The sequence below is a fragment of the Pseudomonas sp. LJDD11 genome (assembly GCF_024584215.1).
Taxonomy (GTDB): Bacteria; Pseudomonadota; Gammaproteobacteria; order Pseudomonadales; family Pseudomonadaceae; genus Aquipseudomonas.
Genome location: NZ_JANJFL010000038.1, coordinates 1 through 44,554 on the forward strand (window position 1 = coordinate 1; position 44,554 = coordinate 44,554).

General features: G+C 62.7%; 37 protein-coding genes and 1 pseudogene. 28 read left to right on the plus strand and 10 right to left on the minus strand.

Features of this window, described 5'->3' with window-relative positions; genetic code table 11:
- Positions 1-142 precede the first annotated feature (142 nt).
- The 24 genes from NRB16_RS27125 to NRB16_RS27240 all read left to right on the plus strand — a co-directional run bounded on the left by NRB16_RS27125 (position 143) and on the right by NRB16_RS27240 (position 32,379).
- Positions 143-1,159 (plus strand): LacI family DNA-binding transcriptional regulator, encoded by a 1,017-nt coding sequence (locus NRB16_RS27125; protein WP_257107373.1) that lies wholly within the window; start codon positions 143-145, stop codon positions 1,157-1,159.
- Between the two features lie 192 nt (positions 1,160-1,351).
- The gene (locus NRB16_RS27130; protein WP_257107374.1) at positions 1,352-2,512 is read left to right on the plus strand and encodes a mandelate racemase/muconate lactonizing enzyme family protein; all 1,161 of its coding nucleotides are present in this window, start codon (positions 1,352-1,354) and stop codon (positions 2,510-2,512) included.
- Between the two features lie 513 nt (positions 2,513-3,025).
- Positions 3,026-3,691, plus strand: a complete 666-nt coding sequence (locus NRB16_RS27135; RefSeq protein WP_257107375.1) for a response regulator transcription factor — start codon at positions 3,026-3,028, stop codon at positions 3,689-3,691.
- A complete protein-coding gene (locus NRB16_RS27140; RefSeq protein ID WP_257107376.1) occupies positions 3,678-5,075 on the plus strand; it encodes a HAMP domain-containing sensor histidine kinase in 1,398 nt (465 codons plus the stop codon). Before NRB16_RS27135 ends, NRB16_RS27140 begins: the two co-directional genes overlap by 14 nt.
- A gap of 114 nt (positions 5,076-5,189) precedes the next feature.
- Positions 5,190-5,384, plus strand: a complete 195-nt coding sequence (locus tag NRB16_RS27145; protein WP_257107377.1) for a Flp family type IVb pilin — start codon at positions 5,190-5,192, stop codon at positions 5,382-5,384.
- A complete protein-coding gene (locus tag NRB16_RS27150) occupies positions 5,381-5,932 on the plus strand; it encodes a prepilin peptidase (protein WP_257107378.1) in 552 nt (183 codons plus the stop codon). Before NRB16_RS27145 ends, NRB16_RS27150 begins: the two co-directional genes overlap by 4 nt.
- Before the next feature lie 14 nt (positions 5,933-5,946).
- A complete protein-coding gene (cpaB, locus tag NRB16_RS27155) occupies positions 5,947-6,876 on the plus strand; it encodes a Flp pilus assembly protein CpaB (RefSeq protein WP_257107379.1) in 930 nt (309 codons plus the stop codon).
- 108 nt (positions 6,877-6,984) lie between these two features.
- A complete protein-coding gene (locus NRB16_RS27160; RefSeq protein ID WP_257107380.1) occupies positions 6,985-8,295 on the plus strand; it encodes a type II and III secretion system protein family protein in 1,311 nt (436 codons plus the stop codon).
- Between the two features lie 16 nt (positions 8,296-8,311).
- Complete coding sequence (locus NRB16_RS27165; RefSeq protein ID WP_257107381.1) at positions 8,312-8,968, plus strand: CpaD family pilus assembly lipoprotein; 657 nt, start codon at positions 8,312-8,314, stop codon at positions 8,966-8,968.
- 10 nt (positions 8,969-8,978) lie between these two features.
- Positions 8,979-10,193 carry a CpaE family protein gene (locus NRB16_RS27170; RefSeq protein WP_257107382.1) on the plus strand — a complete coding sequence of 405 codons (1,215 nt, stop codon included), beginning with the start codon at positions 8,979-8,981 and terminating at the stop codon, positions 10,191-10,193.
- Positions 10,194-10,203: 10 nt separating this feature from the next.
- Complete coding sequence (locus NRB16_RS27175) at positions 10,204-11,553, plus strand: CpaF family protein (RefSeq protein WP_257107383.1); 1,350 nt, start codon at positions 10,204-10,206, stop codon at positions 11,551-11,553.
- 1 nt (position 11,554) lies between these two features.
- Positions 11,555-12,535 (plus strand): type II secretion system F family protein, encoded by a 981-nt coding sequence (locus NRB16_RS27180; protein WP_257107384.1) that lies wholly within the window; start codon positions 11,555-11,557, stop codon positions 12,533-12,535.
- Between the two features lie 27 nt (positions 12,536-12,562).
- Positions 12,563-13,510: a type II secretion system F family protein gene (locus tag NRB16_RS27185; RefSeq protein ID WP_257107385.1), complete on the plus strand. Its 948-nt coding sequence runs from the start codon at positions 12,563-12,565 to the stop codon at positions 13,508-13,510.
- 18 nt (positions 13,511-13,528) lie between these two features.
- The gene (locus NRB16_RS27190) at positions 13,529-14,377 is read left to right on the plus strand and encodes a tetratricopeptide repeat protein (protein ID WP_257107386.1); all 849 of its coding nucleotides are present in this window, start codon (positions 13,529-13,531) and stop codon (positions 14,375-14,377) included.
- Complete coding sequence (locus NRB16_RS27195) at positions 14,374-14,868, plus strand: hypothetical protein (RefSeq protein WP_257107387.1); 495 nt, start codon at positions 14,374-14,376, stop codon at positions 14,866-14,868. Before NRB16_RS27190 ends, NRB16_RS27195 begins: the two co-directional genes overlap by 4 nt.
- Positions 14,865-15,416 (plus strand): hypothetical protein, encoded by a 552-nt coding sequence (locus NRB16_RS27200; RefSeq protein WP_257107388.1) that lies wholly within the window; start codon positions 14,865-14,867, stop codon positions 15,414-15,416. The genes NRB16_RS27195 and NRB16_RS27200 overlap by 4 nt, the downstream gene beginning before the upstream one ends.
- A 121-nt stretch (positions 15,417-15,537) precedes the next feature.
- Positions 15,538-17,097 (plus strand): hypothetical protein, encoded by a 1,560-nt coding sequence (locus NRB16_RS27205; RefSeq protein WP_257107389.1) that lies wholly within the window; start codon positions 15,538-15,540, stop codon positions 17,095-17,097.
- Between the two features lie 44 nt (positions 17,098-17,141).
- Positions 17,142-25,205 (plus strand): beta-propeller fold lactonase family protein, encoded by an 8,064-nt coding sequence (locus tag NRB16_RS27210; RefSeq protein ID WP_257107390.1) that lies wholly within the window; start codon positions 17,142-17,144, stop codon positions 25,203-25,205.
- Positions 25,206-25,228: 23 nt separating this feature from the next.
- A complete protein-coding gene (locus NRB16_RS27215) occupies positions 25,229-26,914 on the plus strand; it encodes a TolC family protein (protein ID WP_257107391.1) in 1,686 nt (561 codons plus the stop codon).
- Positions 26,904-27,662 carry an efflux RND transporter periplasmic adaptor subunit gene (locus NRB16_RS27220; RefSeq protein WP_257107392.1) on the plus strand — a complete coding sequence of 253 codons (759 nt, stop codon included), beginning with the start codon at positions 26,904-26,906 and terminating at the stop codon, positions 27,660-27,662. The genes NRB16_RS27215 and NRB16_RS27220 overlap by 11 nt, the downstream gene beginning before the upstream one ends.
- Positions 27,659-29,011, plus strand: coding sequence for an efflux RND transporter periplasmic adaptor subunit (locus tag NRB16_RS27225; RefSeq protein ID WP_257107393.1), 1,353 nt, complete (start codon positions 27,659-27,661; stop codon positions 29,009-29,011). Before NRB16_RS27220 ends, NRB16_RS27225 begins: the two co-directional genes overlap by 4 nt.
- A gap of 3 nt (positions 29,012-29,014) precedes the next feature.
- A complete protein-coding gene (locus NRB16_RS27230) occupies positions 29,015-31,177 on the plus strand; it encodes an HlyD family efflux transporter periplasmic adaptor subunit (protein WP_257107394.1) in 2,163 nt (720 codons plus the stop codon).
- Between the two features lie 85 nt (positions 31,178-31,262).
- Entirely contained in the window at positions 31,263-31,871 is a 609-nt protein-coding gene (locus tag NRB16_RS27235) for a biliverdin-producing heme oxygenase (protein ID WP_257107395.1), read from the plus strand.
- A gap of 76 nt (positions 31,872-31,947) precedes the next feature.
- Positions 31,948-32,379 (plus strand): YbaN family protein, encoded by a 432-nt coding sequence (locus NRB16_RS27240; protein WP_257107396.1) that lies wholly within the window; start codon positions 31,948-31,950, stop codon positions 32,377-32,379.
- On the opposite strand, the gene NRB16_RS27245 is transcribed toward NRB16_RS27240, so the two are convergent.
- Genes NRB16_RS27245 through NRB16_RS27255 form a run of 3 tightly spaced genes read right to left on the minus strand, consistent with a single transcriptional unit; the run spans position 32,348 to position 33,859 of the window.
- The gene (locus NRB16_RS27245) at positions 32,348-32,779 is read right to left on the minus strand and encodes a carboxymuconolactone decarboxylase family protein (RefSeq protein ID WP_045485871.1); all 432 of its coding nucleotides are present in this window, start codon (positions 32,777-32,779) and stop codon (positions 32,348-32,350) included. The two genes, NRB16_RS27240 and NRB16_RS27245, sit on opposite strands and share 32 nt — an antisense overlap.
- A 25-nt stretch (positions 32,780-32,804) precedes the next feature.
- The gene (locus tag NRB16_RS27250) at positions 32,805-33,416 is read right to left on the minus strand and encodes an FMN-dependent NADH-azoreductase (protein ID WP_257107397.1); all 612 of its coding nucleotides are present in this window, start codon (positions 33,414-33,416) and stop codon (positions 32,805-32,807) included.
- Entirely contained in the window at positions 33,413-33,859 is a 447-nt protein-coding gene (locus tag NRB16_RS27255) for a GNAT family N-acetyltransferase (protein ID WP_257107398.1), read from the minus strand. Before NRB16_RS27255 ends, NRB16_RS27250 begins: the two co-directional genes overlap by 4 nt.
- A gap of 90 nt (positions 33,860-33,949) precedes the next feature.
- Here NRB16_RS27255 and NRB16_RS27260 point away from each other — a divergent pair, with 90 nt between their 5' ends.
- A complete protein-coding gene (locus NRB16_RS27260) occupies positions 33,950-35,350 on the plus strand; it encodes a PLP-dependent aminotransferase family protein (RefSeq protein WP_257107399.1) in 1,401 nt (466 codons plus the stop codon).
- Between the two features lie 332 nt (positions 35,351-35,682).
- Complete coding sequence (locus NRB16_RS27265) at positions 35,683-35,808, plus strand: hypothetical protein (RefSeq protein ID WP_257107400.1); 126 nt, start codon at positions 35,683-35,685, stop codon at positions 35,806-35,808.
- 22 nt (positions 35,809-35,830) lie between these two features.
- On the opposite strand, the gene NRB16_RS27270 is transcribed toward NRB16_RS27265, so the two are convergent.
- Entirely contained in the window at positions 35,831-37,054 is a 1,224-nt protein-coding gene (locus tag NRB16_RS27270) for a transposase (protein ID WP_257107401.1), read from the minus strand.
- Positions 37,055-37,290: 236 nt separating this feature from the next.
- Here NRB16_RS27270 and NRB16_RS27275 point away from each other — a divergent pair, with 236 nt between their 5' ends.
- Positions 37,291-37,716 (plus strand): hypothetical protein, encoded by a 426-nt coding sequence (locus NRB16_RS27275; protein WP_257107402.1) that lies wholly within the window; start codon positions 37,291-37,293, stop codon positions 37,714-37,716.
- Positions 37,717-38,185: 469 nt separating this feature from the next.
- Here NRB16_RS27275 and NRB16_RS27280 read toward each other — a convergent pair whose 3' ends face one another.
- Both NRB16_RS27280 and lgt read right to left on the minus strand, forming a co-directional pair.
- On the minus strand, positions 38,186-39,157 hold the full coding sequence (locus tag NRB16_RS27280; RefSeq protein WP_045485859.1) for a thymidylate synthase: 972 nt from the start codon (positions 39,155-39,157) through the stop codon (positions 38,186-38,188).
- A gap of 52 nt (positions 39,158-39,209) precedes the next feature.
- Positions 39,210-40,022: a prolipoprotein diacylglyceryl transferase gene (gene lgt / locus NRB16_RS27285; RefSeq protein WP_045485856.1), complete on the minus strand. Its 813-nt coding sequence runs from the start codon at positions 40,020-40,022 to the stop codon at positions 39,210-39,212.
- A gap of 127 nt (positions 40,023-40,149) precedes the next feature.
- On the opposite strand from lgt, the gene NRB16_RS27290 reads away from it, so the two are divergent.
- Positions 40,150-40,896 (plus strand): NRDE family protein, encoded by a 747-nt coding sequence (locus NRB16_RS27290; protein ID WP_257107403.1) that lies wholly within the window; start codon positions 40,150-40,152, stop codon positions 40,894-40,896.
- A gap of 13 nt (positions 40,897-40,909) precedes the next feature.
- On the opposite strand, the gene ptsP is transcribed toward NRB16_RS27290, so the two are convergent.
- The 4 genes and pseudogenes from ptsP to NRB16_RS27310 form a co-directional block, all read right to left on the minus strand.
- On the minus strand, positions 40,910-43,189 hold the full coding sequence (ptsP, locus tag NRB16_RS27295; RefSeq protein WP_045485850.1) for a phosphoenolpyruvate--protein phosphotransferase: 2,280 nt from the start codon (positions 43,187-43,189) through the stop codon (positions 40,910-40,912).
- Between the two features lie 21 nt (positions 43,190-43,210).
- A complete protein-coding gene (locus tag NRB16_RS27300; RefSeq protein WP_045485847.1) occupies positions 43,211-43,690 on the minus strand; it encodes an RNA pyrophosphohydrolase in 480 nt (159 codons plus the stop codon).
- Positions 43,691-43,860: 170 nt separating this feature from the next.
- On the minus strand, positions 43,861-44,274 hold the full coding sequence (locus tag NRB16_RS27305) for a DUF2269 family protein (protein WP_045485844.1): 414 nt from the start codon (positions 44,272-44,274) through the stop codon (positions 43,861-43,863).
- 109 nt (positions 44,275-44,383) lie between these two features.
- Positions 44,384-44,554: pseudogene (locus tag NRB16_RS27310) on the minus strand (hypothetical protein); the annotation flags it as partial.

Here is a 44,554-nt window from a genome sequence, read left to right on the forward strand (position 1 = left end):
ATCCTGCGCCAATACATCGAAGAACAGCAGACTCCCAACCAGGACGCCTGCGGCGTCCGCGCTCTCGACCTGGGGCTAAACCCCGAGGCTTCTCGCGCATAGGGTGATACATTAGCGCCCCGCGACACAGCCAGGACCGTCCATGCCGAAGAACGCTGCCCCCTCCACCAACCTGACCCTGATCGACGTCGCCAAGGTGGCCGGCGTATCGCCGATCACCGTGTCGCGGGCCTTGAGCCGTCCGGAGGTGGTCAGCGAGCAGACCCGGCAGAAGGTCATGGCAGCGGTGCGCCAGACCGGCTACGTACCGAACATGCTGGCCGGCAGCCTGGCCAGCAACAAAAGCCGCTTGGTCGCCATCTTTCTGCCGACCATGGCCAACTCGATCTTTGCCGACACCGTGCAGGCCCTGATGGACCGGCTGACCCAGGCGGGTTATCAGACGTTGCTGGGGTTGACCGGCTACAGCGCCGAACAGGAAGAGAAACTGCTCGAAGCGATCCTCGGCCGACGACCTGACGGCATCGTCCTGACCGGCACTTTGCACACCGAGGCCAGCCGCCTGCGCCTGGCTCAGTCGGGCATCCCGGTGGTGGAAGCCTGGGACCTGGCCGACGATCCGCTGGACATGCTGGTGGGGTTCTCCCACGAACAGGTTGGCCAGGCAATTGCCCGCCATCTGCTGGACAAAGGCTACCAGCGCTTTTCGATCCTCAGCCTCGGCGACCCACGCGGTTTGCGACGTAGCCACAGTGTGATGGACGAACTGGCCCGGCATGGCATCAGTGACGTCCCGCTGCAAGTCATGACCCCGCCGGCGACCCTGAAAACCGGTCGTGACGGGCTGCAACAGTTGCTGGATCAGGCGCCGCTGCCGCAAATCATCGTCTGCAGCTCCGACACCATCGCCCAGGGCGTGCTGGCCGAAGCCGCCAGCCGTGGCCTGCGGGTGCCGGAGGATCTGGCAGTGATGGGGTTTGGTGACCTGAGCAGTGCCGCACAGGTGCACCCGGCACTGTCCACGGTGAGCGTGGACGGTCATCTGATCGGCCAAAAAGTTGCCCAGGCTTTGCTGGACCGTTTCAATTGTGCTGACAACATCGGCGAACCGGTGCGTATTGATACTGGTTTCAGCTTGATCGATCGTCAAACAACTTAAGTCCCCGAAGCAATCAAGCGACCAATCAGCACTTGAATGATTGCGCAATCATCGTATGATCCGATTATTCAGGTACTGGCAAAACCGCAAGCCTGTTTTTTTGAAGTAAAGATGATTGCGCAATCATGAGTCCCGAGAAAGCTCCACCCTTGCGCGCAGATCATGAAAGTCTACACCCTCAAGGAGAGCGACATGACCGTACAACAACCAGACCGCCCATCCGCCGACCACGACCAGATTGCCTGGATCAAGGTGTCGTCGGTCTTCCTGCCGCTGGCCAACCCGATCAGCGATGCCAAGGTACTCACCGGTCGGCAGAAGCCGATGACTGAAATCGCCATGCTGTTTGTCGAGATCCAGACCAAAGATGGCCACAGCGGCCTGGGGTTCAGCTATTCCAAGCGTGCCGGCGGCCCAGGCCAGTTTGCCCACGCCCAGGAAATCGCCCCGGCGCTGATCGGCGAGAACCCCAGCGATATCGCCAAGTTGTGGACAAAACTCTGCTGGGCCGGTGCTTCGGTAGGCCGCAGCGGCCTGTCGACCCAAGCCATCGGCGCCTTCGATGTCGCGTTGTGGGACCTCAAAGCCAAGCGCGCCAACCTGTCGCTGGCCCGCTTGCTCGGCGCCCAGCGTGACTCGGTGCGCTGCTACAACACCTCAGGCGGCTTTTTGCACACGCCGCTGGAGCAACTGCTGAAAAACACTGAGTTGTCGCGGGAAAAGGGCATCGGCGGCATCAAGCTCAAGGTCGGCCAGCCTGATTGCGCGGTGGATATCCAGCGGGTCAGCACAGTGCGCAAACACCTTGGGGATAACTTCCCGTTGATGGTCGACGCCAACCAGCAGTGGGACCGCCCGACCGCCCAGCGTATGTGCAGGCAGTTCGAGGCCTACAACCTGGTGTGGATCGAGGAGCCGCTCGATTGCTACGACGCCGAAGGCCACGCCGCCCTTGCCCAGCAGTTCGATACGCCGATCGCGACCGGTGAAATGCTCACCAGCGTGGCCGAGCACGCCGAATTCATCAAACTGCGCGGCGCTGACTATCTGATGCCTGACGCGCCGCGGGTCGGCGGTATCACACCGTTCCTCAAGGTCGCGGCCATGGCCGAACAGGCCGGGGTGATGCTGGCCCCGCACTTTGCCATGGAGCTGCATGTGCACCTGGCAGCCACTTACCCGACCGAACCGTGGGTCGAGCACTTCGAATGGCTTGAACCGCTGTTCAACGAACGTCTGGAAACCCGCGACGGACGCATGCTGGTGCCCACCCGCCCCGGCCTGGGCCTGTCGTTGAGTGAACGAGTTGCCGGCTGGACGGCGCAAAGCGTGGAAATCGGCCAACGGCCGTAATGCTTGCAGAAGCAAAGGGGCTGGCACACTCGCAGCATCGATTGCGAATGTGCCGCTGTCTTTGCTGGCAACCGGAGCGCCGCCCGGCCGCGCCTGCGAATTAACCACGACCAATCACAGTGCGGTAGGAAAAAAACGGTCATCGGGCGCGCAACACTAAGCGCAACTAACAGGCGCAGAGCGAAACGGTTAAACGCAATCTCTTAATGAAACTTAATGAATAAGCCGCTGCGCGGCTCGCTATAGTCAGCCCCACAAGCGCCGCGCTTAGAACGCTGCGTCGTTTAACCAACCAAGTAACCTCCCCGCTCAGCCTTCTTTATGGCTTTCCCGGTTCAACCGGCATCCCCCGGCCACCCGGGGGTCAGGACTGTTTGTAACGGTTTTGATTCAATTCAGTAAAAAAGTGTTAGACGCCAGTCTATCGGCTAATGCACAATGCCGAAAATTGAGAACGCTTATCATTCGCTTAAGCTTGAACAAGTCACGCTGCGCGAATAAGGGGAAGTCGCCATGCGTATTCTGGTAGTCGAAGACGATGCTTCAGTCAGCCACTGGTTGAGCAGCAAACTGCATGCATGCGGGCATAACTGCCGCCTGGTGGACGATGGTGAAGATGCTTTGCAGATGATCAGGCAAGAAGCATTCGATGTGGTCGTGCTCGACCGGATTCTGCCGCGCATGGACGGCATCGAAGTGCTCAATCGCCTACAAGGCTCGCCTCGCCCGCCGGTCCTGATTCTGTCGGCCAACGACCAGACCAGTGACCGGGTCGATGGCCTGCGGGCCGGTGCCGAAGACTATCTGGGCAAGCCTTTCGACTTCACCGAACTGCTGCTGCGCCTGGAGATCCTCGCCCGGCGCCGTGCCCAGACGGCCGGCAACGAAAGTATCACCATCCAGGATCTGCATATCGATATCACCCTGCGCAAAGCCCAGCGGGCCGGGCAGGCCATCGAGTTGACCGACAAAGAGTTCCGACTGCTGCATCTGCTGGCCGAACACACCGGGCAGACCGTCACTCGCAGTATGGTGCTGGAGCGGGTCTGGGGCTATCACTTCGATCCGCAGACCAACCTGATCGATGTGCATATGTCCAAGCTGCGCACCAAGATCGACAAGGGTTACTCCCACAGCCTGTTACGAACGATACGGAGCAGCGGTTATGTCCTGGGCTAACGCTCGGGCCACTCTCGAATCCAGTAATCTGCAACAAGCGGCAACCAGCGCATTCATCTGCCTGCTCATCTCCCTCTTGTCAGTATTCGGTAGCGTTTGCCTGCTCGATAACGTGATGCACAGCCATGTCAGTGACATGCTGCTCAACGAAGCGCGCTCGCTCAAGGCGCGTAGCCAGGGGGACGCCGCCTTCATCGTGCAGACCCTGCGTGCTCAGGATACCTACGAGAGACGCCCGGAATACCATTCGGTGGTGGTCGATGCCGCCGGCAAGGCACTGTATGGCGCCAGCCACCTGATTGCGTTGCTCGATTGCCCGCCGCCGCAGACCTGCAAAGGCCAATGGCGACGCCTGACGGTCAACCGCGGCGACGGACGCCCGCAGGAACTGCTCGGCCTGCTGACCCATCTCAATGACGGCTCGAAGTTCTTTGCCGCCTATGACCTGCGGCCGATGCTTGAACGCACCCAGATCATTCCGTTGCTCGGCGGCGCCGCGCTGTTCACCATCCTGCTCGGCAGTCTGGCGGTCAGCCTGCGTTACAGCCTGCACAGTCTGGCGCGGATCGACATGATCCGCGATGCCTTGCAGCGCTTTGCCTCCGGCGACCACCGTGCGGCACCGCCCCAGGACCCTTACGGTGACGAAATCGACCGCCTGGGCGTGGAGATCAACTCCAGCCTGACGCGCATCAACAACCTGATGACTGAAGTGCGCAACGTCACCAGCCATATCGCTCATGAACTGCGCACACCCCTGACCCGCCTGCAAAATCGTCTGGTCAGCGCCGCAGAAAAAACTGAAGGCGAGATTCACGACGAACTGCTCGGCGCCGTGGCCGAGAGCGAACGGTTGCACAGCCTGTTCCGCGCTGTAATGCGCATTGGCGAAGTGGAAAGCGGACGTTGCGCGCACACCTTCGGGCAATTCGCGGCCCGTGAGCTGCTCGAAGACCTGCACGAGTATTACCTGCCGCTGGCCGAACAGCGCGGCTCACCACTGTTGGTCCAGGTCGAAGGCAACTGCCTGGTCAAGGGTGACCGCGACCTTCTGTTCCAGGCCCTGGCCAACATGACTGACAACGCCCTGAAGTACTCGCCGCCTGGCGCCACCGTGCAGTTGTATGCACGTCGCTACCGGCAGCGGGTCGAGATCGGCGTGGCCGACCATGGTCCGGGGATCGCAGCAGAGAAACGCAGCCAGGCCACTGACCGCTTCCAGCGTCTGGACACCGCCAACATGATCGAAGGCCACGGGCTGGGCCTGACCCTGGTCAAGGCGATTGCCGAGTTGCACAGCGCCGATCTGAGCCTGCAGGACAACGATCCGGGCCTGCGCATTGCGCTACTGATCGAGCGCGGCCAGCGCGACACGCTTCCTTAAGCACTCTTAATGATCGCAGCGTTGCCACTAAACGAGAACAAATCTTATTCTCCGCCGCATCCAACCCTGCCCCTCTCCCGCGGTCTGTGGCCGCTATTGCAAAGGATTATTTCGATGCGTGAATCCATCAAGGCGTTTCTCAAAGACGAAAGCGGCGTAACGGCGATCGAGTACGGCATCCTCGCCGCCTCCATGGCGGCCGCCATTGGCTTGATCTTCGGCAGCGACGGCGAGTTCATTACTGCCCTGCGCGAGCGCTTCACCGCCATCGCCGACCAGATCAGCACCACCAACAACAACAGCAAATGATCAACTCACTACCGGCACTGGCCTGCCTGGTGCTGCCACCGGCCCTGATCTGGGCCAGCCTGACCGACCTTTTGTACCGGCGCATTCAAAACCGCGTGGTACTGGGTTTGCTGGCGCTGTGGCCGGGAGCGGTGATCGGCGCTGCGCTGGCTGCCGAGCAGCCGACACAGATGCTGATCGGTGCGCTGTGGGCGATGCCCGGTGCCGTGGCCGTGCTGGTAGTGGGATTTGCGCTGTTTCGCCTCGGCCGGGTCGGCGCAGGCGATGTGAAGTTGATGGCCGTGATGTGCCTGTGGATGAGCGCCGTCGATCAACTGGCCTTCATCATCGTCACCTCGCTGGCCGGTGGTCTGCTGGCTTTGCTGCTGCCCTTTATCGGGCTGTTTGAACGGATGCTGGCCCTGGCCTGGTGGCGTGTCTCACGTGCCCTGCCAGGCCAGCATGAGATGCCGCAGTGTCTGGGCGATGCGCCCGTGCCGGGTATTCCTTATGCGCCTGCAATTGCCATAGGTGCCTTGTTCACGCTGTTCATTCCTATCTACTCCTAAGTCATGAACCTTCGATGAAAAAGAACTCCCTGCTCCTGCTGGTCACTGCTGTGTTCCTGGCCACTGGCGTGGCCCTGCTCGCGCGCAGCCTGCTGGCCCCGCCCAAGGCGCCACCACCGCCGCCTGCGGCCGTCGTCGAACAACCTCTGGAAGAGGTGCTGGTGGCCTCGCATGACATCGAGCCGGGAGACTTCATCGACAGCTCGCATCTGGTCTGGAAACCGGCCAAGGACAAGCCCAGCCGCTCGCTGTACTACATCCGCAACCGGGACACGATGGACACGCTCTACGGCGCCACCGTGCGCGAATCGATCAAGGCCGGCGAAGCCATTCGTACCCACCGGATCATCCGTCGCGGCGAGCCAGGCTTTTTGGCCGCTGTATTGGCCGCGGACATGCGCGCGGTTTCGATTCCGACCAGCCGGGTAGAAAGCAACTATGGCCTGGTGTCACCAGGCGACCGTGTCGATGTGATTCTCGGCCTGGAGCGCACCGAGCAGGCTTCGGTCAGCGCCGAGGTGACCCCGCCGTTCCTCGCGGCGCAAACCATTCTGCACGACGTCAGGGTCCTGGCCCTGAACAACGTGACCGGCAGCGACCCGCAGATTCGTGACGCTGAAGCCAAGGCCGAGCCCGGCAAAAGCACCCCGCCAGCCAAAGCCAATACCTCTTTCGAAACCGTGACGCTTGAGGTCGACTCGCGGCAGGCCGAGAAACTCGCCGTGGCCAAGGAAATCGGCACGCTGCAGCTGGCCTTGCGCCCATTGCGCGCCTCAACGCAGAGCGAACCTGAGCCGATACACGCATCGAGCGTCACCACGCTGCGCGGCACCACTGACGTGTATGCCAACACCACGCCCCCAGCCTCTGCGCCCCAGGAAACGCCAAAGGTGTTGGCGTTCCGGGGTAACGCCAAGGAAGTCATTGGCGGCCCGGCCCAATAACCGAACAACGCACCGGTGCCACAGGCACCGGGCAGCACAGCCTCTAACGGAATCACCCCAATGACGCTCATCGTTACTCGCTCCGCGGCGCGGCGGCCCCGTTGCCTCTTGACTGCCGCCTTCGCCCTGCTGGCCGGCCTGCCTTGTGTTGCCCTGGCCCAGCCGCCGGCATCGGCAGTGCCGTTCAATGAAGTGGCCACGACCCAGGAAGTCAGCCTGTTCGTCAAACAGGGCCGGTTGCTCAAACTGCCGGCTGCCGCCGCCAAGATCATGGTGGCCGACCCGAAAGTCGCCAGCTTCCAGGTGCCGTCACCCGATAGCGTGTTCGTATTTGCCGAAGCGGCTGGCTCCACCAGCCTGTATGCAATGGATGGCAACGACAGGATCATCGCGGCGATTCGTCTGAACACCGGTTATGACCTGGAGAAGCTGCGCCGCCAGCTCAATGACGAGATTCCCGGTGCCAATATCGAGTTCGCCAGCGCTGCCGGCAATGGTCTGATCGTGCGTGGCAAGGTACGTACGCCGATTGAAGCGCGTCAGGTCATGGCCAGCGTCAACGCGGCCCTCGGCGCCGCTGACAACTCCGTGACATCGCAAGGCTCGCCGCCCACGCCGGGAGTGCCGCGCATCATCAACCAGTTGCAGGTCGAACTGTCGGCGCAGGTCAATATCCGCGTGCGGGTGGTCGAAGTGTCGCGCAGCCTCAACCATCAACTGGGCCTGAACTGGGATGCGGTGATCAACAGCGGCAAGTTCACTCTGGACCTCGGTGCTGCCGCAGCCGCCAGCAATAGCGTGCGCTTCACGGACGGCAACCTGACCGGCGTGCTCAATGCCATGAGCGAGGAAGGCATGGCGACCCTGCTGGCCGAGCCCAACCTGACCGCCATGTCCGGCGAGACCGCAGGCTTTGCCGCCGGCGGCGAAGTACCGGTGGTGATCATTACCAACAACAGCGTAAACATCGACTACAAAGCCTACGGCGTCATCCTGCGCATGACCCCGACCCTGCTGTCGCCCAACCGCATCAGCCTGCGGATCGCCCCGGAAGTCAGCGACCTGGCCGACGAAGGTTCAGTGACCCTGGAAGGCGGCTCGCTGATCCCGGCGCTGAAAGTCCGCCGCGCCGAGACCACCGTCGAACTGGCCAGCGGCCAGAGCTTCGCCCTGGCCGGCATGCTGCGCAGCAACGCCAGCCAGCAGTCCGATGGCATTCCGGGAATCCGCAAGATTCCGGGGGTGGGCCGCCTGTTCGAGTCCGAAACCAGCAGCCAGGAAGACACCGAGCTGGTGATTCTGGCCACCGCCTATGTGGTCGACCCGGTCAATGAAAGCCAATTGCAGGTGCCCGGACGCGGCCTGCCGATGATCGATGCGCAGATGCCGGCCCGTGCCAGCGCCGGCTACCTCTACTGAGCCAGGAGAACCTTTCATGCCTCTACGTCTTTCCACGATGCTGCTGGTGATCGGCCTGCCATTGGTGCTTGTTGGCTGTAACCATCAGGTCAACAATATCCGCGCCAAGCGCTTCGCCAACCCGCCCTTGCAGGCCATCGAAGTCCAGCCTTCGGCACTCAGCCTGGAACTGCAGACCACCGCCAACGGCCAGAGCTTTACCCCGGCGTCGATCGACAGCCTCAACCAGTTGCTGATGAGCCAGGGCCGGCTGAACAATCAGACCCTGACGTTGATTCCGCAAAGCCCGGCCGGTGAGCGGATCGCCGCACGCCTGGGTCAGGCCCTGCGTGCCCGCGGCCTGCCCGCTGAACAACTGCGCCTTGAAGCGCTGCGCCTGCAAACCAATGGCAACACCGACCTGACCGTGGTTTCCGAAGCGCTGGTGGTTCAGGTGCCCAAATGCGGCATTTCCCAGCCACAGGTCTGGAGTGTCCAGCCGTACGCCGCGCTGGGCGGCCTGGGCTGCGCCAACCAGGCCAACATCGCCGCGATGGTCTCCAACCCTCGCGACCTGATTTCCCCGCAAGCACTGGCCGCCGCCGACGGCACCCACGCCAGCAACGCGGTACAGCGCTACCACGAAAACGACCTGCCAGAACTCATCGATATCAACTTCGACAACGACGACTAAGGAGTCCCGCATGAGCAGCCCTCAGCCAAAACTTGTTGCGCAACCCTCTGTCTCGAACGTCGGTATTGCCGTGTTTGCAGGCTCCCCGGCCCAGGCCAGCGAACTGGGCACGTTGCTTGAGCGTCTGGGCGAACGCAGCGTCCACGTCCAGGCCGGTGGTTGCCAGGCGGCAATCAACTGGTGCGCCGCGCAGAACGCACCGGTGCTGCTGGTCGACCTGGAGGGTGAAAAAGCGCCACTGCAAACACTCGCTGAGTTGGCCGCGCAGTGCGAGCCGGGCTGCAACATCGTTGCCATGGGCAGCGACTCGGATGTCGACCTGTACCGCGCGCTGCTGCACAGCGGCGTGCTCGACTACCTGCTCAAGCCAGTACGCCTGGATCTGCTGGCCAGCACCCTGGAACGCAGCCGCAGCGAACACAAAGACAGCTTTGCCCGCACCGGCCGGACCATCGCCGTGACCGGCTGCGCCGGTGGCCTGGGCGCCAGCAGTGTGGTGGCCGGCATCGCCCAGTTGCTGTCCAACGTGCGCCACATGCCGGTCGCGGTGGTCGATTACGACCGCCATAAAAGCGACCAGAGCCTGCTGCTCGGTGCCCAAGGCAGTGCCGGACTCGACAGCGTACTCGACAGCCCGAGCATTGATACCCGCTTGTTGCAACGCGCCTTACTCAGCGTCAATTCGCGCCTGCACCTGATGGGTCAGTCCAGTACCGCCGCCGTCAAGCCGGTCGACACCCACCATCTGCTGAGCCTGGGTGCCAATCTGTGCCAGATGTTCAACCAGGTGATCTGGGACCTGCCGGCCACCCATTGCCCCGAGGCCATGGAAATTCTGCGCCACAGCGAGACCCGTATCGTGCTTACCGACCTCAGCGTTCAGGGTGCACGTAACACCCAGCGCCTGCTCGGTCTGATCGGCGATGAAAGCGACGGCCAGCAATTGTTGCTGGTGGCAAACCCGGTGCACGGCACGCAGACCAGCATCAGCGGCGCGCAGTTCGAAGACTTCATCGGCCGCCGTCTGGACCTGCACCTGCCACACGCCGGCAACGCCCTGAGTGAAAGCCTGCTGACCGGCCCGTTGTCGCTGGAGCGCCTGCCGGCCTTGCGCCAGACACTGCTCAACCTCGCTGACCTGGCCTGCGGCCGTCACCCTGAAAGCGTCCAGCCCACCGGCCTGCTCGACCGCCTGAAACTGGCGATCGGCCGCCGCGCCGCCTGAGGATCTCACCATGCTGATCAGAAAAGCCGCAGCGGCGCAGGTCATCCGCCAGGAACAACCAGCGCAGAACGACGAGATCCAGAAAACCGCTGGCACCCGCGCCCAACAGGCCATCAAGGGCGACACGCCGAGCATGGCCAACCGCCGCCTGTTGCGCACCTTTTTGTATGACCAGATCGACCCGCTCAAAGCCGCAGCGATGAGCCGTGACAAGCTGCTGGCGCAGATCGAGACCCAGGTGCGGCGCATCTGCGACGAGAAACGCCTGCAACTGTCGCGCAGCGAAGAAGAGCAGACCGCCACCGAAGTGCTCGACGAGATGCTCGGCATCGGCCCGATCCAGCCGCTGCTCAGCGATGACAGCGTCAACGATATTCTGGTCAACGGTGCCGGCCAGGTGTTTGTCGAACGCTTCGGCAAACTGGAACTGACACCGATCACCTTCCTCGATGAAGAACACGTGTTCAACACCGCCCAGCGTATCGCTGCCGGTGTGGGCCGACGCATCGACGAAGCGCACCCGATGGTCGATGCACGCCTGGCGGACGGCAGCCGGGTGAACATCATCACCTACCCGCTGGCACTCGATGGCACGACCATCTCGATTCGTAAGTTCATGCGCCGCAACATGCCCCTCGAAGCCCTGGCCACCCGCCAGGCGATGTCGATGGACATGGTTCAGGTGCTGGAGCGGGCGATGATCGCGCGGCTGAATATCATCGTTTCCGGCGGTACCGGTGCGGGCAAGACCACCTTGCTCAATGCCTTGTCGCAAAAGATCGACAACGCTGACCGGGTGGTAACCATTGAAGACGCCGCCGAACTGCAATTGCAGCAAACCCACGTGGTGCGTCTGGAAACCCGCCCGGTGAGCGCCGAAGGCAGCGGCAAGGTCGACCAGCGCGACCTGGTGCGTAACGCCCTGCGGATGCGCCCGGACCGTATCATCCTCGGTGAGGTGCGTGGCGGTGAGTGTTTCGACATGCTCCAGGCCATGAACACCGGCCATGACGGCTCACTCAGTACGGTGCACGCCAACACCCCGCGTGACGCCATCATGCGTCTGGAAAACATGGTGATGATGGCCGGCATGCAACTGCCGCTGGAAGCCATCCGCCGTCAGATCGCCAGTGCGGTGCACATGATCGTGCAGGTCGAGCGCCAGCGTGACGGCATGCGCCGGATCGTTTCGATCACGGAAGTGTGCGGCATGGAAAACGACGTGATCCAGACCCAGGAGCTGTTTGGCTTCCAGGTCCGCTCGGTGGCGGCCGACGGCAAGTTGGTCGGCGACTTCGTTGCCAGTGGCCAGCGCCCGCACTTCTATACCGACCACGCGCACCTGTTCGGCGGGCACTGAAATGCAAGCCACGCTCGACCTGGTCACCCTGATGATCTTCATCTGCACCCTGTGTGTGGTCTACGGCCTGCTGGGACTGAGCAAGCGCCGCCAGCGCGCCCAGGCCGCCGAGCAGCGCCTAGCCCAACTGAAGCTGGAAACTGCGCCGCCTGCCGCCAACGCCGGTGTCATCGAGGACATGCTGCTCGAACTGCAGAACACCCCGCTGGCCGGCGTGCCGATCCTTGGCGACGCACTGGCACGGTTGTGGATGCAACTGGGCCTGCTGGGCTGGCACCACAACCTGCGCACCCGTGTGCTGGTGATGGCGATGGCCGGCGGCCTGCTGGGTGTATTGATGGGCCGCGATACGCCGATGCCCGGGCTGTTTGTGCCACTGATCGGCATCGCTGCCAGCGTGGCGCTGTTCGTCTTGCTGCTGCGCCAGGGTCTGGCCAAACACCACAAGGCCCTGCAACTGAGCCTGCCGCAAGCCATCGATGCGCTGAACCGCACCTGCCGCGCCGGTGTGCCGGTGAGTAACGCCTTCAGCCTGGTCGCCGAACACCTCACCGGCCCCTTGGCCACCGAATTCCTGATCATCGACCACTGGTTGCGCCTCGGCGTGCCGCTGCGCCGGGTCATGAAGGAATCGGCGCTGCGCGTGCCGCTGGCCGAGTACCGTTTTTTTGCGGTGATCCTGATCATCAACCAGGAGTCCGGCGGCCGTCTGGGCGAGACCCTGGACCGGCTGGCCAGCACTCTGCGCGAGCGTCACGAACTGCAACTGAAGATTCTTGCCAAGACCTCCGAAGCCCGCGCCTCGGCCAAGATCGTCGCGGCGCTGGTGCCGTGCATGATGCTGTACATGTACTTCAACGCACCGGCGGACTTTCGCTTTCTGCTCAGCGACCCGACCGGCAACAAGGTGCTGATCTATGTGCTGAGCAGCGTGATTCTGGGCCTTTCGATTATCCAACTGATGGTCCGGAGGGTGCGATGAACCACCCTGCGCGCCGCGGAGCTTGTCATGCCTGAAGCCACTGTGATCCTCGCCATCGGCTTGATGCTGTGCTCGGTGTTGCTGCTACTGATGTACCTGCAAGGCAACCGCAACCCATTGAAAACCCGTCTGGGCGAGGCCGACAAGCCCCCGGAAGAAAGCCCGCAGCAAGCCGATATCCTGCGCGATGAATCCACCGTTCTACCGCCCGCGCTGCAACGCTTGCTGCCGCCGCTGGCACGCATCGGCGAGCACCTGGCCGGGACCGAAAGCGACCGCCAGCAACTGCGCACCCTGTTGAGCATGTCAGGATTTCGCGCAGCCGACGGCCTGGGCCTGCTGATGGCGGCCAAATATGCCTGCGGCCTGCTGTTTGTGGCGGTGATGCTGCTGGTGGTACTCGATGCCCAGCAGCGCAGCAGCATGACCGGGCTGGCCGGCGGCCTGATCGGCCTGTTTGTCGGCACCGTGCTGCCTGAAGCCTGGCTCAAGTGGCGGGCGGCCAAGCGCGGTGGCCGGCTGTCGCGCAGCCTGCCCGACGGCCTGGACCTGATGGTGATCTGCGCCGAGGCCGGCCTGCCGATCGGCCGGGTGCTGCAAGTGGTGTCCAAAGAGCTGTCGCTGTCGGCCCCGGAACTGGCCGATGAACTGCGCTACACCTTTGCCGAGTTGCAGATTCTCAGCGACCGCGCCAAGGCCCTGCAGAATCTGGCCGACCGCTGCGGCGTGCCGGAAATGGAAAAGATGGTCTCCACCCTGCTGCAGGCCGAACGCTACGGCACCCCGTTGTCGGTGGCGCTACGGACCATTTCCGATGAAAGCCGCAAGACCCTGATCCTTAATCTCGAAGAACTGGCCGGCAAGCTGCCGGCGCAAATGAGCATGCCGCTGATGCTGCTGGTCCTGCCACCGATCATCGCCATGATGGGCGCCCCGGCGATGATTCGCCTGGTGCGCATGCTCGCCGGAAACTGACCCTTTATGGAGCCCACGATGTCTGGAACCTTGCGATTGCTGGCCCCGTTGCTGCTGGCCGTGACCCTGACCGGCTGCGCCGGCCTGCCCACCGCCAAGAGCGAAGCCGGCGCCAGCAGCGCCGACCCCGAGCAAGCCTTGCGGCTGGCCCGCCTGCTGCGCGACAACGGCCGCATGGCCGCCGCCTACGGGGTCTACGCGCGCGCCGACCAACGTGGCCAGCTCAGCCCTGAACAGTCGCTGGAATACGCCCAGGTCAGTTCTGCGATTCTTACCCCGCTGGACGCCCTGCCACTGTACGTCCGCGCCCGCCAGCGGCTGGCCGACGACAAGCTCAGCGCTGAGCAGCGCTTCAACCTGTGCCTGGGCATCGGCCGCGGCCAGTTGGCCTCCAGCCAGTGGAGCGGCGCCACGGACAGCTTCAACTGCGCGTTGCAGGCCAAACCGGCCAATGCCGAAGCCCTCAATGGCCTAGCCGTCACCCACAGCGCCCAGGGCAACCAGCAGGAGGCCGAGCGCCTGCTCAATCAGGCATTGCAGTCAGACCCGAGCAACAAGGCCGCACTCAACAACCTGGCGCTGGGCAAACTGGCACAGAACCAGCCGCAAGCGGCCATCGACCTGCTCGAAGGCGCCGATCTTAAAAACCAGCCGACTCTGGTGCTGAACCTGGCCTTGGCGCATCTACTGCAACAGGATGAGCCAGGTGCCCGACAAGCCCTGCAACAGCACCTGCCGCGGGTGCATATCGAGCCGTTGCTGGCCGGGCTCAAAGGCAGCGCCCAGCGGATCCGCGACGGCCAGCCGCCGGCCCGTGAACTGCTCGCCGCCAGCCGCCACGCCCTGACGCTGGACGCCCTGCAATGAGACGCCGCGCAGCGCGGTATCGGCAGCGTGGTATCACCACCACCGAAACCGCCTTTCTGCTGCCGGTGATCCTCACCGGCCTGATGATGTTCTTTGAGCTGGCACGTCTGGCGCTGGTGGTGGTGATCGGCAACCTGGCGCTGGATTCCGCATTGCAAAGCCTGCGTCAGGAACGCACCCTGCGCCTGGACGACGAAACGGCGGTGGCGGCCCTGGTCGAACAACGCATGATCGCGGCGGCCTACGGCTATCTCGACAGCGGTGAGCTGCAGGTCGAGGTCAGCTCCTACAGCAGCCTGGAGGCGTTCGGCGAAGACACTCGGCGCGGCGAAGGCGATAACGCAAATGACAGCCCGATTCTGTCAGTCGAAGTCGGGCTGACTCAGGGCTGGCTCACGGCCCTGCCCGCCCTGCTGAATCTCTCGGACAGCTTTACCTACACCTACCGCCAAGTGGTGGGCAACCTGTTCCAGACGGAGCCCGACAGATGAAACGCAGTCAACGTGGCAGCGCTTCGATCGAAGCGGCCATTGCCCTGTCGGTGGTGATCACCGCCGGCCTGCTGGTCAGCGACCTGTACCTGCTCAGCCGCGCCCGCGCGGACCTTGAGCGCAGCACCGCTAGCCTGAGCAGCACCCTGTCCAACCAGAACCAGTTGACCGCTGAGGGCGTGGACGCGCTGCTCGATGCCCTGGTGGCCGAGCGTGGTGACCGTTACCAGTTCCATGTCGGCAAGGTGCTGCTTGACGGCACCGTCAGTTGGCAACTGGCTCTGGGAGCGGCCGATGGATTGTGTGACAGCCCGCTGGGCAGTGACACCTACCAGGGCCCATTGCCTGAGCGTGACCCCGAAGCCGACAACGGGCGGGTCGCGCTGCTGGTGGTGCGTGGCTGCCAGGACAGCGACCAGTTAGGCATGGGCAGCCTGGGGCTGGGTGGCAAAGTCCTGCAGGCCGACGCCATCAGCCGTCTGCGGATGGCCAATATCAAGCTCGACGAAGCACTGTCGAACCAGGCCGGGATTCCTTACGTCGAGTGATAGACCGGCCCGGCCGGGCAATCCTTAAGCCATTTTAATGAAGCCGTTCTTGTGGTTAGTCGAGAAGAATTCTTATTCTCGCCACCACTCGAATCACCCCAGTCATCACGGGCAAGGCTTCATGAAATCCTTCCACACCAGCACCCCAATCTGCACACGCCGCACTCAACGCGGCAGCGTCTTCCCGATGATGCTGCTGATCTTTGGCGGGCTGCTGCTGACCAGCGGGTTCGTGCTCGACAGCGTGACGCTGAACACCGACACCAGCCAGATCAAGCGCGCCACCGACGCTGCGGCCATGGCGCTGGGCCGCACTCATCCGCAGTACAAGGACGACGGAGCCAGCCTGCAGCGCCTGGCGGACGAATACGTGCGCGCCAACTTGGGGCTTAACAGCGCCGTGGCTGACAATCTGAGCGCTGTGCGAGTGACCAGAGGTACCAGTGAACAGGGCAATGCGACCTATCAGGTCAGTGCGACGCTGACCAATCAGCCGTTGATGATTGGCACCGGTAATCGTGATCTGACGGTCAGTTCCACCAGTGAAACCCGTCAGATGTCCACCGAAGTGGCGCTGGCGTTGCCCAATACCAATACCGAAACAAACAGCGACCTGGCGGCATTAAGACGATTGGGCAAGCACTTCGCTGAAGAGTTGATTGGCGACAGCACCAACACCTGGCTGGCACTGGTGCCGTTCAGTCAGTCGGTCAGTGTCTACGACGCCAGCCAGCAAGGGCGCATCCGAGCCTGGGCCATCCCGGCCGAGCTCAGACCCGTGGAGCTGACATCGTTGTTCAGGTCCGGCTACGGCAGTCTGGCCGATGGCCGAATCCCTGATCGGGTGGCAAGGCTGTTGTGCATGTATCGCGGTCTTAACCGCGGTGAAAACTACTTCTGGGATCAGGCTCCAGCCGGTCAGTTCCGGGTTTACTACCGCCATGACCTGCCTGAAAACGGCAGCCCCGGCGCGCCGCCGATCTCGTGGATAGGCCCGCTGCCCATGGACGGCCAGGCCACTGGAACCAACCACATTCGCTACATGGTGGCCGACCGAGGCTGCCCCTCGGCGCCCTTGCTGCCGCTGACCAACGATCTCAACGCGATTGGCGAGCGACTCGACGCCATGTCAATCCGCTTCAACGTTAACTACGCCATTGCCATGGGCTGGGCGGCCATGGCCCTCGCTCCGGCGTTCCGGGGTACAGCGGGTTGGGATCTGCCGGACGACCTGCCGAAAGATTTCGACGACGGCAGTAACGAGCGCCTTAAAGCGATCGTGCTGGTGGCCAACTCCAGCAGAACCGACTGGTTCGACTCCGACGCTTACAACACCTATGTGGGCCAAGCCATACAAGGCGTTGACCAAGGTAGCGGCAACGATCCGCAAATCATCACCCAGCGCTTTGCCAATCTGTGCAATAGCTTCAAGGCCCGGCGTTTGAAGTTCTACCTGATCGTCACTGGAAAAGACGAAGCCGACGAAGGCGAACAAGGCAGCGCTTCGCGTTTTCGCCAGGTTGCGGGGGCCGGGCTCACAGCCTGCGCCGAAAAAGCCAGTGACCTGACCTACATCAACGGGCCCGACTTCGTAACCTCCGAGGGCGCCATACGCCAACGTCTTGAGCAGATCGTCGAAGACTTGCGCCAGCAAAGCAATTTTGTCCGCCTCATCGAATGACAGCGGCGAACCAACCTTTCTCTCTTTTCCGACCCAAGGCCATCATGACTACTCGCCGATCTGCAAGCCGCTCCCACCGGGCCCTGGCCCTGGAACCCCGTATTCTGCTCGATGCCGCCGCAACGGCTACCGCCGAAACGATCATCGCTGCCACCGACACCAAGCCTGGGGTAACCGCCAAAGGTGTACAGGCGACCATCGGGATCAGCCAAACCGACACCTTGCAAAGCGTTGACCTGTTCAGCGGCGTGAGCGTGACTGCCGACAACAGTGAACAGCCGCTGAGCACCCTGGTGATCAATGTCACCAGCACTGGCAGTAATCAGGCGCTAGTCATTGATGGCAGCACCATTACACTCGAAGCAGCCAGTGGCGAAACGACCAATAACGCTTACTTCTTCACCACTGAAGTCAGCGCGTTGACCACCACCATCACACTTCAGCTCAATGCCTCCTTTGCCAATAGCGCAGCGGACATCGGCCGGCTGATAGACAGCATCAGCTATGCAACGCTGGATAACAGTGTCGAGAGCCGTAATGTCACGGTCACCCTGACCAGCCTCAGCGACGAGGGAGACACCACGGAGTTGGGGATCCGCTCGACCATCGCGGTGACCAGCACAATTAATGTCGCCCCGCAACTGACCAACGACACCGCATTACACGCAGCCGAGCAGTTCACCGCCGCAACGCTGAGCGGTGCCAGCGAAGTGATCTATTCCAGCGATGGCCGATATGCCTATGTGGCGGGAGAAAACAGCATCTCGGTTTTCACTGCCGACAGCCTTGGGCGCCTGACATTGACCCAGACGCTGAGCGATGCCAGCGCGCTGGGCAGCATTAGCCATATGGCGATCAGCGGTGACGGAAAGTCGATCTATACCCTTTCCGGTGACAACAAAATCAGCCTGTTACGCGCAGCCTCAGACGGGCAGCTGACCTATGTTGCAAGCTATGAAACACAAAACGGCAATGCCACAGGCAATCTGGCTGTGTCCAGCGACGGCGCGTATGTCTATGTGGGCACGCAATCGAACGGCCTGCTGATCCTCAACCGCGACACCAGCAGCGGTGCGCTGAACGTGATAGGTCGGGCGCCTGAGGACAACAGCCGCCACGCGACTGTCACCACCTCTGACAGGTACGTCTACGCACTCTACAACGATGGTGAGCCCTCGCTGTACGTCTACACCCGCAACAGTGACGGCACGCTTGAAACGATCACAAGCACCACCATGAGCGGCTGGCGCTTCCAGCCCGTGGCTTACGCTTTACAGGCCTCTGCCGATGGTCAGTATGTGTTCATCGGTGACCCGGAAAATGATGCCCTGCTGGTCTACAGGTTTGATGGCAGCGCTCTGACGCGACTGAGCAGCACGTCCTTGAGCGGTATCAGTGACCTGGCCCTGAACAGTACCGGCACGCTGCTGTACACCTCACAGCGCGACGGCACCCTGACAACCTACAGCGTGGCCAGCAACGGTGCCTTGAGCCAGCTCAGCAGCAAAGTCAGTAGCAGTGGTGCAAGCGATATTGCACTGTCGCGCGACGGCCTGTCGCTGCTGGTCGCGGGCAGCAGCTTGGGCCGCTACACCAGTGTCCAGACCCTGAGTGCCGGGCAGCCATCGAGCTTCGCCAGCGGCCTGACCCTGCGCGACAGCAACTACGATGCACTGGCCAGCGGTGCGGGCAACTACGACGGGGCGAAGATCACCGTGAGTGCGAACACCACTGGCGGTACTTTCAGCCTCGTTGGCAGCAATGGTCTGACCTTGAGCAACAACGTGATCAGCCGCAATGGCAGTGAAATCGCCAGCCTGAGCCGCAGCGGCAACAACCTGACCGTGACCTTCAATGCCGCCGTCACCACAGACGTTGCCAATCAGGTGCTCAAGCAGCTCACTTACAGTAACAACAGTGCGGCACCCGGTGCGCTGATCCGTCTTTCGGTGAGCAGCACCGACCAGGCCTTGAGCAGCAATACCCAGGAAGTCGTCCTGCGCGTCAATACCGGGCCGCAAGTTCACAGCTCAGCCGCCAGCTACACACTTCCCGAGGCAACCAGCGAAACCTCTTACAGCCATGTCTTGCCGGCCACCCTGATTCAGGATGCCGACGGCGATGCGCTGATCTGGAGCGTCACCGGCCTGCCTGAGGGGCTGAGTTTCGATGCCGCCACCCGGACGATTTCCGGCAGTGCCATGGTCATCGGTCCCTTTCCTGTGACCACTGCGCTGACGTTCACTGCTACCGATAGCACTGGTGCCAGTGACTCGTTTACGGTGGATCTGGTGATCGAGCAGATCGCCAACCGCGACCCGCAAGCCAATCCGGCCATCCCCGGCACGCTGGCGCATGCCACCGAAAACACCCCCTATAGCGTGGTGCTCAATCGCGAACTGTTCATCGACCCCGACAGCCGCTACGGCGACACTCTGACCTGGGCGGTGACCAGCACGTTGCCCGCAGGACTCAGCTTCGACCCAGCCACGCGCACCCTCAGCGGCACAACTACCGCACTGGGTAACTACAGCGTCACGGTCACGGTCACCGATAGCGACGGCAAGACCGCAACCCGCACCCTGCTGCTCAGAGTGATCGACCAGACTGAAACCGACAACCGCCCGCCTGGGCTGAACCTCGACGTCAGCCGTCAGACCTATACCGGCGATGGCCGCGTGACCGGCGCTGACTATGCCGTCTACGACATTGAGCTGGCACCCAATGACCAAACGCTGGTCGTGATGGGCAACCCCAACCCGGGAGCCGCACTCACGCCAACGGCAAACAGCAGTGTGTATGTCTATGCCCGTGATCCCCAAACCGGTGACCTGACCCTGTTGCAGACCTTTGTTCAGGGTGCCAGTAACGATGGCAATGCCAGCAACGGTATCGAAATCAACGGGCTGACCGGCGGCACGTCGATTGCCTGGTCGGACGATGGCAGTTACCTGTACACCGTGGGCAAGAACTCAAGCAACGACTACGTGATCAACGTACTGAGAGCCAACGGCGACGGTACCTTGAGCGCCACGACCCTGGGCACCCTGCTGGGCACCGAACAGATCAAACAGATCACTGTCTCGGCCGATGGCAACACGGTGTATGCCGTCAGCAGTAACCGTGTCTACAGCGTGCAGGTGGCGACCGATGGCGCGCTGACCTTGAAGGGCAGCTATACCGAAGTCAACACCACTTCGGCCTCCGATATTGAGGTCGATGACAACGGAACGGTCTACGTCCAAAGCAGCGCTCAGTTAAACCTGTACCGCACCAATGCCGACAGTACCCTGACCTATCTGGGCAAACTCAGCCGCAGCGGTACCACGCTCAATTACATTGATGCCAGCAACGCCAGCCGTGTCGTTGCAACCCTGCCTTCGGGCAGTGCTTTCGATGCGATGCGCGACTTGACCGTCAGCAAGGACGCAACGATCTACCTGGTCACCGGCGTCTCCAACTACGTCACGGCACTGAACTACGACCGCACCAACAACAGCATGAGGCTGGTGACGACCTTTAACGCCAACCAAAATCTGGGCGGTATGCCTTGGTCGGTCGAACTGTCAGCCGATGGCAGTGCGCTGTACGTAGGCAGCCATCTGCTCGGCTCTTTCGGTATCTACGATATCAACGCCGACGGCACGCTCACCTGGGCTCGCAATACGACCAACAGCGGCGGCAACGGCTTGCGTATGGCGGTGTCGGCAGACGGCGCATCGGTGTACATGGGCGGTTACGTCTATGCCACCGGCCTTGGTCAGGTCAGCATCAGCAACGACATCTCGCTTGACTACCTTGAAGACAGCACCATCACCCTGGCCAATGGCCTGACCCTGAGCGACCGGGAATATGATGCGCTGAACGGCGGAGCCGGCAACTACAAGGATGCCGTGATCCGCCTGGAACGTGCCGCCGGGGCCAATGCCAATGACAGCTTTGGCTTCACCGCTGGCAACAACCTGACGCTGGAGAACGCAGAGATCCGTCTCAACAATGCCGTCATCGCGACCTTCAATGACAGCAACGGCACACTGCTCCTGACCTTCACCGGCAATGTCAGCACCGCCGTGGCCAACCAGGTGCTGCAAGGCATCACCTACACCCATACTGATACCAGCGAACCTGACAACCGCATCGTGCTGCAGCTGTCGGTAAACGATGAGTACATCGCATCGTCGCTGAATGTGAATCTGAGTGTTATCCAGATCAACGATGCACCGACCCTGACCGCAACCGGCGCAACGGCTGACGTCCTCGAAGGCGCCACACCGGTCAGCCTGTTCAGTGACGTGGTCGTGTCCGCCGTCGAAGCCGATCAGGTCATCATGAATATGACGCTGACCGTGACGGGGCTGACTGATGGCGAGAACGAGACCCTGATTGTTGGTGGACAAACGACGGCCCTGATTGATGGCGGCTTTGGCTCCACTGACGACTACTGGTATCAAGTCACCCTGGCCGATGGCACCGCGACCATCGTCATCACCAGCTACAACGGATTTACTGGCAGCGCTGCCGCGACCCTGCTGCAAAGCCTGAGCTACGCCAACACCAGCGAAGACCCGACCGCTGGCGAACGCAAAGTGAGCCTCACCGCTGTTGGCGATAATGGCGGCACCGACAACGGTGGCAAAGACACCACCGATCTGACCGACCTGAACCTCACCGCCAGCGTCACGGTGATTCCGGTCAACGATGCCCCGACCCTGCAAGCCACACCGCGCACGGCCGGCCACGGCAGTGCCGGGGTAAACGCCACGCTGTTTGAAAACGTAGAACTGTCGACCGTCGAAAGCCGCCAGACCATCAGCAAGGTGACCTTCACCGTGACCGGGCTGCGCGACGGTGCTGATGAGAACCTCAACCTCAACGATACCCGTATTGCGCTGGTCAACGGTGCGGGCAGCAGCGGCAACTACAGCTACACCGTGACCCTGAACGGCAGCACTGCAACGGTGGTGGTCACCGCCACCAGCGCCTCTGCCGGTATCGCTGCCAGCGATGCCCAGACCCTGATCGCCGGGGCCAGTTACACTCACCTCAGCGAAACCCCAAGCGGCGGGCCGCGCAGCTTCAGCCTGAGCGTGCAGGACAGCGGCGGCACCGCCAACACAGGCGTCGACACCACCACTCTGACCGGCACCACCGTCCTGACCGTGGCGCGCAATACCGCGCCGCAACTGAGCGGCGGGCCAGACCTCAGCAACCTGAGCGTGGCAGGCAGCCTGACCACGGTCACCGGCCTGGACAACCTGACGGCCAGCGCCCTGAGCCCTGGCGGTGAGCACCTGTATGTACTGGACAGTGACGGCGAGCTGGCGATTCTGAGCCGCAACGCCACCAGCGGTGAGCTGCGGCTGCTGCAAACCCTGGACACCAGTCTTACCTCTGCCTCGGCAGTACAGCTCAGCGCCGATGGCAGCCGAGTGTATGTACTGGGCAACGACAGCGACAGCCTGGTGGTGTTCAGCCGCAGCAGCGATGGCAGCCTCGCCGCAACGCAGACCCTGACCACCTCGAACGTGGTTGGTCTGGCGGCCAGCCGCGACGGTGCAGCCCTGTACCTGATCAACGACACCGGCCTGCAGGTCTATAACCACGACAACAACAGCCAGTACAGCCAGGCCCAGAGCCTGCTGGCCTCTGCTGATCCGCGCCTGGCCGGTGCGGTGCAGGTCGAAGCAGCGAACGGCTATGTCTATGTGCTCACCGCTGCGGCCGACGCCAACGCGGCCAACACCCTGATCGTCTATCAGGCCGCCAGCGATGGTCAGCTCAACGCTGTCGCGTCGCTGCCGGGCGCTCAGCAGGGCAATGAGCCCGCCGTGGTGCTGGACGATGCCGTGGCGGTTGCGGTATCCGCCGACGGCCGCACGATTTTTATCGCCAGCAGCACCGGGGTGGCCCAAGTCAGCCTCGATACCACTGCCAGCACGCCGAGCCTCAGTTACAACAGCCCGCTGAGCGGCCTGAGCAATGTCACCGGCGTGGCGTTGTCGGCCGACGCCGACACGCTGTATGTCACCTCCAGCGACGGCAGCATCAACCGCTACAAGGTCGAGGCTGGCGCCTTGACCCTGCTGCAGGGCATCACCGCCACCGATCAGCCAGCGTTGAACGGGGCCGCGCAAGTGCGGGCCGCCGGCAGTGACGCCGTGGTGGTGGTCGGCAGCGGCGGTATTGTCAGCCTCAATGACCGCCTGGCCAGTCAGATCCCGCTGACCTACACCGAGAAAGGCAACAGCATCCTGCTGGCCGAAACGTTGCGCCTGAGCGACGCCGACAGCGATGAACTGGCCAACGGTGCCGGCAACTACAAAGACGCCAGCATCACCGTCAGCCGCCAAGGCACTGCCAACAGCGCTGACCGCTACAGCCTGCAAGCCGGTGACGGCCTGAGCCTGGCCGACGGCGTGGTGTCGTTGCAGGGCAATGCCATCGCCAGCTTCGTGGTCAATGAGGGCACGCTGACCCTGACCTTTACCGCCGATGTCAGCACCGCCACCGCCAATGCCGTGCTCAACCGCATCAGCTACAGCAATGCTGGCGGCGATCCAGATGCCACGCTGAACCTGAACCTGCGATTCATCGACGCCAACTCAAGCAGCGCCAGTACCCTGCTGCAACTGACGGTAACCACGGTCAACGATGCACCGACCCTGACCAGCACCGCTGCCATACGTGACTTTATCCGCGGTGGCCAGGCCGTCAGCCTGTTCAGCGACACCGCTGTGTCCAGCGTGGAAGCCGGGCAGAGCATCAACACCCTGACCCTGACAGTCAGCGGTGTGAGTGACGGCGAAAGCGAGGTGCTGCGCGCCGATGGCAGCGATATCGCCTTGGTCGACGGCGGCAGCGGCACCACCAGCAGCGGTTACACCTATAGCGTCGCGCTCAACGCCGGCGTGGCCAGCGTGACGTTCAGCGCCAGCATCAGCGCCAGCGCAGCAGCGACGCTGGTCGACAGCCTGACCTATCGCAACAGCAGCGCCGAAGCGACGCTCGGCAATCGCACCGTCAGCCTGACGGTGTTGCAGGACGACGGCGGTACCGCCAATGGCGGCAGCGACACCAGCAACCTGACCGTCAGCGCCAGCGTAACCGTGCGCGACACCCCGCCGGTCACGCCACCGGTCACCAACCCCAACCCGCAGCCACCGGTCACCGAACCACCCGTGACCCAACCGCCAGTCACTGAAACGCCAGGTACTCAACCGCCGACCCAACCCCCGGTGACTCAACCGCCAGTGGCTGAAACGCCGGTCACCCAACCCCCGCTGGTCACCAACCCCGGCACACAGACACCAGTGGTCACCCCGCCGCTGACCCAACCGCCAGTGACCGCTATCCCGACACCGCTGCCGACGGTCAGCCTCGTAGGCAGCCAGCCAGCAGTGGCGGATAGCACGGCAAGCTTTGCCGAGTCGGTCTTCGAGACGAACGAAACCGACAGTGTCACCGAACAGCCAGAGCCAATCGCAGCGCCAGCCAATGCAGCGCTGACCACCCGCGAAGCCCGCTGGACCTCCAGCAGCGCGCTGAACAGCAGCGGCGAAACCGTGACCCAGCAACTGGTGCAGGCCGATGTGCTGCTGAGCAATAACCTGTCGCAGCCTGCGAGCAGCACCTTCGTGTTCCAGGGCTCGGCCCTGGTTGCCCAGGTCGACTCGTTTGCCGCAGGCTCACGCAGCGTCACCCTGGCGCTGCCAGCTCAGTTGCCCGATGGCACGGTCCCGAGCGCGGTCAGCCTGGCCAGCGGCCTGCCGTTGCCGAACTGGGTGCGCTTCGACGCCAACAGCGGCGAACTGCAGATCGACCGCGCGCAACTGGAACGGTTGGGCAGCGTACGCCTGATCCTCACCAGCCGCGATATCGATGGCCAGCCCATCCAGACCGAGCTGCGCATCGACGATGCCCGCCAGCCAGCCCCGCGCGCTGCGGCACCCGCTCGCGACGCCGAAGCCCAGACAACAGACGCACAGGATGTGCCTGAGCAACTGCGCCAGTCAGCGTCCAATACCTTGCTGGACGACGCCCGCACGCTGCTCGAAAGCCTCAGTGGCCTGAATGCTCAGACCCCTGCCCCTGCACGCCACACCGCCTGACACTTTTCAAGGACTGCAAGAACATGACCAAGCAACACTCTCACTGCATCGCGCCACGCACTGCCCTGCGTCTGGCCATTGCCCTCACGGCCCTGGGGCTGTCGGCCTGTGCGGTGAAACCGGACCCGTTGAGCGTCGAGCAGCAGCTGGCCAACTCGGTGAACGACCAACGCAAGATGTTCGACAACCAAGAGCCCGTGACTCGTGCAATTAGCCTGGAAGAGGCCATTGCCCGGGCGGTGAAGTACAACCTGCAACAACGCCTGGGCCTGATGCAGCGTGCCCTGGAAGACAATCTGGTCGGCGTGACCCAGCTCAATATGCTACCGCAACTGGCTGCCAGCGCCGGCTGGCAAGGCCGCGATAACGTGGTCGGCTCGTCGAGTCGGTCGGTAACTACCGGTGAGCAGTCGCTGGAACCTTCGACCAGCAGCGACAACGCTACTCGCGACGCGCAACTGCGCCTGTCATGGAACGTGCTGGACTTCGGCGTCAGCTACTTCAACGCCAAGGCCCAGGCCAACAAAGCGCTGGCCGCCGAAGAGGCACGCCGCAAGGTGGTGGCCGATATCGTGCAGCAGGTGCGTGAAGCCTACTGGCAGGCCGCTAGTGCCGAGCGTCTGCGTCCACAGTTGCACAGTGCCCTGGCTGACGCCCGTGGCGCGCTGGAACAGGCTCGCGAAACCGAACGTCAGCGCCTGCTGGCACCGGTCGAGTCGCTGCGCTATCAAAAGAGCCTGGTGGAGATGATTCGCCAACTGGAAGTGGTCGATGGCGAACTGTCGATTGCCAAGTCGCGCCTGGCCGGCCTGATGAACCTGCCACCGTCGACACAGTTCAGCATTGCCATGCCCGATGACAGCCAGTACCGCTTGCCCACACTGGCCTACTCGCTGGCCGATCTGGAAACCACGGCGATGGTCAAGCGCCCGGAAATCCGCAGCGAAACCTACCAGGCACGCAACGCGGTACTGGAAACCCGCAGTTCGATGATCAAGCTGCTGCCAGGGGTGAGCCTGTTCGCGGGCGGCAACTACGACAGCAACAGCTATCTGGTCAACGACAACTGGGCCGACGCCGGTATGCGCGTCAGCTGGAACCTGTTCAACGTGCTGGCCTACCCGGCCCTGAAGAAAGCCGGAGAAACCCGCGAGCAACTGGCCGAGCTGCGCGTGCAGGCCATGCGCATGGCGGTGCTGACCCAGGTCAACGTGGCCTGGCTTGAACTCCAGCGTTCCAGCCAGGTGTTCGAACGTTCCAACGAACTGCAACGCTTGCAGAGCGGCATTCTGCGCCAGAGCGAAAGTGCTTACGCGAGCAAGGCGCAAAGCCGTCTGGAGCGCGTGCGCACCGCCACCGAAACGGTACTGGCAACCCGCACCCGTGACCGCAGCTTCGCCGAACTGCAGGTCGCTTATGGCGCGGTCTATCAGGCGGCCGGTCTCGACCCGCTACCGGAACAGATTGCCAATGCCAGCATTGCCGAACTCAGCCAGTCGATTGCCGGTAACTCGATGCGCCTGGCACAAGGCCAGGGCGCAATCAGCGCCGGCCTGTCGGTAGTGCAGGCCAACCCTGCGCGTCCGGCACCAGCACCCTTGCTGACCTCCAGCGCCCCGCGCCAACAGGTACGTCTGGACATGTGGGAAAGCCTGGGCTCGCTGCGCGGCGCCGAGGTGGTACCGGTGGGGAGCCGTTATGCGCACTGAACCTCGGGTCGGCTACCGCAGCGCGCTGGCGCTGCTGCTGATAGCCGTCAGCGGACTGGCGCTGGCCGATGAACCCAAGGGCGAGCTGCGCGTGCAGCTCAGCCCGGTGCGCCAGACCGTGCTGTCCAGCGAAATCGCCGGGCGCCTCACCGAGCTGTCGGTCAAGGAAGGCGAGCGGATCGAACAGGGCCAGCGTCTGGCCGCGTTCGACTGCTCGGTGCAGCAAGCCCAACTGGCGCGCAGTGAAGCGGTGCTGCAAGGCACACAAAAGAAGCTCGACGTCGCCAAGCGCCTCGATGCGCTGGAGTCGATCAGCCAGGCCGACGTGGTGCAGGCCCAGTCGGACATGGCTGTGGCACGCGCCGAGAGTGGCGTGACCCGTGCGGTCTTGCAGCGCTGCTCGGTCAGTGCGCCGTTCGCTGGACGTGTCGCGCAGCGCAAGGCCGACCGCTGGCAGCATGTCGCCGAAGGCACCGAGCTGCTGGCCATCTATGACGACAGCAGCTATCAACTGGAACTGATCGTGCCGTCCGACTGGCTGACCTGGTTGCGTGCCGGCCAGGATTTTCAGGTGGTACTGGACGAAACCGGCCAGCACTATCCGGCCCAGGTCGAGCGCCTCGGCGCGGCCATCGATCCGTTGAGCCAGTCGCTCAAGGTGTTTGCGCGCATAACCGGCGACACCCGGCAGTTGTTGCCGGGCATGAGCGGTGTGGCGTTGCTCAAGCCGCCGGCGGTGGGCTCATGAATGCGGCCCTGGCGCCGCCGCAGGATGCCCGCGCCGAGCGCATGTCGATCCTGCTGCAACTGGAACGCCGGGCACGCGCCCAGCCAGACCTGATCGGCCTGGGCTTTCTGATGGTCAACGACAGCTTCCAGGTGTTGGGCTACCGTCAGGCGCTGCTCTGGTCCAGCGCCAGCGAAAGCATCGAACACTGCTCGGGCCTGGCCCGGGTGGTGCCCGACGCGCCGTTCATGCGCTCGATGCAGTTGTGGTGCCGAACCTGGCAAAGCCAGCCGTGGGCCAGCAAGATTCGGGAGCTGGGTGCCCACGACCTGCCTACCAACGAGGCGCCACTTTGGCAGGAATACTTCAGCCATTCGCTGGTCTGGGTGCCGCTGCGTGATCGTCAGGGTGGCTGGCTGGGCAGCCTGTTGCTGAGCCGCGAGCAGCCGCTGGAACGCCATGAACGCGCCTTGCTGGAGTTGCTGCAGGATGCCTATGCACACGCCTGGGGCGCCTTGCAAAAGCCATTGGGCGCCCTGCCGCGCTGGCAATCCATCAAGCCGCGCAAATGGGTCCTGGCCACCACAGTGGCAGCCGCCTTGTTGGCAGTAATACCGGTACGCCAGAGCGTGCTGGCGCCGGCCGAGCTGATCGCCCGCGACCCCGCCGTATTGCGCGCGCCGTTGCAGGCAGTGGTCGAACGCATTCTGGTGCAGCCCAACCAGCCGGTGCGGGCCGGCGAGCCGCTGGTGCAACTGGACCGCCGCGAGCTGGACAACCGTCTGCAAAGCGCTCGCCAGAGCCTCACTGCCGCCGACGCCCAACTGCGCCAGGTCCGTCAGCAGGCGCTGTACGACGAGCGGGCCAAGGCCGACCTCGCCGAGCTGCTTGCCCGCCGTGACCAGAGCCGCAGTGACGTGGACTTTCTTGAAGACAACCTGCAACGCTCATTGATTGTCGCGCCCCGCGATGGCGTGGCGATCTTCGATGACCCCAGTGACTGGATCGGCCGGCCGGTGTCGCTGGGCGAGCGGATCATGCAAGTCGCCGACCCCGCCGATGTACGCCTGGAAATCTTGCTGCCAGTGGCCGACGCCATCGGTCTGGAAACCGGCAGCGAAGTACGCCTGTTCCTCAACAGCCAGCCAAGCAGCCCTGCCCCTGCGACCCTGAGCCGCCTGGGTTATCGCGCCTCCGCCCGTCCCGACGGCGGCATGGCCTATCGCCTGGAGGCCAGCATCGATGCCCGCGACCCGCGGCTGCGCGTGGGTCTGAAGGGCACGGCCAAGCTGTACGGCGAACGCACCCTGCTGGTCAATTACCTGCTGCGCCGCCCGCTGACGGCCATGCGCACGTATCTGGGCTGGTGAGTCATGAGTGTCAGTGTCCGCCCGCTGCTCGCACCAGCGGGTCTGCCAACGCCTGCGGCCAGCGCCCTGCCCACACTGCAACGGCACCTGCGCGTGCATCCCGGGCCACGGCTGGATGACGGCTCGCCAAGCTGGACGCTGGAAGACCCGGCCCGTAGCAGTTTTTTCCGTATCACCTGGCCCGAGCAGCAGATGCTCAGCCACTGGCAACTGGGCAACGCCCAGGCGATTGCTGACAAGATCAGCGCCAGCACCACGCTGGATATGCAGGCCGAGGAGGTTGAGGGCTTCGCGCAGTTTCTGCGTGAATCACAGCTTGTGGAACTCAGTGGCGATGCAGCGATTCGCAGCCTGCGCCAACGCCACCAGAAAAAGGACAAGGGCTGGGCCGGCTGGCTGCTACAAAACTACCTGTCGATTCATATTCCGCTGCTGCGCCCGGACGCCTTCCTCGACAGAACCTTGCCCAGGGTGCGGCCCCTGCTGGGTCGCGGCTTTGCCATGGCCACGCTGTGCGCCGGGGTACTGGGCCTGTATCTGGTCACCCGGCAGTGGGACACCTTCATCCACTCGTTCCTGTACTTCTTCAGTCTCGAAGGCGCCTTGCTGGCCGCCGCGACCCTGGCCCTGACCAAGATCCTCCACGAGTTCGGCCATGCTTATGCCTGCAAGCTGCAAGGCTGCCGGGTGCCGACCATGGGCGTGGCATTTCTGGTGTTGTGGCCGGTACTGTACACCGACGCCAGCGGTGCCTGGCGCCTGCCCCGCCGCCGCCAACGGTTGGCCATTGGCGGAGCGGGCATGCTGGCCGAGTTGTCCCTGGCGGCCTGGGCCACATTGCTGTGGAGCTTTCTGGATGAAGGGCCGCTGCGCAGTGCGGCATTCATGCTGGCCAGCACCACTTGGCTGCTGACCTTGGCGGTGAACCTCAACCCGCTGATGCGCTTCGACGGCTACTTTCTGCTCTGCGACCTGCTCGATGTGCCAAACCTGCAACAGCGCTCGTTCGAGCTGGCGCGCTGGCGACTGCGCGAAGCGCTGTTCGGCTTCAAGGACCCGGCCCCGGAATACTTCAAGCCCAGGCTGCGCCGCACCCTGCTGGTGTTCGCCTTTGCCACCTGGATCTACCGTTTCTTCCTGTTTCTGGGCATCGCCCTGCTGGTTTATCACTATGCCTTCAAACTGCTCGGGATCTTGCTGTTCGTGGTGGAGATCGTGCACTTCATTGCCCGGCCGATCGTCAACGAACTGCGCCACTGGTATCAACGCCGCAAGGAATACCGCATGAACCGCCATACCCTGATCAGCGGCGGTGTGCTGCTGGCCGCCCTGATACTGGTCATCGTGCCGTGGCGCAGCAGGGTCGAGGCACCGGCCCTGCTGCGTGCCGAGCATCAGGCCAACCTGTATGTGCCGGTGGGCGCGCAGGTCAGCGTTCTGCACCCCGAGCCCGGCCAGCCGATTGCCGCCGACACCCTGCTGTGGCGGCTGAGCGCGCCGGAACTCGAACAACAGCGCCAGACCCTCGAACGCGATATCGAGCTATTGCGCAACCAAAGCAGTTACCAGCAACGCAGCAGTGAAGATGCCGCACGCCAGAACGTGGCCCGCCAGGAGCTGGCCTTGGCACTGCGTCGCCAGCAGGCACTGAGTGAACAGGTTCGCCAACTGGAAGTCCGCGCGCCCTTCGCTGGCGTGCTGGTGGAAGTCGCCGGCCAACTGGCGAGCGGCCAATGGCTGGCGCAGGGCGAATGGCTCGGCACCCTGGTCGACCCGCACAGCGTAAGAGTCGAGGCTTTTGTTGGCGAGCGCGACCGTGAGCGGCTGAGTACCTGTGCACGGGCCTGGTTCTATCCCGAAGACCCCGGCCTGCCCAGGCAGCCACTGGTGGTCGAGGCGCTCGCCCAGACAGCGGTGAAGAAACTCAGCTCGGCCCCGGAACTGGCCTCGCTGTATCAGGGCAGCATCGCCGCACAACTGGACGCCCAGCAAGTGCCGGTACCTGAGCAGGCGTTGTACCGGGTCATGCTGCGCCCGGCCCAGGCCACTGCCGATCTGCACATGGCCCTGCGCGGCAAGGTGCTGATCGAGGCGCAAGCACGCAGCCCGCTGCTCGAGACCGCTCGTGAGGTGTTGACCGTGTTGATCCGCGAGTCGTCATTCTGACCTTAAGCACTCTTAATGGAACCAACCTTGTTGACCGCAGGGGCGACTTCTAAGGTGACTCCATCATTTATACGAGGCCTTTTTCATGTCCACTGCAGACCTTGCCCAGCGTCCGGCGCTGCGTTCTCAACGCCTGAACCAGATTACCCACGAGCCGCATGCGCGCCTCGATGCGCTGGTCAAGGCCAATGCGCCGTTTGAAACCCTGGAGAACTACGCGCGCTTTGTCGTCGCCCAGTACAGTTTCCAGTCAGAGCTGGTGGCGCTGTACAACGACCCGAGCCTGATCGGGATTTTCCCCGACCTGGCCGCCCGTTGCCGCGCGGTACAGGCCAAGGCTGACCTGGCCGACCTGAACACCGACGTACCGGCACCGGTCGCAGGCGCGGTGAGCAACCCGAGCCGCGCTGAAGCACTGGGTTGGCTGTTCGTTTCGGAAGGTTCCAAGCTGGGCGCGGCATTCCTGATCAAGCGCGCGGCAGGTCTGGGCCTGTCCGACAGCTTCGGCGCACGTCATCTCGGCGAGCCGCAAGGCGGCCGCGCTGAAGGCTGGAAGCAGTTCACCCGCATCCTCGATGGCCTGCAACTGAGCGCCGAACAAGAGGCCGAGGCCGACAAGGGCGCACTGGCGGCATTCAACCGCTTTACCGTGCTGCTGGAAAACGCCTACCAAACCGCCGCAGAACCCTGCTGATCCATTGCCGCCGGGCATGGTCCAGGCCACACCCGGCGGCACACCCGTCGTCTACTGTCTTGTACCCATCAAACCAATGACCGACTCCGCCCTCATCACCGCCAAATTGCCCCGGCTACTCATGCTGGGTCTGGCCTGGGTCAGCCTGACAATCGCCGTCATCGCGATCTTCATCCCCGGCCTGCCAACTGCCGAGTTCGTCATGCTGGCCGCCTGGGCAGCGGCAAAGAGCTCGCCGCGCCTGAGCCGCTGGCTGGAAAATCACCGGTTCTTCGGGCCGATCATCCATAACTGGCGTAACGGCAAAGTCATCAGCCGCCGTACCAAAGTCAGTGCGACCCTGAGCATGCTGTTCGGCGTCAGCCTGATGCTGGCCCTGCTCAATCCGCACTGGACCATGTACACCGCGATCGCCTGCATGGCGCTGGGCAACCTGTGGATGTGGTCACGCCCGGAGGCCCAGCAAGTGCCGTGGGTCAGAGTTTCATCCCCACCGCCAGCCGGTTGAAAGCATTCATCAGCGACACGGCAAAGGTCAGGTCGGAAATCTCGGCACTTGAAAAGTGCGCTTGCAGAGGCTCGTACAGCTCATCGGGCGCGCCCTTGTCACTGACGTAGGTGAGGGTTTCCGCCCAGGCCAGGGCCGCACGTTCACGCGCATCGAACAGCTCACTGATGCGCCAGCCGGCCAGGCAATCGAGCTTGTTCTGCGCCACACCACTGTCGCGCAGGGTCTGCGAGTGCTTGCCCAAGCAAAACGCGCAGCCGTTGATCTGCGAAACCCGCAGGAACACCAGCTCTACCAGCGGCAGGCCCAGCGGCCCTTCGACCAGCGCCTTGTTAGTGGCCAACAGGCCCTGATAGGCCGCTGGTGAGAGGGTGGAAAACGGCAGTCTGAGTTGGCTCATGGTTTAGCTCCTGTACAAGAAATGATCAAAGTTGCCTGAACAGCGGTTCCAGCCGTAGCCGGGTACGCGCCTCATGCAGGGCCTGCTCGACGGCTTCAGCGCCAAACACCAGGCCTTGCAAATAGCTGAAATGCACATCGAACAACCCCAGGGTGTTGAGCACATGGCGCAAGTAGGACGTCAGAAAGTCCGGCTGCCTGGCGCGCTCGCCCTGATGAAAGCCGCCGGAGCCGACCAGCACATACACCGGGCGGTCCTTGAGCAGCCCGGTCTTGCCATCGGGACCTGCGCTGAAGGTGCGGTGAATGCGCAGCACGTAATCGATCCACAGCTTGAGCGCCGCCGGCACGGTGAAGTTGTGCATCGGGGTGGCGATCAGCAGCACATCGCTGGTTTCCAGTTCACCAATCAATGCTTCGGACAGTTCGAACAATGGCGCGTCGAACGGCGTGACCGTGGTCAGCGCCTGGGCGTAGTCGGCGGACAGCGACGGCAATGGGTCACGTCCCAGATCGCGCTCAAGCCGTTTGATATCCACATGCTGGCGGCGCAAGGCGGCGAACAGTTGTTCAGCCAGGCGATGGGCATGGGAGTCCTGGCCCATGGGACTGGCATTGATCAGCAGCGCGCGCTTCATGCTGCACTCCCGGCCCGCAGGCGCTGGGTAAAGTGCATACCGCTCGCCAGCAGCCCCTGGCGGAAGTAGAAGCGCTGAGCCAAGGCCATGTGCAGGCCGGTATCCAGCACAAAATGATCGCAGCCCAGCTGCCGGGCCTGCTGGCGAACCTGATCGAGCAGTTGCCCGCCCAGCCCGCTGCGCTGTAACGCCGGGCTGATCAGCAGATCATCGACATACACGAAGCGGCCATACAGCAGGTTTTCCAGCTCACGGTAACCGGCCAGCCCGACAATCTGTGCATCCTGCATCGCGGCCAGCAACCGATAGCCCTGGCCGGCCTGCCGTTGCAGTTGCGCGACATAGGCGTCAGCGTTGTCCAGGTGCGGGCGTAGCACACGCATCAGCCCGAAACTGGCCGCCAGGGCCTGAGGGTCTTCAAGGTGCAAGAAGGTGCAGTTCATCGCGGTCACTCGTGATGTTCAGAAGATGGCTTACTCTAGGCCGCGAATGGCTTAAGCTACAGGGCCGAAAAATGATTAAACGACTAGGCCATGTCACACGCCTTCGAACCGGACCGCAATCAGCCTGAGCCGATCTATCGCCAGCTGTATCAGCGTTTTCGCCAATCCATCGCCGATGGCCGCCTGCGCCCCGGCGAGCGGGTGCCGGCGGTACGCGCCCTGGCGGCAGAGCTGAACCTGGCCAGAGGCACGGTCGAGGCGGCTTATCAGTTGCTGATTGGCGAAGGCTACCTGCTGGCCAGAGGCGCCGCCGGGACCATCGTCAGCCCGCAACTGCCAGCGCTGACGATGCCAAATCTGGCTACGCCAACCAGCACCAGCACTTACCTGTCGAACCACAGTGGCGGCCTGCCAATGCCCTTGCAGATGGGCGTACCGGCCCTGGATGCCTTCCCGCGCAAGCTCTGGACCCGGCTGGCCGGCCGGCAACTGCGCCGCAGCGGTCTGGAAGGCCTGGTCTACCCCGACCCGCAGGGCCACGGGCCGCTACGCGCGGCCATTGCCACTTATCTGGGGATATCCCGCGGCATCGCCTGCCGGCCGGAACAGGTGTTCGTCTGCGCCGGGTATCGCGCTTGCCTGGACCTGATCAGCCATACCCTGATGCGCGCCGGTGACCGTTGCTGGCTGGAAGAGCCGGGCTACTTCATGGCCCGTCATGCGTTGCTGGAAGCTGGCGCGCAACTGATACCCGTGCCGGTGGATGAGCACGGTCTGGATGTCACCCAAGGCATCGTCCGGGGCCCCGACGCCCGTTTCGCGGTGGTCACCCCGACCCACCAAAGCCCGCTGGGCGTGTCCCTCAGCCTGCCGCGCCGCCTGGCGCTGTTGGACTGGGCCAACCGCAATGGCAGCTGGATCATCGAGGACGACTACGACAGCGAATACCGCTATCAAGGCAAACCGCTACCCGCCCTCAAGAGCCTCGACCAGCAAGGCCGGGTGCTGTACACCGGCACCTTCAGCAAAGTGCTGTTTCCCGGACTGCGCCTGGCCTACCTGGTGGTGCCCGCAGAACAGGCCGCCACCTTCGCCTGCCAGGCCGACCGCCTGCACAACCACTGCCCGCTGCTGCAACAGGCCACGGTTTGTGAGTTTCTTGTTGAAGGCCATTTCGCCCGGCACCTGAACAAAATGCGCCGGCTGTATGCACGTCGGCGGCAGTGGCTGGTCGAGGCATTGCAGACTGCGTGCGGCGAAAAACTACAGATCGACACCCAGGCTGGCGGCATGCACGTGCTGGCGCGACTGCGCGACGGTGATGATGTAGCAATTGCAGAGCGGGCGCAGCAAGCCGGGATTGCTGTCCAGCCACTGTCGCAGTGGTATCTGGAGGATGAAGGCCGGCAAGGACTGATGATGGGCTTTACCAACGTGGCCAGTGCCGAGCAGGCGGCGGCACTGGCGCAGCGGTTGGTGGGGTTGCTTTAAGAGCAATACTGTTCAGATAGTCACTACACAACCGATGGGAGTTGGCTTGCCGACGAAAAATGCAGCACACTCGCAGCAGAAGCTGTGACTTTACAGGCCTCTTCACGAGCGAGCTCGTTCCCACAAAGATTTGTGGCGCCTAATCGAACAGTACGGGCGACTTGCACGATTCTAAGAATCACCCCCGGTTCAGTTGCTCCATCTGGGATCCCTCGCCGCAGAAACCCAGCGACCATCGGCATCGCTAAATTCTATAAAATAAGAAAGTTCGATTCTGACACGGCCAGTCGTGACGTGAGAATGGAGCCATCAAGTAGTCAGGGATTGCTGGCATGTCACGTTTCAAGGCGCCGCCTCAGGCGATACCGGTTGAGTTCGACCATCACGAAGATTTCAATATCGCCCACCCCAACACGGGCCTGGAGTCCTGGGGATTGTTGACATCCTCCCCGGCCTGAAGGCCAGAGATTCCTACGGCGCTCAGGCGCGGCATCGAGCCGCCCCCGAGTCGCTTCGGTGGGTTCCTGCTGCTGGCGCCATGACCTCTGCGCTCACTTCACAGGCTAACCGGGCGTGTCCCGCCCTTAGTACATTCATCGCGCCGACCACATCGGCGTTGCCTTCGAAACCACATCCCAGACACCTGAACAGCGCTTGCGTCTGGCGGTTGGCCGCCGACACATGGCCGCAACACGGGCACGTGCGGCTGGTATTCTGCGGCGGCACGGCAATCAGCCAGCCGCCGCGCCACGCCAGCTTGTAGTCCAGTTGGCGACGGAACTCGAACCAGCCCTGATCGAGGATGGCCCTGTTCAGGCCAGACTTGGCCCGAACGTTTCTTCCCGGCGCCTCGGCCGTACCTGCCGCCGACCTGGACATATTGCGTACCTGCAAGTCTTCGATACACACCATCGCGTGGTTTTGGCTGATCGTGGTGGAGCACTTGTGCAGGTAGTCGCGGCGGGCATTGCCGATGCGCGAGTGAATGCGCTGGACGCGGGCTTTCGCCTTGTTCCAGTTGCGGCTGAATCTGACCTTGCGGCTCATCGCCTGCTGCGCTTTGCACAGCGCGGTTTCATGGCGTTTGAAGCTGTTCAGGGGTGCGTAGAACGAACCATCCGAAAGCGTGGCGAAGCGGGCAATGCCCATGTCGATGCCGACTGCCGCACCCTGTGCCGTGGGCTGCTCATCGATCTGTCGTTCGGTCTGGATGCTCACGAACCACTTGCCACACGACTGGCTCACGGTGATGTTCTTCACCGTGCCAGGCACCTCGCGGCTGTTGCGGTAGCGCAGCCAGCCCAGCTTGGGCAAGAACAGGCGGCTGTTGGTCTGGTCGAGCTTGATCTGTTTCGGGTCGGGATAGCGGAAACTGTCGCGCTGCCCCTTCTTCTTGAACCGGGGAAAGTCGGCTCGCTTGGCGAAGAAGTTGGTGTAGGCCCGCTCCAGATCCTTGAGGCTCTGTTGCAATGGGTGAACAGGCGCATCGGCCAGCCATGCGGTTTGCGGGCTATGGCGCCACTCGGTCAGCAACTTGCACAGGCCCGCATAGCCGAGCTTCTTCTCGCCTTGCTCGTGGCGCTCCTTCTGCAACGCCAGCGCCTTGTTGAAGACGAAGCGACAGGAGCCCGCAAAGCGGCGCATTTGCCGCTCCTGGTGGCCGTCTGGCATGAGTTCGTACTTGAATGCTTGAAGTCGTTGCATGCTGCTCTTGAGCCATGAGCAATAAAGGCGACATTAGGCGCGGGCGGCACGGTGTTTTCAAGATGCATGCCCATGGGGTCTTTGTAACGAAATACCGCCGTAGAAGTGCTATTGTGTCGCTATGTTACTGCGCATCATCCTGTGGCGGTGCGTACATCGAACAGCAGCAGACACCCCACTGCAACCAGGGACGGCTACGCCGTCCGCGCTATCCTTCACCGCCCTGAACGGCGGGCTTGTCGCGCCCCGATGGTCAGTTGCTGCAACAGCCTGGCGGGGAGATCTATCTTAGGGCGGGCAAGCACATAGGGCCTCACAAGGGCTTCGGTATACGCCACATCTGGCAAGAACGTGGGCATGACCTCATGAAGTGGGGCTACCCAACGGTCTATGATGTTCCGCGCTTTGTATCTGACATCATCGTGCATGGCACAAACGTCGTTTGTGAGTTCGACTCGATGAAGGGGAACGAGCGGCTGATCGTGCTTCGGGGTCGCAGGGGCTGTGCTGTATTGGCTGCCTGGCCTATCGGCGATGACCAGCTCTATTACAGCGTGGTGACGGCTTATCGTAACCGCACGCCGAACGGGAAAGCCGTGGGAGTGATCGAGGGTTTACAAGTGCCAGAAACGTCAAAAGCGCCAGAAGGCGCCTTTGACTGAGATAATGCGCGGGATGGTAGTCGCAGCGCTTGCTTAGCTAGCCCAAAGGGCTGGGTTACATGCCAACAGACCGAGGTCTGATGCCGCTACCACACGGATGGCGTCTCCGTGCAATCCACACTCCAGATCCAATTTCGCCTGATGATCTCGGAGCCCTGCTCTTATTTCCCGCACGGCCACTATAGCGTCACGACCCGAGTGATACAAGGTGAATCCCATTGTGGAAAGTGAGGATTAACCATTTCAGATGAAGCGTAGGCCCGCGATGCCGGGCCTAAGACCATTTCATCTGAGGCCCGACTCGCCTGGAAAGCACCTGCGTCAGAACTCAATGCTACGGTGATTCACGCACGGGCCATCAGGCCGCCTGCGTAAACGCAAAGCCGGCGTGATCCGCCAGAACCGTATACCCGAATGATCCGGGGTGGGTCAGTTTTAAGTCGGCGTTGATGCAAGGCTGGCGCAGGCCCTACACCGCCATCGGCGCCGTCAACGGCGCATGGTGCTGGTAGCCTTCAAGAGTAAAGTCGGACGGCTCGATCAGCTCCAGCCACTCGGGCTGGTACACGCCGGTCTTGGCAAAGTCCGGCACACGGTCGGAGATCACCAGTTTCGGCAGCGCGTACGGCTCGCGGCTGAGCTGCTCGTTGAGCATGTCCAGGTGGTTCTCGTACACATGGGCGTCGCCGATGAAGTAGGTGAACCAGCGCGGTGTGTAGCCGGTCAGGCGGCCAATCAGGCTCAGCAGCGCAGCGCCCTCGGCCAGGTTGAAGGGCGTGCCTAGACCCAGGTCATTGGAGCGGATGTAAAGGGTCAGGGAGATTTCCCGGGTCTGCGGGTTGGGGTGCAACTGGTACAGCAGATGGCACGGCGGCAGAGCCATTTCGTCCAGCTGGGCGCAGTTCCAGCCGTGGAACAGAATGCGGCGGCTGCCGGGGTCGTTGATGATGGTGTCGACACACTGACGGATCTGGTCGATGGCCTTGTAAAGCACCACGAACGGTTGGCCGTCCTCTTCGGACTCGGCGATCTGCCGGTAGCCCTGGGCCAGGGTCTGCTCGATGGCGGCGCTGTTGCTGGCGGCAATGCGCTTGTAGGCCGGCCATTTACGCCACTGCACGCCGTAAATCTCGCCCAGGTCGTCTTCGCCCTGGCGGAACGGGTTGTTCAGCCACTGGGCGTTTTCGTTGGCATTCTGATCCCAGACCTTGCAGCCCAGCGCGCGGAACTCGGCGGCGTTGTTCACCCCGCGCAGGAAACCGACCATCTCGCCGATGGCGGCCTTGAATGCCAGGCGCCGGGTGGTGATCGCCGGGAAACCTTCCTGCAGGTCAAAACGCAGCATCGCGCCGGGGAAGCTGATGGTATTCACCCCGGTACGGTTGGCCTGCAAGGTCCCGTGTTTGATCACGTGGGCGACGAGTTCCAGATATTGCTTCATAAATCACCTGCTTGAATGAACACGCCGGGCAATCAGGCCCGGCGTTTCAGTATTAGACGGCTGCCTTGTGGGCCGCCGGGTCGCGCTTGTAGGCCAGCCAGATCATGACCGCACCCGCGATGATCATCGGCAGGCTGAGGATCTGCCCCATGGTGACCCAGCCCCAGGCCAGATAACCCAGCTGCGCGTCGGGCATGCGTACGAATTCGACAATAAAGCGGAAGATGCCATAGAACATGGCGAACATCCCGGATACCGCCATGGTCGGACGCGGCTTGCGGATATACAGGTTGAGGATGATGAACAGCGCCACACCCTCCAGTGCGAACTGGTACAACTGCGACGGGTGGCGTGCCAGTTGGGCCGGGTCGCTGAACGGCGGGAAGACCATGGCCCACGGCACGTCGGTCGCCTTGCCCCACAGTTCGGCGTTGATGAAGTTACCGATACGCCCGGCCCCCAGGCCGATCGGCACCACCGGTGCGACGAAGTCCATCAACTGGAAAAAGGTCTTGCCGTTGCGCTTGCCAAACCACCAGGCCGCGATCATCACGCCGATGAAGCCGCCATGAAAGGCCATGCCGCCTTTCCACACTTCGAAAATCAGCAGCGGGTTGGCCAGGTAGGTCGACAGATCGTAGAACAGCACGTAACCCAGCCGCCCACCGACAATCACGCCCATGGCCAGCCAGAAAATCAGGTCGGAGACTTTTTCTTTGGTCCAGCTCGGGTCGAACGCATTGACCCGACGCAACAGCAGCCACCAGGCGCCGCCGATACCAACCAGATACATCAAACCGTACCAGTGAATTTGCAGCGGTCCGAGGGATACCGCTACCGGGTCAATCTGCGGGTAAGGCAGCATTGCGACTCCTTGGTGAGATGCCGTTCTGGCAACTTAATAAGCCGGGCATGTTACCGGAGCATGGCGTGACGCTCTAGCCGCGACCGTCTGAAGATGGCTACAGTTTCATCTTCCAAAGGAGCGACGTATGTGTCTGATTGTGTTCGCCTGGCGCCCCGGCCACGCGCAGCCATTGATTGTAGCCGCCAACCGTGACGAATTTTATGCCCGCCCTGCCCGGCCACTGGCGGTATGGGAAGCTACCGACGGAATTCATGCCGGCCGCGACCTGGAGGCCGGCGGGACCTGGCTGGGTATCACTGCACACGGGCGGTTTGCCGCGTTGACCAATATTCGCGACCCAGGCCAGCCATTGGGCCATCGCTCGCGGGGCGAACTGGTTGCAGATTATCTGGCCGGCAGCCAGTCGCCTGCGCAGTATATGGCTGATGTCGCGGCGCGTGCCGGGCAATACAGTGGCTTCAATCTGCTGGCTGGCACGCTCGATGAGCTGCACTACCTGAACTCACAAGAGGCGCAGCCTGTATGTCTGCAAGCAGGGGTCTACGGGTTATCCAATGCCCGGCTGGATACCCCCTGGCCCAAGCTGCGCAAGGCTCGGGCGGCGCTGGAGGGTAACCTGCACGACCCTCAGCCAGAACGGCTGCTGGCATTACTGGCCGATGCCGAACCCGCGCCGCAGGCTCAATTGCCGGACACCGGGGTTGGCTTGCAGACGGAAATCTTGCTGTCGAGCGTGTTTATCACCAGCGGTAACTATGGGACACGGGCGAGTACCGTACTGATCGTTAGCGCGGATGGGCAACAACGGATAATCGAGCGCAGTTTCGGGCCGTTTGGTGCGAGGTTGGGCGATGTGGATATCAGCGTGTAGGCGCTGCGCAGGGTCAATGACCTTTGACCGAGCCCGGATTGAGCATGCGACCCAGTCCCTGATTGCGCAGAGCCAGCTGCAACGAGCTGCTGATGACCTGCGGGTTGTCGTTCTGCATCAGTTGCGCCAGCAGCTCCTGGGCTTTGCTCTGTTGCACCTGACGCAGCATCCACTTGACCTTGGGCAGGTTGGTGGCGTTCATCGACAAGCTGTCAAAGCCCATCGCCATCAACAGCACCGCCGCCGCCGGGTCGCCAGCCATTTCGCCACAGATGCTCACGGTCTTGCCTTCGGCATGGGCGTCACGCACGACGCTTTGCAGGGCTTGCAGGACCGCCGGGTGCAGGTAGTCATAGAGGTCGGCAACCCGCGGGTTGTTACGGTCTACCGCCAGCAGGTATTGAGTCAGGTCGTTGGAGCCCACCGAAAGGAAGTCCACCTGGCGCGCCAGATCACGGGCTTGATAAACCGCTGCCGGCACTTCAATCATCACCCCGACCGGCGGCATCGGCACGTCAGCGCCTTCGTCGCGCACCTCGCCCCAGGCGCGGTGGATCAGGTGCAACGCCTCTTCCACTTCGTGGGTGCTGGAAATCATCGGCAGCAGGATGCGCAGGTTGTTCAGGCCCTCGCTGGCCTTGAGCATGGCGCGGGTCTGGACCAGGAAGATTTCCGGATGGTCGAGGGTGACGCGGATGCCGCGCCAGCCCAGGAACGGGTTCTCTTCCTTGATCGGGAAGTAGGACAGCGCCTTGTCACCGCCGATATCCAGGCTGCGCATGGTCACCGGCAACGGGTGGAAGGCTGATAGCTGTTCGCGGTAGATCGCCAGCTGTTCTTTCTCGCTGGGGAAGCGCTGGTTGATCATGAACGGCACTTCGGTGCGGTACAGCCCGACGCCTTCGGCGCCACGCTGCTGGGCACGGGCCACATCGGCCAGCAGACCGGTGTTGACCCACAGCGGCATGCGGTGGCCATCGAGGGTCACGCAAGGCAGCTCGCGCAGGCCGTCGAGGTCCTGGGACAGCTGGCGCTCTTCTTCGACCACCACGCTGAACTGTTTGCGCAGGATATCGCTGGGGTTGGTGTAAACCTCACCATGGTGGCCATCGACGATCAGGTCGATACCGTCGACTTTCGAATACGGGAAGTCGACCAGGCCCATGACCGTGGGAATGCCCATGGCCCGCGCCAGAATCGCCACATGGGAGTTACCCGAGCCCATGACCGAGACCAGACCGACCAGTTTGCCCTCGGGCACTTCACCGAGCATCGCCGGGGTCAGTTCTTCACTGACCAGAATGGTGTTGTCGGGGTAGACCAGCGCCTGTTGCCGCGCTTCTTGCAGGTAGGCCAGCAGACGCCGGCCCAGATCCTTGACGTCCGAGGCGCGCTCGCGCAGGTAGGCGTCGTCCATCAGCTCGAAGCGGTTGACGTGCTCGGTGACCACCGCACGCAAGGCGCCTTGTGCCCACTGGCCGGTCTTGATGATATTGGTCACTTCACTGCCCAGCGCAGCGTCGTCGAGCATCATCAGGTAGACGTCGAACAGCGCCCGCTCTTCAGGGCGCAGCTGGGTGGCCAGCTTGGCCGACAGGGTGCGCATGTCGTTACGCACGCCTTCGAGGGCGTTCTGGAACAGTGCCAGCTCGGCATCGATGTCGGTGACGGTCTTGTCCGGCACGACATCAAGGTCTGCCGGCGGCAGCCTGACCAGCGCCACGCCGACGGCAGCACCGGGCGAACCGGCGACACCGACGAACTTGGCTTCCTGAATACCTTTGCCCTGACGGCCCAGACCACGAATCGAGCCGGTGGCTTCAGCATGGGCGATAACCCCGGCCAGCTGCGCGCTCATGGTGACCAGGAAGGCTTCTTCGCCTTCGTCGAACTGGCGACGCTCCTTTTGCTGGATCACCAGCACCCCGACCACACGCCGGTGGTGGATGATCGGTGCGCCGAGGAATGAGGCGTAACGCTCTTCGCCGGTCTCGGCAAAGTAGCGGTAACGGGGGTGAGCAGCGGCGTCTTCGAGGTTCAGCGGCTCTTCCCGGGTACCGACCAGGCCGACCAGACCTTCGTTGGGGGCCATGCTGACCTTGCCGATGGAGCGCTTGTTGAGGCCTTCGGAGGCCATCAGTACAAAGCGGTTGGTCTCCGGATCAAGCAGGTAGACCGAACAGACCTGGCTGCCCATGGCCTCCTTGACACGCAACACAATAATGCCCAACGCCGCCTTGAGATCCTTGGCGGAGTTAACTTCCTGGACGATCTTGCGCAGCGTATTGAGCATGGCTCGGGGTCGAACTCCGTGTCAGTCACGCGCCAGCAGGCGCGGGGCAAGCTCTTTGAGTGCGCGCCGATACACCTCGCGCTTGAATGTCACCACCTGGCCCAGCGGGTACCAATAACTGACCCAGCGCCAGCCATCGAACTCCGGTTTACCGGTCAAATCCATCCGCACCCGTTGCTCGTTGGAGATCAGGCGCAGGAGAAACCATTTTTGCTTCTGGCCGATGCACAGCGGCTGGCTATGGGTACGCACCAAGCGCTGCGGCAGGCGATAACGCAACCAGCCACGGGTACAGGCGAGAATTTCAACGTCATCGCGCTCCAGACCCACTTCTTCGTTCAACTCGCGATACAGCGCGTCTTCTGGCGTTTCCTGAGGGTTGATACCACCCTGGGGAAACTGCCAGGCATCTTGGTTAATACGCCGAGCCCATAGGACCTGACCAGCATCGTTTGTCAGAATAATCCCGACATTAGGACGGAAACCATCGGGGTCGATCACGGCAACAACCTCGCAAACGCATGTCGCCGCATTGTTCCACAAAGCCCCTCAAACCAGCAACGAGCCTTGACACCTTATCTGAAGTCTTGTGAAAAGCGCGTATTGATTGATGCTTTTTTCAGTATTTTCAGGGGCTAACCGGCTCTCAACGCTGCCCGCGAACCTGCGACTCAGCCCGGACGGACGATCAACAGCAGCGCCATGACGATAAAACACAGGGCGGCAACGGCAGCCAGCACCAAGGTGAAGCGCTGTTTAGCCGCTGCTCTCGTCAGGCGTAGCACCAGCCATGCCCAGGCAATGATGCCGCCGCTATAAAGCAGGCTGCTGGACAGAATCCAGCCCTGCCCCAGTGAAAGGCCCAGACCATGGACCAGCCACCAGCCGCTGAACGGCAAAATGGCCAGGCTTACCGCCATGCCCAGCCAGGCCCATAATGACGGGCGTTGCAGCAGACGTTCATGAATCAGCAGATTGCCGGCCCGCCGCCCCCGAATCAGCCAGACGGCCAGCCCGGCGGCGCAAGCCAGCGCAGCCAGCAGCGCGGTAATGTGCAGGGTTTTCAGAGCGATCAGGGTGTCCATGAAGCGACCTCCTTTGAGCGATGCAGGAGCGGATTTATCTGTGCAGTTTTGTTCGCTGCTAAAGCAGCTCCTACGAGCAGCTCCTACAAGAGCAGCTACGAGAATACCTTTAGCCTAGAAATAGCCGGTAAGCCGGGTTATCGGTCTCATCCCAATGTGGATAGCCGATTTCGTTCAGCGCCTGGCCAACCAGATGCCGCTCTTCGGCAGGCACCACCAGCCCCGCCACTACCCGGCCATCGGCTGCGCCATGGTTGCGGTAGTGGAACATCGAAATGGT

Coding starts and splice junctions, on each gene's coding strand:
- NRB16_RS27125 (WP_257107373.1), top strand. CDS start 143: ATGCCGAAGAACGCTGCCCCCTCCACCAACCTGACCCTGATCGACGTC.
- NRB16_RS27130 (WP_257107374.1), top strand. CDS start 1,352: ATGACCGTACAACAACCAGACCGCCCATCCGCCGACCACGACCAGATT.
- NRB16_RS27135 (WP_257107375.1), top strand. CDS start 3,026: ATGCGTATTCTGGTAGTCGAAGACGATGCTTCAGTCAGCCACTGGTTG.
- NRB16_RS27140 (WP_257107376.1), top strand. CDS start 3,678: ATGTCCTGGGCTAACGCTCGGGCCACTCTCGAATCCAGTAATCTGCAA.
- NRB16_RS27145 (WP_257107377.1), top strand. CDS start 5,190: ATGCGTGAATCCATCAAGGCGTTTCTCAAAGACGAAAGCGGCGTAACG.
- NRB16_RS27150 (WP_257107378.1), top strand. CDS start 5,381: ATGATCAACTCACTACCGGCACTGGCCTGCCTGGTGCTGCCACCGGCC.
- cpaB (WP_257107379.1), top strand. CDS start 5,947: ATGAAAAAGAACTCCCTGCTCCTGCTGGTCACTGCTGTGTTCCTGGCC.
- NRB16_RS27165 (WP_257107381.1), top strand. CDS start 8,312: ATGCCTCTACGTCTTTCCACGATGCTGCTGGTGATCGGCCTGCCATTG.
- NRB16_RS27170 (WP_257107382.1), top strand. CDS start 8,979: ATGAGCAGCCCTCAGCCAAAACTTGTTGCGCAACCCTCTGTCTCGAAC.
- NRB16_RS27175 (WP_257107383.1), top strand. CDS start 10,204: ATGCTGATCAGAAAAGCCGCAGCGGCGCAGGTCATCCGCCAGGAACAA.
- NRB16_RS27180 (WP_257107384.1), top strand. CDS start 11,555: ATGCAAGCCACGCTCGACCTGGTCACCCTGATGATCTTCATCTGCACC.
- NRB16_RS27185 (WP_257107385.1), top strand. CDS start 12,563: ATGCCTGAAGCCACTGTGATCCTCGCCATCGGCTTGATGCTGTGCTCG.
- NRB16_RS27190 (WP_257107386.1), top strand. CDS start 13,529: ATGTCTGGAACCTTGCGATTGCTGGCCCCGTTGCTGCTGGCCGTGACC.
- NRB16_RS27195 (WP_257107387.1), top strand. CDS start 14,374: ATGAGACGCCGCGCAGCGCGGTATCGGCAGCGTGGTATCACCACCACC.
- NRB16_RS27200 (WP_257107388.1), top strand. CDS start 14,865: ATGAAACGCAGTCAACGTGGCAGCGCTTCGATCGAAGCGGCCATTGCC.
- NRB16_RS27205 (WP_257107389.1), top strand. CDS start 15,538: ATGAAATCCTTCCACACCAGCACCCCAATCTGCACACGCCGCACTCAA.
- NRB16_RS27210 (WP_257107390.1), top strand. CDS start 17,142: ATGACTACTCGCCGATCTGCAAGCCGCTCCCACCGGGCCCTGGCCCTG.
- NRB16_RS27215 (WP_257107391.1), top strand. CDS start 25,229: ATGACCAAGCAACACTCTCACTGCATCGCGCCACGCACTGCCCTGCGT.
- NRB16_RS27220 (WP_257107392.1), top strand. CDS start 26,904: ATGCGCACTGAACCTCGGGTCGGCTACCGCAGCGCGCTGGCGCTGCTG.
- NRB16_RS27225 (WP_257107393.1), top strand. CDS start 27,659: ATGAATGCGGCCCTGGCGCCGCCGCAGGATGCCCGCGCCGAGCGCATG.
- NRB16_RS27230 (WP_257107394.1), top strand. CDS start 29,015: ATGAGTGTCAGTGTCCGCCCGCTGCTCGCACCAGCGGGTCTGCCAACG.
- NRB16_RS27235 (WP_257107395.1), top strand. CDS start 31,263: ATGTCCACTGCAGACCTTGCCCAGCGTCCGGCGCTGCGTTCTCAACGC.
- NRB16_RS27240 (WP_257107396.1), top strand. CDS start 31,948: ATGACCGACTCCGCCCTCATCACCGCCAAATTGCCCCGGCTACTCATG.
- NRB16_RS27245 (WP_045485871.1), bottom strand. CDS start 32,779: ATGAGCCAACTCAGACTGCCGTTTTCCACCCTCTCACCAGCGGCCTAT.
- NRB16_RS27250 (WP_257107397.1), bottom strand. CDS start 33,416: ATGAAGCGCGCGCTGCTGATCAATGCCAGTCCCATGGGCCAGGACTCC.
- NRB16_RS27255 (WP_257107398.1), bottom strand. CDS start 33,859: ATGAACTGCACCTTCTTGCACCTTGAAGACCCTCAGGCCCTGGCGGCC.
- NRB16_RS27260 (WP_257107399.1), top strand. CDS start 33,950: ATGTCACACGCCTTCGAACCGGACCGCAATCAGCCTGAGCCGATCTAT.
- NRB16_RS27265 (WP_257107400.1), top strand. CDS start 35,683: ATGTCACGTTTCAAGGCGCCGCCTCAGGCGATACCGGTTGAGTTCGAC.
- NRB16_RS27270 (WP_257107401.1), bottom strand. CDS start 37,054: ATGCAACGACTTCAAGCATTCAAGTACGAACTCATGCCAGACGGCCAC.
- NRB16_RS27280 (WP_045485859.1), bottom strand. CDS start 39,157: ATGAAGCAATATCTGGAACTCGTCGCCCACGTGATCAAACACGGGACC.
- lgt (WP_045485856.1), bottom strand. CDS start 40,022: ATGCTGCCTTACCCGCAGATTGACCCGGTAGCGGTATCCCTCGGACCG.
- NRB16_RS27290 (WP_257107403.1), top strand. CDS start 40,150: ATGTGTCTGATTGTGTTCGCCTGGCGCCCCGGCCACGCGCAGCCATTG.
- ptsP (WP_045485850.1), bottom strand. CDS start 43,189: ATGCTCAATACGCTGCGCAAGATCGTCCAGGAAGTTAACTCCGCCAAG.
- NRB16_RS27305 (WP_045485844.1), bottom strand. CDS start 44,274: ATGGACACCCTGATCGCTCTGAAAACCCTGCACATTACCGCGCTGCTG.